The organism is Microvirga arsenatis, assembly GCF_009910705.1.
GTDB lineage: Bacteria > Pseudomonadota > Alphaproteobacteria > Rhizobiales > Beijerinckiaceae > Microvirga > Microvirga arsenatis.
Genome location: NZ_JAAAXJ010000002.1, coordinates 509,710 through 565,254 on the forward strand (window position 1 = coordinate 509,710; position 55,545 = coordinate 565,254).

The following is a 55,545-nucleotide window of genomic DNA, read 5'->3' on the forward strand; positions in this document are numbered from 1 at the left end:
GTGCGCGACCGCGAGCGGGTGCGCGAGGTGATGGGCGAGTTCAGGCCCGACGTGGTCTTCCACGCCGCCGCCCTCAAGCACGTGCCCTATCTCGAGAAGAACTGGACGGAGGGCATCAAGACCAACGTGTTCGGCTCGGTGAACGTGGCCGATGCGGCGGTGGAGGCGGGCGCCGCCACCATCGTCATGATCTCCACCGACAAGGCCATCGATCCGGTCTCGATGCTGGGCGCCACCAAGCGCTTCGCCGAGATGTACGGGCAGGCGCTGGACGCGGAGTTCATGGGGCGCAACGGCGCCACCCGCACCATCGCCGTGCGCTTCGGCAACGTGCTGGGCTCCGTGGGCTCCGTGGTGCCGAAGTTCAAGGCGCAGATCGCCCGGGGCGGGCCCGTCACCGTCACCCATCCGGACATGGTGCGCTACTTCATGACCACCCGCGAGGCGGCGGACCTGGTGCTCACCTCCGCCTCCCATGCGGAGGAGAGCCGCTCGCTGACGGAGCGGTCCAACGGCGACGAGCGCGCCTCGGTCTATGTGCTGAAGATGGGCCAGCCGGTGCGCATCTACGACCTGGCCGAGCGCATGATCCGCCTCGCCGGCTACGAGCCCGGCGAGGACATCGAGATCGCGGTGACCGGCACCCGCCCCGGCGAGCGCCTGCACGAGATCCTGTTTGCCCGCGAGGAGCCGCGCACGGAGATCGGCATCGACGGCGTCATGGCCGCCAAGCCCATCTTCGCCGACCGCACGCGGGTCGATCAGTGGCTGAAGCTCCTCGCCCGCGCGGTGGCGGAGGGCGACCGCGCCCTGGCCGAGCGGGTGTTCGAGGAGGCTATCCCCGAGTTCAAGCGCCGGAAGCCTGCGCCGCCGCCCGCCGCGCCAGTTCCGCAAGCCCGTCTCGCGTCGAAGTGACCGGCTGCCATCCCAGCTTCCGGAGTGCCTCGGAACTCGCGACCAGCGAGCCCGCCAGGCGCTCGTAGGCCTCGCCTTTTCCCGCCAGAGCCGCCGCGCCCTTCAGCGCGAAGGCGGGCACCGGCACCAGCCCCGGCCCGCGCCCCAGGCCCTTGCGCAGGGCGGTGACCATCTCAGGGATCGTGACCGGCTCCGGATCGGCCGCGATGAAGGGGCGCCTCAAGGAGCCAGGCGCCTTCAGCAGGGTGTCCATCGCCGCCGCCAGATTGTCGAGGGACAGCAGCGAGCGCTTCGCCGTCAGCCCGCCGAGCGGCAGGGGCCAGGGCTTCATGGCGAGGGAAAGGAGCGCGGCCATGTTGCCCTTCACGCCTGGGCCGTAGACGAGAACCGGACGCAGGGCCGCCCAGTCGAGGTCGAGTTCCGCCAGGCCCCGTTCCGCCTCGAGCTTGGAGCGGCCATAGGCATCGGTGGGCCGAGGCTCCATCTCCTCCGTCAGCACGCCCTCGGCCGAGGGGCCGCTCTGGGCGCGGATGGAGGAGAGAAAGACGAAGCGCTTGACGCCCGCCCGCTCGGCGGACTGGGCGAGCTTCACGGTCGCCTCCGCGTTGATGCTGCGGTAATCGTCCTCCGGCCGCCCGGACATGGCATGGGCCAAGCCCGCCGAGTGGATCACCATGTCCACGTCGCGCAAGGCGGCCGCCATGTTGTGGGGCGAGGCGATGTCGCCGATGACGGCGCTCGATGCGCCCTCCGGAACCTCGGAGGGCCGGCGCAGCAGCACGCGGACCCGGTAGCCGCGCTTGGGCAGTTCCGCGAGAAGGTGCCGTCCGATGAAGCCCGTCGCGCCGGTGAGGGCAATGAGGGGTGCATTCATCGGGAAACCTCCAGGGGAGCTGTTGCGCGCGGACGGGAGAAGCGCCTGAGAACCAGGCCGACGAGAACGCCCCCTGAAGCGAGCGCTGCGATCTGCACCGCGGCAGAGGGCCAGATCAGTGTCATAGCGGCGAGGGCGGCGAGGACAAGGTTGAGCCCGAACACATGGGCGCTGACTTGCATTGCCGAGAAGCCGTTGTCGGTGGCCTTCTGGTAGAAATGGCTGCGATGGGCCTCCCACACCTTTTCGCCGCGGGCGAGGCGGCGCAGCAGGGTGATGGTGGCGTCCATCAGGTAGTAGAGCGGCAGCAGGAGAGCGGCCGCGAGCGCGCCGGTTCCGGCGAGTTCCAGCAGCATCCAGCCGACGAGCAGCCCGATGGGCAGCGAGCCCACGTCGCCGAGGAAGAGTTTTGCGACGGGCTTGTTGAAGGGCGCGAAGCCGAGGAGCGCGCCGCAAAGGGCGGCGGCCACATAGAAAACCTCTGGAGTGACGGCCTCAGCGGGCAAAGGATCGCCGGCGATGAAATACAGAATGGGAATGGAGGCCGTGATCGGCACCATCTCGGCCACGGTGATCCAATCGAGCCCATCCATGAAGTTGACGAGGTTCACGAACCAGACCCCGCCGAGGATCAGGAGCGTCTGCTCGGCGATGACAGGAACGGTCTCCGGCAGGACCCGCACGCCGCTCGTCCCCACGACTGCCGTGACGGCTGCCATCTGCAGCAGCAGGCGTGGGACCGCAGGCAGAGGACGGATGTCATCCACCGCACCGACGAAGGCGAGGATCACGGCGGCTGCGGCCACGATGGGAAATGTGTGTACCGGAAAGCCCGTCAGCAGGATTCCGCCTGCCACAAGGAGACAGGCGCCAATTACTGCAATTCCACCGCCTTGCGGCGTCGGTATCTTGTGGCTTGAGCGCGCATTGGGACGCGCCAGCGCATAGCGGACGAGCAACGGCTTCAGAAGAAGGATCAGGAGGGCTGAGACGAGCGCCGACGCAAACAGAGTCAGGAGCAGGATCGGCAACAGCAGGATCTCGACGGGGACCATCTCACGCCCCGTGATAGCCGCGATACCAGGCCACGAACCGCCGGATGCCCTCCTCGAGCGGGGTTGCGGGCGCGAAGCCCACGTCGCGGCGAAGATCCGTCACGTCGGCGCGGGTCTCCAGCACGTCGCCGGGCGGCAGGGGCACGTCCACGCGCCTGGCCTTCCGGCCGAGCTGCTCCTCGATCAGGGCGATCAGCCGGTTCACCTCTTCGGGCGAGTCGTTGCCGATGTTGTAGACCCGGTGCGGCGCGGCGCTGGTGGCCGGGTCGGGCTTTTGTGCATTCCAGGCCGGGTCGGGGGAGGGCGCGCGGTCGACGAGCCGCACGATGCCCTCCACGATGTCGTCGACATAGGTGAAGTCGCGCCGGACCCTGCCGCCGTTGGCGACCTGGATCTCCCGGCCCTCGGCAATGGCATGGGTGAACTTGTAGACAGCCATGTCCGGCCGGCCCCACGGCCCGTAGACGGTGAAGAAGCGAAGCCCCGTGCAGGGCAGGCCGAAGAGATGGGCATAGGAATGCGCCATCATCTCGTTGGCCTTCTTGGTGGCGGCATAGAGGCTGATCGGGTGGTCCGTGGTGTCGTGCTCGGAGAAGGGCAGCGTGCGGTTGGCGCCGTAGACCGAGCTCGACGAGGCATAGACGAGGTGGCCGACGCTCTCCTGCCGGCAGGCCTCCAGCACGTTCATGAAGCCCAGGAGGTTGGAGGCGGCGTAGGGCTGGGGGTCGACGAAGCGCACCCCGGGCTGGGCGGCCAGATGGATGACCCGCTCGAAGCGGTGGTGCCGGAACAGGTCGCGGGTGGCCTGCGCATCGGCAAGGTCCAGGCGTTCGCCGAGAAAGGTGTTGTAGGGGCTGAGCCGGGCGAAGCGGGCTTCTTTCAGGGCCACGTCGTAATAGGGCGTGAAGCTGTCGACGCCGACCACCTGCCGGCCCTCGGCCAGAAGCCGCTCGACCATATGATAGCCGATGAACCCGGCCGCACCGGTGACGAGAATGGGAGAGGACATGGGAGGCCCGCGCTTGGTTAGACGGCGGGCACCTTAGCGGCCTGGGCCCGATCCGCAACCGTCTCGTCGGCGGGGGCAAAGGAGAGGAACTGGCGCTCCCGCGCCATGAAGGCGGTGGGCATGATCCGCTGCATCTCGGCCTCGGCCGCCTTCAGGGTGGCATCGTTATGGCCGGGATAGAGGTGGAAGATCGCCAGGGCCTTCACGCCCGATTGCTGCGCGAGCTCGACCCCCTTCTGCCAGGTGGAATGGCCCCATCCGCGGCAATAGGAATATTCCGCGTCGAAGAACATGCCGTCGAAGATCATCAGGTCCGTGTCGCGGACGAAGGCGGCGAGGTCCGGATCGGGCCAGGGGTCGCTGTGCTCCACGTCGCTGATGTAGCAGATGCTGCGGCCCCGATGGCTCAGGCGGAACCCCGTGGCGCCGCCGGGATGGTTGAGGGGATGGGTCTCGATCCGGGTGCCGTCGTCGAAGGTGATCGGCTCTCCCGCCCTGAAGCCGTGATGCTCGAAGCGGGCCGGCAGCTGGCCGAGGCGCACGGGAAAGAGCGGCGGCGCGAAGAGCCTGCCCAGCGGCTCCATGGCGCTCTCCCCGTCCAGGTGGCCGCAATAGGTGCGGATCACGCGCTCCTTGGCGAGCAGGGCGGGCTTGAAGAAGGGAAGGCCGCTGATGTGGTCGAGGTGGAGATGGCTGAGGAGGATGTCGATCTTGTCGGGGGCGTTCTGGGCGAGCTCGGCGCCCAGTGCGGACAACCCCGTTCCCGCATCGAGGATGAACAGGCGCTCGCCGCAGCGAACCTCGACGCAGGGGGTGTGCGATCCGAACTCGACGAATTCGGGTCCGGAGGCGCAGGTGGATCCCCGAGTGCCCCAGAACCGGACCTGCAACGCGTCGGAAGATGCAACACACCTCAGCATTTCAAGATCATGATCAATCGAAAACCCCACCGATGTGCGCTGGCGCACACGTCATAAGCTGCTCATGGGCCGGAGGCCGGGTCAAGGCGAAAGATGTCACGCACGCAGGGCCGCCAGGGGCCTGGTGCGCCGATCCACCACCGGCTCGCCGCGCTCGAAACGGATAACCGCGTCGAAGGGCGGTTGATCCATGGCAGGGGAAATCTCAGGCGTCACGAGGATCAGCCCGCGGCCGACGAGGGCGCGGCGCAGGTTCATCACCAGCCTGTCGGCGGCCGGTCCCGGCAGGCCGTCGAGCGCCCGCTGCACCACCAGGATGCTCGGCCGGCGCACGAGGCAGCGCACCAGATCGACGGCCGCCGCCTCGGTGAGGGTGAGGTCGTCCCCTTGCGGATCGATGGGCGTGTCGAGGCCGATGCGCGACACCTCGCTGTCGAGGCCCCTTTGCGTGAGCACCCGGCGGGTCACCTCCTGCACGGCCTCCAGCGCGCCCGCCTGGTCGGCCGCGATGCGCCCGAAGAGCAGGTTGTCCTGGATGCTCGCCGCCGCGCAGAAGCGTGCCTCGTCGTAGAACTCGATGGAGGACTTCAGGCTCAGCGGCAGCATGCGGGCGAAATCCGCGCGGGCCACGAGGATGCGCTCCTCCAGCCCCTCCTCGAGCAGGCCGAGGCGGTGCCGGCTCTCGTTGTAGCGAAGCGCGAGGCCGATCAGACGCTCCTGGTCGCGCGCGGTCTGGTCGCTGCGGCGCTGCTCGTTCTTCCGGTCGACGAGGTCCTGGAAATAGGGCCGGTCCGCCGCGGAGAAGAAGGAGAAGCGGTCGAAGAGCGGGGATCCGTCCGGGATGTCGGAGAAAATCTCGATCATGCTGGTGGCGATGGAGAGCCCCATGCGGGCGAGCGGCTTGGTGAGCTCGTTGGCCTCCAGGATCGCCCGCACGAAGGGATGGCCCGACAGGCGCTCCTCCTGGAAGGCATCGCCGATGGGTTTGCCGAACAGCAGGTTCTCGCCGATGGTGGCATAGCGGTTGTAGCGCGTGGCGCTGAAGGGATCGACGAAGCGGTCGAGCCCCTCCGCCGCGAGCGCGGCCTGGACCATCCGGCGCGCCTCGACGAGGGCTTCGGCGAGCTTCGGCTCGCGCCCCGGGTCGATGGTGCCGGACAGGCCGCGCGCATGGGTGAGCCGGTCGAGCCCGGCCACCGCGATCGCCTCGGACAGCCGGTGGTCGCGCTCAGAGGCGGGCGCCGTGCAGCCATAGAGCAGGTTGTCTCTCAGGCTGCCCTCGATCAGCACCGCGCTGCCCGCAAAGGCGATGCGCTGGCTGCGCTCCACCGGATCGGCGGCTGAGAGATCGACGCCGCCATAGGAGAGGCGGCCGATGGAGGGCGGAAGCTGGCCGCTCATGAGGGCGGCGAGGAGCCGGGGCCCGGCATCGCCGTCGCCCACCAGCGCCACGTGGGAGGGAAAGGCCAGGGTCAGGTTGACGGCGGCCACCCGCGCGCCGCTCGCCGGATCGTAGGCCGAGACCCCCTCGGCCACGAGCGCGCCGCTCTCGGGAAGGCTCGCCTTGCCCTTGACAGCCGCGCGCAGCTTGAGGGGCGCCAGGCTCTTGCCCAGGTCGATGAGCAGGGCCCGCGCGCGCAGGACGAGCCGGTGCCACTGCACCACTTCCCGGGTGCCATAGGCGGCAAGCGCCGCGGCAAGCACGCAGGCGGCCACGGTGCCGGCGCTCAGCGGGCGCTCCTGCGCGAACCAGGCGCCGAGCGCCAGCACGGCCAAAGGCGCGATCATGAGCACGGCGGCGGACCCCGCCTCGGCCAGGGCCAGGCGGTATTCGTAGCCCATCACGGGCCGGTGGCTCTGCAGAAGCGCCGCGCGCACCCGGTCCCGCTCGAAGGGAGCGGTGCCATGGGCGCGCAGGGCCGGGATGCGCTGCTCCAGCTCCTGAAACACGTCGCCGGCCTCCTCGCCTTCCCGGTTGCGGGCCGTGGCGGCGTCGAAGCGCAGGATCGAGCGGCGGGCGCTCACGACCGCGCCGGCGGCAATCACCAGCGCCAGCGCCGCCCCGAGATGCCAGTCCATGACGAACACATAGGTGCAGGCGAGCCCGATCATGCCGCCGAGCTTCACCGGGACCAGAAGGCTCGAGCCCAGCACCCCGTTCTCGCGCGCAAGCCCGCGGGAGGCGAGCGCCGCCACCATGTCGAACTCCTCGCGGGAGGCGGAGGGCACCTTGATGATCGCGTCGACGGCCGCCGCCTGCGCCCTGGTCAGCATCCGCAGGCCGATTCCCACCGCGAGGGCCTCGATCCCGATCAGGATCAGGCCGATCAGCACGGGGACGAGCAGGATGCCCGCCACGGAGGCGAGGGCGAAGGCCTGCGGGCTCAAGCTGAAGCCGGGAAACAGCACCAGGGGCTCGGGCCAGAGGCTTGCCGGCGGGGTGAGGGCCAGCCGCAGGAAGGCGGCCGGCGCGTTCCAGGCCTCGGGCCCGCCGGTCGCCCGGTCCACGACAGCGCGGACGAGATCGAAGCCCATGACGATGAGAAGGCCCGCCAGGGCCAGAAGCCCGAAGCCGGCGAGATGACGGGCAGGAGAGGTCTTCCAGGCCAGGCGCAGCGGGTCGCGCTCGATGACGGCTCCCAAGGATGGCTCCAACGTGGATCGCGGTTGATGACGTTAGCGGACCCTAGAGCATTTTTTCGTGAAAGGGATAGGAGGCGAATGCAAAAAGTGCGCTCCCGCACCCCTCTCGTCTCCCCCGGACGGGACTCTATCTCACCTCCCTGCTGCCTGCGAGGAGGATCGGTGATCCCGCCCATGACATCCGCTCTGCCGCTCGATCCGGTGTTCCAGCTGGTTCTCGAGGTTCCGGGCCTCGCGCCGAGCCCGTGCCTGCCGCACCGCCTGACGGATCTCTTCCGGGAACTGGCGCTGGAGGAGCCCTCCCGCCCGGTGGAGGAGATCGAGGATCAGATCTGGGCCCTGTGGGGGTCGCACGAGGACCGGATCGCCGAGGAGACCATGGCGGCCGCGATGGAAGCCCTCGAGGCCGGATCGCTCGGGACGGCGAGGCCCCTTCTCGATCACCTCGTCGCCCAGCACCCCACCTGGGCGGAGGCCTGGAACAAGCGCGCGACGCTGGCCTCCATCGAGAAGCGCGATGCGGACAGCCTCCTGGACATCGCGCAGACCCTGCGCCTCGAGCCGCGCCATTTCGGCGCCATCGCGGGCTTCGGCAATCTCTGCCTGAGGCACGGCCATCTCAACGAGGCCCGCGCCGCCTTCCAGATCGCGCTCGGCATCAACCCGCACATGGAGGACCTGCGCGACATGCTGGAGAACCTTTCCCCGCACCACCTGATGCTGCACTAAGCGGCAACGGGACGGGCTTTGCAGCGGCGAGGGCGGGGAGGGGCCAATAACGGCTCTCCGCGCCCCGTGCCCAAAGGCCGCCTTGACCCGAAGCGCGCTCTCTTTCCAGGATGGAGGATATCCCTAAATCAAAAGATGGCGTGCGCCCTCCGGCGACACGTTGCGGGGCAGAATGGTTATCACCGGAACTCACGACTCCTTTCTCGTCGCCCTGTCGATCCTGATCGCGACCGTCGCCTCCTATACAGCCCTGGACCTGGCAGGCCGCATCCGGACGGCGCAGGGCTGGACCGGCCATGCGTGGCTGGCCGCAGCAGCCTTCGCCATGGGCGGCGGCATCTGGTCGATGCACTTCGTGGCCATGCTTGCCTTCAGCATGCCCGACATGGCCATGAACTACGACATGGGACTCACGGCCCTGTCCTTCGTCCTGCCCATCGTGGTCACCGGAATCGGCTTTCATGTCGCCAACCGCCCGGACATCGGCCTCACCACCCTCGCCCTGAGCGGCCTCTTCATGGGGCTGGGCATTGCCGGAATGCACTACACGGGCATGGCCGCGATGCGCATGCCGGCCGATCTCAGCTATGATGGCCTGTGGGTCGCCGCCTCCGTCCTGATCGCCATCGGCGCCTCCGCAGTGGCCCTGTGGCTGGCCTTCCGCCGGACCGGGCCGGGGCAGAGGCTCGTCGCCGCCGTGGCCATGGGGATGGCCGTTTCGGGCATGCACTATGCAGCGATGCGGGCCGCCATCTTCACCACCCATGCGGCCGTGGACCACGCCCATGGCCAGGCCAGCCTGGAGCAGACCAGCCTTGCCCTGGCGGTTGCGGCCACGACCTTCGCGATCCTGTTCCTCGCCCTGATCGCCGCCATGTTCGACCGCCGCTTCGCCCTTCTGGCCGAGCGGGAGGCCGCCGCCCTGCGCGCCAGCGAGGAGCGCTACCGCACCCTCTACAGCAAGACCCCCCTGCCCCTGCATTCCCTGAGCGAGGCCGGCATCATCGAGCATGTGAGCGACGCGTGGCTTGAGCTTCTGGGCTACCGCCGCGAGGAGGTGGTGGGGCGCCCCCTCACCGATTTCATGACGGAGGATTCGATTCAGCGCCGGGCGGAGCTGGTCTGGCCGAGGCTCCTGCGGGAGGGGGCTGCGAAGGATGTCGAGTATCGCCTCGTGACCAAGACCGGCGCGGTCCTCGACGTGCTGATGTCCGGCCGCGTCGTGCGCGACGCCGAGGGCCGGTTTCTCTACGTTCTCGGCGGCGTGGTCGACGTCACGGCCCGCAAGAAGGCCGAGGAGGCCCTGCGGCAGGCGCAGAAGATCGAGGCGGTCGGGCACCTGACGGGCGGCGTGGCCCACGACTTCAACAATCTGCTGGCGGTGGTGCTCGGCAACCTCGAGCTTCTGCGCAGGCGCCTCCCCGACGACCCGAAGGCGACCCGCCTGCTCGACAACGCCATGCAGGGAGCCCGGCGCGGCGCCGCCCTGACCCAGCGCATGCTCGCCTTCGCCCGACGGCAGGACCTCAAGCCCGAGCCGGTCGACGTTCCCGACCTCGTCAAGGGCATGGCCGATCTGCTCCAGCGCTCCATCGGTCCGATGATCCTGATCGAGACGCGCTTCCCCCTGAGCCTTCCCTGCGCCCAGGCCGATGCGAACCAGCTCGAACTGGCGCTGCTGAACCTCGTGGTGAACGCGCGCGACGCCATGCCCGAAGGAGGAACGATCACGATCGCGGGGCGGGAGGAGGTGGTCGCTCCGGGGCATGCCAGCGGTCTTGCGCCGGGAGGCTATGTCTGCCTCTCGGTGTCCGACACCGGCCACGGCATGGACGAGGCGACCCTGGCACGGGCCATGGAGCCGTTCTTCACCACCAAGGGCATCGGAAAGGGCACGGGCCTGGGGCTGTCGATGGTGCATGGGCTGGCGGAGCAATCGGGTGGGCGGCTGATGCTGAAGAGCCGCAAGGGGCAGGGCACCACCGCCGAGATCTGGCTGCCCGTGATCGCCGCGAAGGCTGCGGCTGCGGCCGCACCGGCTCAGGAAGCGGAGACGGCCGGCGCAAGGCCGGGCGCCGGTCCCTTCACGATCCTGGTGGTCGATGACGACACCTTGGTCCTCCAGAACACGGCGGTGATGCTGGAGGATCTCGGCCACCGGGTGCTGGAGGCGAGTTCAGGCCAGGAGGCCCTGGAGTGGCTGATCCGCACGCCGTCGGTGGATCTGGTGATCACCGACCATGCCATGCCCGGCATGACGGGGCTCCAGCTCTCCGATGCCATCAGGAAGCGATGGCCGCATCTGCCGGTGATCCTGGCTTCAGGCTATGCGGAGCTGACGTCCGAGGTGAGTTCCGCCGTCGCGAGGCTCAACAAGCCGTTCCGGCAGGAGGAGCTCGCGCGGGTCGTCAGGCAGAGCATGGAACAGGCCGCGGCAGGAAAGGTGGTCCCGTTCCGCTCCAAGCCGGCCGAGGGCCCCGTGGGACGGGAAAGCTAGTCGCCGAGGCTCCGCGACGGGCCGTGGAGCCGCCGGGTCCCGGCGCCGGTGAGCATGCCAGACCCCCGTTGCGTGCATTTGTAACTCTCTCCCCTGCCGAGCTATCCACCTTCATGGCCCCGCGCGACCTCCTCCTGATGATTCTCGTCTGCTTCCTGTGGGCGGCGCATACCATCGTCAGCAAGCTCGTGGTCTCGGGCATGGAGATCCCGCCCCTGTTCTACGCCGCGATCCGCTTCGGCATCGTGGCCCTCGTCGCCCTTCCCTGGCTGCTCCCGGCGCCCCGGCCGCGCTGGCGCATCCTGCTGGTGGGGTTCCTGATGGGGAGCGGAGGCTTTGCCCTGTTCTTCCTCGGGATCAGGAGCGCGAGCCCGTCGAGCGCCGCGGTGGTGAGCCAGCTCGGGATTCCGATCACGGCGCTTCTCTCCCTCCTGATGCTGGGCGAGCGGATCGACCGCAGGCGCGGCTTCGGCATCGTGCTGACCTTCACCGGGGGCGTGCTCGTGATGTGGGACCCGGACAGCGGCTTTCCGCTCTCCGCGGGCCTCCTGCTCATCCTGGCCTCCACCTGCACCGGCTCGCTTGCCGCCGTGATGATGAAGCAGATCAAGGGTGTGCGGCCCCTGCAGTTCCAGGCCTGGGTCGGGCTCGCCTCGGTGGCCCCCATGGTGCTCCTGACCGCGGCGTTCGAGACCGGTCAGGCGGCAAAAGCTGCGGAGGCAGGCTGGGCCTTCGTGGGAGCCCTCCTGTTCTCTGCCCTCGTGGTGTCGCTCCTGGCGCACACGATCTATTACGGCCTGATCGGCAAATACCCCGCCAACCTGATCGCGCCGCTCACCATCATGAACCCCCTGTTCACGGTGCTTCTGGGCATCGCCGTGACGGGAGACCGGTTCGACGGGCGCATGGCGCTGGGAACGGGGCTCGCCCTGTGCGGGGTCCTGATGATCGTGCTCCGGCGCGACGGTGCCTCGAAGCCGGCCTGGACCCGGTGGAAGCGCCTTCGCTGAGCGCGACAACGGGGCCGTTGCGGGGCCTTGGCAGCGGGATAGGCTTAAGGAGCCATGTCCGATTCGCCCGCCTCCCTCCCCCGCCCCATCATTCTGCCCGCCGACGGGCGCCAGTCGCCGGTGGCGGCCGGGATCCAGCGCGGCGTGCGCCGCCTGTTCTCGCAGATGGGCCACGTCACCCTGCCGGAATTCACCCTCGCCAACGGAAGGCGGGCCGACCTCATCGCGCTCGCACCCGACGGGGCGCTCACCATCGTGGAGATCAAGTCGAGCGTGGCGGATTTTCGCGCCGACCGGAAATGGCTGGACTACGAGGATTTCTGCGACCGCTTCTATTTCGCGGTGCCGGAGACGGTGCCCTTCGACATCCTGCCCGAGGATCGCGGCCTCATTATCGCCGACAGCTTCGGCGCGGCGATCCTGCGGGAAGCCTCCCACCACCCGCTGGCGGGCGCGCGCCGCAAGGCCGTGACCCTGCGCTTCGCCCATGCGGCCGCATCCCTGCTGCACGCGCTCGCCGATCCCGACAGGATCGCCGACGGGCGGCTCTGACGCTCTGGGCGCCCGCGCAGCCGGAAACAAAAAAGGAGCGGACTGGTCCGCTCCTCATCCTGCATCGCTCTTGGCTTTTTACCGTGGCGCGCGCTTGGCCAGGATCCGCTGCAGGGTCCGGCGGTGCATGTTGAGGCGTCGCGCCGTCTCGGAGACGTTGCGGCCGCACAGCTCGTAGACCCGCTGGATGTGCTCCCAGCGCACCCGGTCCGCGGACATGGGGTTTTCCGGCGGAAGCGCCCGTTCGCCCGGCTGGGCCATGAGGGCCGCGTGGATCTCGTCCGCGTCCGCCGGCTTGGCGAGGTAGTCGAAGGCGCCCATCTTCACCGCCGTCACGGCCGTGGCGATATTGCCGTAGCCGGTGAGGACGACGCCGCGCGCGTCGGGCCGGCGGTGCTTCAGGCGCTCGATCACGTCGAGACCGTTGCCGTCTCCAAGGCGCATGTCGATCACGGCGAAGGCCGGCGGTTCGCTTTCGATGGCCGCAATGCCGTCCGCCACGCTCTCGGCCACGCGCACCTGATAGCCGCGGCCTTCCATGGCGCGGGCCAGCCGGGTCGAGAACGGCCGGTCGTCGTCGACGATCAAGAGACTCTTGTCGGCGCGATCTTCGAATGCGGCAGGCGCATCGGCCATCAGAACATCTCCTTGCATTGTCAGGACTATTCCCCTCTGAGGCGAGCCTGTCCGGCCCTGCTCTCATATGGGAATTGATCCCCTAACCTTTGAGAGGCACCAGCGAACCTCCCTGCGGCGAAATTGCCGCACCTCGTTCAAACGCATGACGCGGCCAAACGATCCGCGCGATGGCGCCCGAGGCCGGCGGAGCGGCGTTCGACAGGGTCAGCTCGGCGCCCGATCGCTCGATCAGCGTCTTGGCGATGAAGAGGCCGAGCCCCAGGCCTCCGCCCTCCTCGCTGTCCTCCGTGCGCTCGGCGGCGCTGCGGGTGGTCACATAGGGCTCGCCGACCCTGAGCAGGATATCGGGCGCGTAACCGGGGCCGTCATCCCGGATCTCGATGAAAACCTCGTGAGGAGACCAGCAGGCCTCCACCGTCACCTGGCTCTCGGCGAAGTCGGTGGCGTTGTCGAGGATGTTGGACAGGCCGTAGACCACCCCCGGATTGCGCCGGCACAGGGGCTCGGGACCGTTGCCCTTGGCGATCACCTTCACGTCGTAGCCCACCGCCCGCTGGGGCTCGACGATGTCCGCCACCAGGTGGCTCAGCGAAACTGTTTCGAGGAACTCGCCCTCGTCGCTCATGGAGGTGAGCTTCGTCAGGATCGTGCGGCAGCGCTCCACCTGCTCCTGCAGGAGCCTCAGGTCCTCGCCCACGGGCCCGTCCTTGGGCATGGAATGGCTCAGCTCCTTGGTGACCAGCGCGATGGTGGCGAGCGGCGTTCCGAGTTCATGGGCTGCCGCCGCCGCCAGGCCGTCGAGCTGCGACAGGTGCTGCTCGCGGGCGAGCACCAGCTCCGTGGCGGCGAGCGCCTGGGCGAGCTGGCGGGCCTCCTCCGCCACGCGCCAGGCATAGATGCCGGTGAACGCGGTGCCGAGCAGGATCGCGGTCCAGATCCCGCTCACGTACAGGAACGGCAGGGTGAAGCTCTGCCCCGGAAACCAGGGCAGCGGCCGATGGGCGAGCACCAGAAAGGTCGCGCATCCCACGGCCAGAAGGCCGAGGCCCAGGGTCCGCTCCGGCGTCAGGGCCGTGGCCGAGATCAGGACGGGCGCCAGGAACAGCATGGCGAAGGGGTTTTCGAGCCCGCCGGTCAGGTAGAGGAGTGCGGCGAGCTGCAGGATGTCGAAGGCAAGGAGCGCCGTGGCGACGTTGTCGCTGAGCCGGTGGCTCGCCGGATACTGGATGCGCAGCAGCAGGTTGACCCAGACCGAGGCGAAGATCACCAGAAGGCACAGGGCGAAGGGGAGGGGAAATCCGAGCCCGAAGCGGACCCCGATCACCGCTGCGGACTGCCCCGCGACGGCCAGCCACCGGAGGCGGACCAGGGTGTCCAGGCGCAGGTGCCGGGCGTGATGGGTCAGGCTCTTCGGTTCGATCCGGGACATGCTGGACAGAATAGGGCCGGTGCCCCTTTCGCCAAGCAGCGCCCGCCGGCCTCTTTTCCTATCCGGAGCCCGATGAAGGCCGTGCAACCTTCAAGCAATGCTCCGAAACCAAAGTATGTCATCCGTTTTCGCGATGGACCGACAAGCTTGTTGCAATAAGCTCAAGGAACTTTAATCTTAAAATTACGGTTGAGGATAAAGCCTACCGCATCGTGCGAGAACCAGGCGCCCGGCCTTTGGGGACACAGATGAACCTTTCTTATGTTTGGTACGATACCGCACACTGGCTCTTGAGCCCCGCCCGTGCAGCCTCGGATTTCACAAAGCACTTCTTCGACAATCCCGGAAACCCGCTCACCAACACCCCCTACGCCCGGACCGTCTCCGCGGCCTGCGAATTGTTCGAGCGCACCACCCGCCGCTACGGCAAGCCCGCCTTCAACCTGCCCACCACCCGGATCGGCAACGAGACCGTGAGCGTGATGGAGCGCATCGTCTGGGAGCGCCCCTTCTGCCGGGTGGTCTCCTTCGAACGCACCCACCGCGCCGCCAAGAACCAGCCCAAGCTCCTCATCGTGGCTCCCATGTCCGGGCACTACGCCACGCTCCTGCGGGGCACGGTGGAGACCTTCCTGCCCACCCATCAGGTGATGATCACGGACTGGGCCGATGCCCGCATGGTTCCCCTGGCGGAAGGCCGCTTCGACCTCGACGACTACATCGACTACATCAAGGCCATGTGCCGGGACCTCGGCCCGGACCTCCACCTGATGGCCGTGTGCCAGCCGGCGGTGCCGGTGATCGCGGCGGTGGCCCGCCTGGAGGCGGAGAACGATCCCTTCATCCCGCTCTCCATGACCCTCATGGGCGGCCCCATCGACACCCGCCGCTCGCCCACCGCCGTGAACCGGCTGGCCGAGGAGCGCGGCATCGAATGGTTCCGCCGCCACTGCATCACCAAGGTGCCCCCGTCCCATCCGGGCTTCTGGCGCGACGTGTATCCGGGCTTCCAGCAGCTCTCCGGCTTCATGGCCATGAACATCGACCGGCATCTCACCGCCCATTGGGAGATGTTCAACCACCTGGTGGAGGGCGACGGCGATTCGGCCGAGAAGCACCGGGAATTCTACGACGAGTACCTCGCCGTGATGGACCTGACCGCGGAGTTCTACCTCCAGACGGTCGAAAAGGTCTTCGTCAACCACGAGCTGCCCAAGGGCGAGATGATGCACCGGGACCAGCCGGTGGATCTCATGGCCATCCGGCGCTGCGCCATCATGGCGGTCGAGGGCGAGCGGGACGACATCTCGGGCGTGGGCCAGACCCTGGCCGCCCTCGAATTGACCCCCAACCTGTCCTCCGACAAGAAGCTCTATCACCTGCAGGCCGGGGTCGGTCACTATGGCGTCTTCAACGGCTCCCGGTTCCGGGCTGAAATCGCTCCTCGAATCGTTGAATTCATTGAGAATCACGCTCGAGAACCAGTCCGGAAGGCCGCGTCAAGAGCCTGATCCCGTTCTTGATACGTTCCTAGGAGCGGCAAACGGCTGCGCTGACAGAATCAGCGTGGCGGGGCAGATTGCGGACATGAAATCCGCCCTGTTCCGCCGCGTTCCTGCGGATCCGCCGCATCTCAAGGTCGTCCACGACGGCCAAACCTTCAAGGTGGCCCTCAAGCGCCGGCCGACGGCCAAGCGCATCACCCTGCGCGTCTCCAACGCAACCGGCGAGGTCGTGCTCAGCATCCCCGAGCGCACCGATGTGGGCCTGGCCCAGAAATTCGCCGACAGCCACAGCCAGTGGATCGCCACCCGGCTCGCCCGGGTGCCCGAGCGCGTGCCCTTCGAGCCGGGCGCCCTCGTGCCCTTTCGCGGCGTGCCTCACCGGATCGTCCACTGGTCCACGATCCGCGGCGTGACCCGGGCCACCCGCGGCAGCGCGGGCGAGCCGATCATTGCGGTGGCGGGCGAGGCCGCCCATGTGGCCCGCCGGGTGCGGGACTTCCTCGAGGCCGAGGCGCGGCGGGACTTCGCCGCCGCCGTCAGGAAACATACGGCCCAGCTCGGCGTCGCCGCCAAGCGCATCACCGTGCGCGACACCAAGAGCCGCTGGGGCTCCTGCTCGGCCAACGGGGCGCTCAACTTCTCCTGGCGGCTCATCATGGCCCCGCCCTTCGTTCTGGACTACCTCGCCGCCCACGAGGTCGCCCATCTGCGCGAGCTCAACCACTCCGCCCGGTTCTGGAAGCTCACCCACCAGCTCTGCCCCCGCACCGACGAGGCGGAGGCCTGGCTCAAGGCCTATGGCAGCGCCCTGCACCGGATCGGCTGACGGATCCCGACCGCATGCAGCCCGGGAGCGACGCCGGGCTGCGGAACAACGTTTGGGCCAAACGGCCGCTATTCTCTTGCGCGAGCAAAAGGCTTAAAAGGGCGCTCGACCATCACCGCCCGATTTCCAGCAGACAGGCCGATCTCGTGAAAAAAGTCTTCGTCAAATCCTATGGCTGCCAGATGAACGTCTATGACGCCGAGCGCATGACGGACATGCTGGCGGCGGAGGGCTACAGCGAAACCAAGGCCATGGAGGAGGCGGACCTCGTCATCCTCAACACCTGCCACATCCGCGAGAAGGCCGCCGAGAAGGTCTATTCCGAGCTCGGCCGCGTGCGCGAGCTGAAGAAAGAGCGCGAGGCTTCGGGCCAGGAGACGAAGATCGTGGTCGCCGGCTGCGTGGCGCAGGCCGAGGGCAAGGAGATCCTGCGCCGGGCGCCTGCCGTCGACGTGGTGGTGGGGCCGCAGAACTATCACAACCTGCCGAGCCTCCTGAAGAAGCCGCGCTCCGAGCGCGTGGTCGATACGGAATTCCCCATCGAGGACAAGTTCGACCATCTGCCCCAACCCTCGAAGGCTGCGATCCGGACCCGCGGCGTGTCGGCCTTCCTCACCATCCAGGAGGGCTGCGACAAGTTCTGCACCTTCTGCGTGGTGCCCTATACCCGCGGCGCGGAGGTCTCGCGCCCCGTCGCCAAGATCCTGGACGAAGCGATGCGCCTCGCCGATGCGGGCGTGCGCGAGCTGACGCTGATCGGGCAGAACGTGAACGCCTATCACGGCGAGGGGCCGGACGGCTCCGTCTGGTCCCTGGGGCGCCTGCTGCACCGGCTGGCCGAGGTGCCCGGCATCGCGCGCCTTCGCTACACCACCAGCCATCCCCGCGACATGGACGACGAGCTGATCGCGGCCCACCGCGACCTGCCCGCGCTGATGCCCTATCTGCACCTGCCGGTGCAGTCGGGCTCCGACCGCATCCTCGACGCCATGAACCGCAAGCACACGGGCGACGAGTACCGCCGCCTGATCGAGCGCATCCGGAAGGCGCAGCCCGATCTGGCCCTCTCCTCCGACTTCATCGTCGGCTTTCCCGGCGAGACGGATGCGGAGTTCGAGGACACCATGCGCCTCGTGGCGGATGTCGGCTTTGCCAGCTCGTTTTCGTTCAAGTACAGCCCCCGTCCCGGCACCCCGGCGGCGGAGATCGAGGCCCAGGTCCCCGAGGCGGTGAAGGCCGAGCGCTTAGGCCGGCTGCAAAACCTGTTGGAATCGCAGCGGCAGGCCTTCAACCGCGGAACCGTCGGCCAGACTCTCGACGTTCTCCTGGAGAAGCCGGGTCGTCACCCGGGCCAGATGGCGGGCAAGTCCCCCTACCTGCAGGCCGTGCAGTTCGAGACCGACCGCCATGCGGCAGGCGAGATCGTGACGGTGCGGATCACGCAGGCCGGCTCCAACAGCCTGTTCGGGGAATGGGTCGGCCCCGGCAGCCAGGCGGCGGCCTAGATCCTGGCCCGACGAGGCCCCATATCCGTCCGTCGCAGCCCCTGCGGCGGATCATCAGAGGAGAGGCATTTGAGCCCAGCGGACAACGCAGCCGCACGAGCCCAGAAGGGACGCAACCCCGGCGGCCCGCATCCCGGCGTCGTCGAGGAGGCGGAAATCATCCTCACCTTCGAGGACAACCGCCTCGCCAGCCTCGTCTTCGGGCAATACGACCAGAACCTCGCCCATCTGGAGCGGCGCCTCGACGTGACCGCCATCGCCAACGGCAACCGGGTCACCGTGAAGGGCACGCCGGAGGCCTCCGAGCTGGCGCGCCGGGTGCTGGAAGGGCTCTACGACCGCGCCCGCGGGGGCGGGGCCCTGGGGCCGGGCGACGTGGACGGCGCCATCCAGGAGAGCACGCTCCAGGGCAGCCTCTTTCCCGCCGAGGAGCAGCCGGCGGCGCCCGGGCTCACCGCCTTCGACCAGATCTCCACGCGCCGGCGCGGGCCGGTGCGGGCCCGCAACGCCTCGCAGAACGCCTATATCAAGGCCCTGAAGACGAACGAGCTCGTCTTCGCCGAAGGCCCCGCCGGCACCGGCAAGACCTGGCTGGCCGTGGGCTATGCGGTCTCGCTCCTCGAGGCGGGGCAGGTGGACCGCCTGATCATCTCGCGGCCTGCAGTGGAAGCGGGCGAGCGCCTCGGCTTCCTGCCCGGCGACATGCGCGAGAAGGTCGATCCTTACCTCCGCCCGATCTACGACGCGCTCTACGACTTCATGGAGGCCCGGCACGTGGACCGGGGCCTGCAGACCGGCATGATCGAGATCGCGCCGCTGGCCTTCATGCGCGGGCGCACGCTCACCAACGCCCTGGTGCTCCTCGACGAGGCCCAGAACACCACCACCATGCAGATGAAGATGTTTCTGACCCGCCTCGGCGAGGGCTCGCGGATGATCATCACCGGCGACCCGACGCAGATCGACCTGCCGCCGGGCCAGAAATCCGGGCTCGTCGAGGCGGTGCGCGTGCTGCAGGGGGTCGAGGGCATCGCCCGCGTGACCTTCAAGGAGGCGGACGTGGTGCGCCACGACCTGGTGCGCCGCATCGTGACCGCCTACGAGAAGGCGGCGCGGGAGGCCCCGCCGGAGCAGCCCCGTCAGGACCGCCGGCCGTGATCGAGCTCGACATCATAATCGAGGCGGACGGCTGGAGCCGCCTCGCGGACGCGGAGGCCCTGGCGCAGAGGGCGGCGGCGGCGGCGCTCGCCGTCTCCGACGCGGCGGGGGGTGCTTTCGAGGCGAGCGTCATGCTCACGGACGACGCCCGGATCCGGGAGCTGAACCGCACCTGGCGGGGCAAGGACAAGCCCACCAACGTGCTCTCCTTCCCGGCTCCCGAGCAGCCCGGCGCGGCGGGCCCTCGCCATCTGGGCGATATTGCCTTAGCCTATGAAACGCTGGTGCGCGAATCCGAGGAGGAATCCAAGGAGCTTGCGCATCATTTTGCCCATTTGATCGTCCATGGAATCCTGCATCTCCTCGGCTACGACCACGAGGTCGAGGAGGAGGCGGAAGAAATGGAAGGTCTCGAAGTCAAGGCGCTTGCCGCTCTCGGCATCGCCGATCCCTATCGCGATTTGGCAGCATGAAGGGCTGACACCCCACGCTATGAACGAAGATCGAAGTCGCAGCGACCGCCCCGTCCGAACCCTCACGGAAACCGACGAGACACGCGACCACTGGTACGACCGGGTCCTGGTCCGGCTCGGCCTGAAGCCCCGCGAATCCATCCGCCACGATCTCGAGGACGCCCTCGAGGAGGCGGTGGAGGACACGGATTTCTCGCCCCAGGAGCGGGCGATGCTCAAGAACGTGCTCTCCTTCCACCGCATCCGGGTGGAGGACGTGATGGTGCCCCGCGCCGACATCGTGGCGGTCGCGTCCGAGACCAATCTCGGCGAGCTCCTGAGCCTGTTCCGCACCGCCGGCCACTCGCGCCTGCCGGTCTACGGCGAGACCCTGGACGATCCCAAGGGCATGGTCCACATCCGGGACTTCCTCGACTTCATCGCCATGCGCGCCGACAGCGGCGCCACCGAGGCGGGCGCCGGCGACGAGACCCGTCCGCCGAGCCTCGGCCAGATCGACCTTTCGATGACGCTGGCAGAAGCCAACATCCTGCGACCGGTGCTCTTCGTGCCGCGCTCCATGCCGGCCATCGACCTCCTGGTGCGGATGCAGGCGACGCGCACCCACATGGCCCTCGTGATCGACGAGTACGGCGGCACCGACGGCCTCGTCTCCATCGAGGACCTCGTGGAGATGGTGGTGGGCGACATCGAGGACGAGCACGACGAGGACGAGGGCGTCACCATCGCGGCCGCCGCCGACGGCACCTACATCGCCGATGCCCGCGCCAGCCTCGACGAGGTCAAGGAGACGCTCGGCGTCGATCTCACCGAGGAGGAGGGCGCCGAGGACATCGACACGATCGGCGGCTTCATCGCGACGCTGGCCGGCCGCGTGCCCTCCCGCAGCGAGGTGATCGTGGGTCCTGCGGGCCTCGAGTTCGAGGTGCTCGATGCGGATCCGCGGCGGGTGAAGAAGCTGCGCATCCACCGCCGCACCCCGGCGACGTCGGAGGTGGAAATCAGCGAGGGCCGGCCGCTCGCCCCGCGCTCCCAAAGCGCCGCGGCGGAATGAGCCCTCTGGCGAAACGGGCCATCCTCCTGCGGGGATGGCGCCGGTGGCTTGCGGCCTTCGCGGCCGGGGCGGTGGGCGCCCTGGCCATGCCGCCCTTCGGTTTCCTGCCCGCGCTCGTCCTCTCGCTCGTTCCCGCGATCTGGCTCCTCGATGGAACCGCCATCGAGGGCGCCTCCCGCTGGGGGGCGCTCAGGGCCGCCGCGCTCGTCGGCTGGTTCTGGGGCTTCGGCTATTTCGTTGCCGGGCTGTGGTGGCTCGGCGCCGCCTTCCTCGTGGAGGCGGACCTTTTCGCCTGGGCCATGCCCTTCGGGGTGCTGGGCCTGCCGGCGCTCCTCGCCTTCTTTCCCGCCTTCGGCTTTGCGCTCGCCCGCCTGCTCTGGCTGCGGGACGACCGGCGCATCCTGGCCTTCGCGTTCGGGATGACGATTGCCGAATGGCTGCGGGGCCATCTCTTCACCGGCTTTCCCTGGAACAGCCCGGGCATGGCCCTTGGCCAGAGCCTCTGGCTGATGCAGTCGGCCTCGCTCGTGGGCCTCTATGGCCTGACCTTCGCGAGCCTGTGCATCGGGGCGGCGCCGGCCGTGCTGCTCACGGGGCGGACCGCCCGCGGCCGCTGGCTCGCCCCGGGCCTGGCGGCGCTGGTTCTGCTCGCCATGGCGCTCTTCGGCCTGTGGCGCGTGCCCGCCGAGGCCTCGGCCACGGTTCCGGACGTGCGCCTGCGCATCATGCAGCCCAACCTGCCCCAGGACGCCAAGTTCAACCCGCGCAACCGCGAGCCGATCATGCGGCACTACCTCACCCTGAGCGCGAGCCGGGGAGGGAGCGGCGGCGCGGCGCCAACCCACATCCTCTGGCCGGAATCGGCCTTTCCCTTCCTGCTTCACCGCGACCCGGCCTCGCTCGCGCAGATCGCCGCCCTGCTTGAGCCCGGCTCCGTGCTGATCACCGGCGCCGCGCGCATGGACGAGCCCCTGCCGGGCGAGGCGGCGGGCAAGTTCTACAACGCGATCCAGGTGATCGACGACCGGGGCACCATCCTGAGCTCCTACGACAAGGTGCACCTGGTGCCCTTCGGCGAGTACGTGCCCCGGTTCCTCGATGCGCTGATCCGGGCCGTGGGCCTGCGCCAGTTCGTGCACATCCCGGGCGGCTTCGAGCCGGGCGAGCGGCGGGCCGCCCTGGCCGTGCCGGGCCTCCCGCCGGCAGCCGCCACGATCTGCTACGAGGCGATCTTCCCCGGCGGGATCCTGGGCGACGGGCCGCGTCCGAGCCTCATCCTGAACGTGACCAACGATGCCTGGTTCGGGCGGACCCCGGGCCCCCATCAGCACTTCGCGCAGGCGCGTCTGCGTGCCGTAGAGGAAGGCCTGCCTCTGGTGCGCGCCGCCAATACCGGAATCTCGGCCGTGGTCGATCCGTTCGGCCGGATCACAGGTCAAATTCCATTAGGGGTTGAGGGCGCTATGGATGCTTCTCTTCCGGTTGCGCAGCCTGCAACTCTTTATAGTCATTCCGGCAGGTTTTCTTTGACGGCCACGCTTGTGATCTGCTTAATGATCCTGGTCGTACGTCGTGGGCGCCAATCGCGTTTTTAGCAAATATACCATGCCCTTACGTTGCGTCGGAATTTGTCAGGAAGCGGGGCTCCATGAAGAAGTCGACCGGCTCGATCGATAGGGAAATCGGAAGCAGGGTGCGCATGCGCCGCGTTTCGATTGGCATGAGCCAAGAAAAGCTTGGCGATATGCTTGGCCTTACCTTCCAGCAGGTCCAGAAATACGAAAAGGGGATGAACCGGATCAGCGTGGCGCGTCTCGTGGAGATCGCCAAGATCCTCGGCGTCGACATCCACTTCTTCTTCAACGGCATCAAGTCCGGCGCAGGCTTCGCCGAGGAAGGCGCCCCTCCCTACGTGGCCGACGTCATGTCGACCCCGGAGGGCCTGCAGCTCGTGCGCAACTTCACCAGCATCAAGAGTTCCAAGGTCCGCAAGAGCATCGTTCAGCTCGTCGCCTCGCTCGCCGCCCAGGAGGAGGCGGAGCGTTCGTCATAACAAACACGTTCGCTTGACCTTTCCGCCTCCCTGCGGCATGAGCATGGACCCAGAGCCCGGGTTACGTGCCGGGGATTGGCTGAATCTCTCTTCATAGGACTATCTGCTGTGCGGCGGTCGAGCTATCTTTTCACGAGCGAGTCGGTGTCCGAGGGGCATCCGGACAAGGTCTGCGACCGGATCTCCGATGCCGTCGTCGACGCCTACCTGGCCGCCGAGCCGGAGGCCCGCGTGGCCTGCGAGACGCTCGCCACCACCAACCGCGTCGTCATCGCCGGCGAGGTGCGCGGCCCCGATTCCATCACCAAGGACAAGGTGATCGAGCTCGCCCGCGATGCCATCAAGGATATCGGCTACGAGCAGGACGGCTTCCACTGGAAGAACGCCGACATCGCGGTCTATCTCCACGCCCAGTCGGCGCATATCGCTCAGGGCGTCGACGCCTCCGGCAACAAGGACGAGGGCGCGGGCGACCAGGGCATCATGTTCGGCTATGCCTGCAACGAGACGCCCGAGCTGATGCCGGCGCCGATCTACTACGCCCACAAGATCCTCGAGAACCTCACCGCCGCCCGTAAAGGGAAGGTGGGCGACGCCGCCAAGCTCGGCCCGGATGCCAAGAGCCAGGTCACGGTGCGCTACGAGAACGGCCGGCCGGTGGCCGCCACCCAGATCGTGCTCTCGACCCAGCACCTGGACGAGAACCTCTCCTCGGACGACGTGCGCGCCATCGTCGAGCCCACCATCCGTCAGACCCTGCCCGAGGGCTGGATCTCGCCCGACACCATCTGGCACGTGAATCCCACCGGCAAGTTCGTGATCGGCGGACCGGACGGCGATTGCGGGCTGACCGGCCGCAAGATCATCGTCGACACCTATGGCGGCGCGGCTCCCCATGGCGGCGGCGCCTTCTCCGGCAAGGACCCCACCAAGGTGGACCGCTCGGCGGCCTATGCCGCGCGCTACCTCGCCAAGAACGTGGTGGCAGCGGGCCTCGCCGACAACTGCACCCTGCAGCTCTCCTACGCCATCGGCGTGGCCAAGCCCCTGTCGATCTACGTGGACCTCCACGGCACCGGCAAGGTGGACGAGGGCAAGCTCGAGGCGGTGCTCATGGACGTCATGGACCTCTCGCCCCGCGGCATCCGCACGCATCTGGGCCTCAACAAGCCGATCTACGCCCGCACCGCGGCCTATGGCCATTTCGGCCGCAAGCCCGATGCGGATGGCGGCTTCTCCTGGGAGCGCACGGACCTCGCCGACCGCCTCAAGGCGGCGTTCCGCTAAGAGCCGCTTCGGCGGGCCGAATGCAATTCGGCGCTCCTGTAATCCGACGCAAAGAGCCGGTTCCCCGTAAGGAGAATCGGCTCTCAATGCATCAGCCGACGTGATGAGCACCGGCCATTCGAGCAGATCGTGCTGACTTGAGGAGCATTTGTCCCATGAGCGAAGCCTCGGAACGCGCCGGCGCATTCTTCGGGCGCCGGAAGGGCAAGAAGCTTCGCGCCGGACAGGACGAACTCGTCCACACCCTGCTCCCTGCGATCCGCGTGGCCCCGGGGAGCGACCTGCCCGGTCAGTTCGCCAATCCGGCTGCGCGGGAAACCTGGCTCGAGATCGGCTTCGGCGGCGGCGAGCATCTCGCCGCCCAGGCCCGCACGCGCCGGGACGTGAACTTCGTCGGCTGCGAGCCCTTCGTGAACGGGATGGCGAAGCTCCTCGCCACGGTCCAGCAGGAAAGCCTCGACAACATCCGCGTCTGGGACGACGACGTCACCAAGCTCCTGCCCGCCCTTCCCGACGCCTCCTTCGACCGGGTCTACATCCTCTATCCCGACCCCTGGCCGAAGCGCCGGCAGCGCAAGCGCCGCCTCGTCTCGGACGAGATGCTCGCCATGCTCGCCCGCGTGATGAAGCCGGGCGGCGAGCTGCGGTTCGCCAGCGACATCGACGATTACATCGGCTGGGTGCTCGCCCGGGCCCTGCGCTCCTCGCATTTCCGCTGGACCGCGACCCGCGCCGACGACTGGCGCAAGCCCTATGACGGTTGGCCGGGCACCCGCTACGAGGCCAAGGCGATCCGCGAAGGCCGCGTGCCGAGCTACCTGACCTTCGTGCGCGTCTGAATTCTAAACCGCTGCCGGAGCGGCACGCTCGTCGCTCACCACCCCGCCGTCGACGAGGTGAATGCGCCGGTCCGCGCGGGCCGCGATGTCCATGTCGTGGGTGACCGCGATCACCGTCTTGCCGCGCTTCCTCACGAGGTCGCGGAGGATCTGGAACACCTGCTCCGAGCTCTTGCTGTCGAGGCTGCCGGTCGGCTCGTCGGCGAGCACCACATGGGGATCGTTGGCGAGCGCGCGGGCCACCGCCACCCGCTGGCGCTGGCCGCCGGAGAGCTGATCAGGCCGCTTGTCGAGATGGCCGGCCAGGCCCAGCTCCTCCAGGAGGCCCGCGGCGCGCTCCCGCATCTCCCGCGCGGAGAGGCGGCCCGCCTTGCGCATGGGCAGCTGCACGTTCTCCGAAACCGTGAACTCGGGCAGCAGGAAGTGGAACTGGAACACGAAGCCCAGCATCTCGAGCCGCAGGCGCGCAAGGGCATCGTCGTCCATGGCGGAGGTGTCCTGCCCGGCGATGCGCAAAGTCCCGCCCGTCGGGCGGTCGAGGAGCCCGAGGAGGTAGAGGAGCGACGACTTGCCGGAGCCGGATGGCCCGGTGATCGCGATGAATTCCCGCTCGCCCACGGTGAGCGACACGTCCCGCACCAGGGTCACCGGCACGGTGGCGGGCAGGATGCGGGTGAGATGCTCCGCCTCGATCAGTGCGCTCATGTGGCCCCCCGGATGATGTCGACCGGGTTGAGCCGCGCCGCCTGCCGCGCCGGCAGGTAGCCGGCCACGCCCGAGGAGATCAGCGCGAAGGCCGAGGCGATGGCGTAGTGCCAGGGGCTCCAGAACAGGGGCAGGCGGGTCAGCTCGCGTCCCACCCCCGCGCCCGAGAGCCTGAACTCCACCTGGGAGAGGGCGAAGCACAGGAGAAAGCCCACGAGCCAGCCGACCAGGGAGCCGGCCAGGCCGAGCGCCAGCCCCTCGACCAGGAACAGCCGGCGCATGTTTCCTTGCGTGAAGCCCAGCGATTTCAGGATCGCGATGTCTCGCGCCTTCTCGTGGGTGATGGTGGAGATGATGTTGAAGATGCCGAAGCCGGCCACCAGCAGGATCGCGCCCACGACCGTGTACATGACCACGTTGCGCACCACGAGGGCCTCCAGGAGCGATTCGTTCGCCTCCTGCCAGGGCACGGCCTTGTAGCCGAGCTCGGCCTCCGCCTGCCGGGCCACGCGGAGCGCAGCGTTCGGATCGTCCAGGCGCAGGCGGATGTCGTTGATCGCGTTGGGCCGCTCTGAGAGGATCTGGGCGCTTTTCAGGAGCACGTAGGTCTCGCCCTCGTCGCGGGCGGTGTTGCCCGTGTGGAAGAGCCCGACGATCCGGAAGCTGCGCGACTGCCCCGTGGGGGCCACCACCTGGATCGTGGTGCCGACCGTGGCGCCGAGCCTCCGGGCCAGCCCGTCGCCGACGATGATGTTGTTGCCCCCGGCGCGCAGGGCATCGAAGCTGCCCTGGACGAAATCCGCGGCCACCGACGACACCTGGGCCTCGATCTCGGGCTCGATGCCGACGATGGACACCCCCAGGTCCCGTCCCGCATAGCGCACCACGCCCTGCGTGCGCAGGCTCTGGGCCATGCGCCCCGGCACCCAGGAACGGAGGGAGGCGAAGGCGGCGGCGGGGTTGAGGATGCCGCGCCGGTCCTCCTTGGGCCGCAGGCCCTCGAACTGGGCCGCGGCGAAGAGATCCTCCGCCGGCTGGCGCCGGGCGGTGCGGCGCTCGTCGGTGATCTGCACGTGCGGCATGGTGTCGACGAGCTGGGCGATGAAGTCCTTTTCCGTGCCCTGCATCAGGGCCGCCATGGCGATGGAGAAGCCGACTCCCAGCGCCACCCCCAGGATCGCCACCACGGTCTGCCGGCCGCGCCCGGCGATGTGGGTGAGGGCGAGTTCGAGGATGAGGCGCATGCTAGCCCCGCCTCTCCGCGACCCTCGCCCCGTCGGCGAGATCGTCCGGGAAGGGGGCGATCACCCGCTCGGCCTCGCTCAGCCCCTCCAGGATCTGGGTGCTGCCGGCGCCGCGGATGCCCAGCTTCACCTCGCGCCTGCGGGCGATCCCGTCCTGCGCCACGAAGAGGGCGCTGCCGCGCAGCGCGCCCGTGGGCACGAGGAGCGCATCGGCAACGATGCGGGCGATCACGTTCACCTCCACCGTCATGCCGATCCGCAGCGGCGTGTCCGCCGGCAGGGACAGGTGGACCCGGTAGGTCTTGGCCACCGGATCGCCCTTCGGCGTGATCGAATCGACCTTCGCCTCGAGCGTCCGGTCGGGAAAGGCGTCGGCCTTGAGCACGGCGCGCTGGCCCACGGCGACGCGGGGGATGTCCTCCTCGTTCACCTCCGCCTCCACCTGCAGGGGCTTGGGCTCGCCGACCCAGAACAGCACCGTGCCGGGCTCGGCCACCTCCCCCACCTCGCCGTCCTGGCGCAGGACGATGCCGCTCACCGGAGCCCGCAGCACGTAGGATTCGAGCCGCGTCTCCTGGCCGGCGAGCAGGGCCTGGATCTGGCCGAGCTCGCTGCGGGCCCGGTCGAGGGCCTGCTCGCTGGCGACCCGGCGCTCCACGAGGGCGGCGATCCGTTCGTATTCCGCGGCGGTGAATTTCTGGCGGGCGCGCAGCTCGGCGAGGGCGGCCTCCGCCTGGCGGCTGTCGAGGCGGGCGAGCACGGCGCCGCGCTCCACCGCCTCGCCCTCGCAGTTGCACAGCTCCACGATGCGCTCGCGCAGGAGCGGCGTGACCTTGGCCCAGATGCGCGGCTCGACCGTGCCCGTGGCATAGACGATCTCGGCCGCCTCGCCGCGCCTGGGCGCCGCGAGGGCAACCTCCTGCGGCCGGCTGAAGCGCCAGGCGGCCGCTCCGGCTGCCAGCAGCACGGCCGCGAGAAGGAGCAGGCGGGACAGCTTCACGACACGACTCCCAAAGACCGCGCCTGTCTAGCACAGACCAAGCTGGGCCGCGATTGCGGAGCTTTCCGGAGGCGGCCCCCGAGCCTGTCGGACCGGAACGGATCCGCCGCCGGTCCGGTCCGGTTTCAGAACTCTTGCAATTTTCGGCTTGAATCGGTATATCTGCGTCGTCAGCTCTGGTTGCAGCGTCAAGCTGCTGGTCGAGAGTGGGCCCCACCGGGTCCGCTCTTTTTTATTGCCTTGAACGCCGGAGCGTGCGGAGAGCCATGACAAACGAACGCGACAAACGGCTGATCACGGAGAGCGGCGTCGCCGCCCGGGTGGCGGCCATCGTCGAGCCGGTGATCGAGGATCTGGGCTTCAACCTCGTGCGGGTGCGGGTCACCGGCGCCAACGGCTGCACCGTGCAGATCATGGCCGAGCGGCCGGACGGCACCATGTCGGTGAGCGACTGCGAGACCGTGAGCCGGGCGATCTCGCCGGTGCTCGACCTCGAGGATCCCATCGACCGGGCGTATCATCTCGAGATCTCCTCGCCGGGAATCGACCGCCCGCTGGTGCGCAGCAGCGACTTCGAGCGCTGGAGCGGCTACGAGGCGAAGGTGGAGATGGCCGTTCCGGTCGAGGGCCGCAAGCGCTTCCGGGGGCTGCTCCGGGGCGTGGAGAACGGGATGCTCACGATCGAGCTGCCCGACGTGAAGGAGGGCCTGGAGCCCATCGCCCGCGTTCCCCTGGCGGATGTGGGCGAGGCTCACCTCGTGCTGACCGACGAGTTGATCCGTGAATCGCTGCGCCGGGGAACGGCGCCGACCACGGACGAGCTTGATGAAGACACGGACGTGGTGGACGCGCCGGACGAGGCGCAGGACCCGTCCGACCAGACGAAACCGAATTAAGGAGCGACCTCGATGGCTATCAGCGCCAACAGGCTTGAACTCTTGCAGATCGCCGATGCGGTCGCCCGCGAGAAGGTGATCGACAAGCAGATCGTTCTCGACGCCATGGCGGACGCCATCGCCAAGGCGGCCCGGTCCCGCTACGGCGCGGAAACCGACATCCATGCGGAGATCCACCCGAAGACCGGCGAGCTGCGCCTGGCGCGCCACCTCCTGGTGGTCGAGGACGGCGCCGTGGAGAACGATTCCCGCGAGATCAGCCTCTCCGAGGCCCGCACCCGCCACAACCCGGCCGCCCAGGTGGGCGACGTGATCGCCGACACCCTGCCGCCCTTCGACTTCGGCCGCATCGCGGCGCAGTCCGCCAAGCAGGTGATCGTGCAGAAGGTGCGCGACGCCGAGCGCGACCGCCAGTACCAGGAGTACAAGGACCGCATCGGCGAGATCGTGAACGGCGCGGTCAAGCGCGTCGAGTACGGCAACGTGATCGTGGATCTCGGCCGCGGCGAGGCGATCATCCGCCGCGACGAGCTCATCCCCCGCGAGACCTTCCGCCCCGGCGACCGCATCCGCGCCTATCTCTTCGACGTGCGCCGCGAGGCGCGCGGGCCGCAGATCTTCCTGTCGCGCACCCATCCGCAGTTCATGGCGAAGCTCTTTGCCTCCGAGGTGCCGGAGATCTACGACGGCATCGTCACCGTGCAGGCCGTGGCCCGCGATCCGGGCTCCCGCGCCAAGATCGCCGTGACCTCGCGCGATTCCTCCATCGATCCCGTGGGTGCCTGCGTCGGCATGCGCGGCTCCCGCGTCCAGGCGGTGGTGGGCGAGCTCCAGGGCGAGAAGATCGACATCATTCCCTGGTCCCCCGACCAGGCGACCTTCATCGTCAACGCGCTCCAGCCCGCCGAGGTGGTCAAGGTGGTGCTCGACGAGGAGGCCGACCGCATCGAGGTGGTGGTGCCCAACGACCAGCTCTCGCTGGCCATCGGCCGCCGCGGCCAGAACGTGCGCCTCGCCTCGCAGCTCACCGGCTGGGACATCGACATCCTCACCGAGGCCGAGGAATCCGAGCGCCGTCAGAAGGAGTTCGCCGAGCGCACCGACCTGTTCATGAGCGCGCTCGACGTGGACGAGGTGGTGGGCCAGCTCCTCGCCTCCGAGGGCTTCCGCTCGGTCGAGGAGATCGCCTATGTGGATGCCTCCGAGCTCGCCTCCATCGAGGGCTTCGACGAGGACACCGCCGCCGAGATCCAGAGCCGCGCCCAGGATTATCTCGCCCGCATCGAGGCCGAGAACGAGGCCCGGCGCAAGGAGCTCGGCGTTGCCGACGAGCTGAAGGAGATCGACGGCGTCACCACCGCCATGCTGGTGGCCTTCGGCGAGAACGACATCAAGTCCGTCGAGGACCTGGCCGGCTGCGCCACCGACGATCTCGTCGGCTGGACGGAGGGCCGCGGCCCCGAGGCCACCCGCTACAAGGGGGCTCTCGACGGCTTCGACCTGTCCCGCGCCGAGGCGGAGGCCATGGTCATGGCAGCCCGCGTGAAGGCCGGCTGGATCGAGCAGCCCGAGGAAACCGTGGAGACCGAGGGATCGGCCGAAGAGGCCGAGACCGAGGCTCAGCCGTCCTAAAACGGCCATGAGGAAGCGAGGTCAGGACCTGTGCCGCGGCATGAACCGGAGCGCACCTGCATCGTCACCCGCGAGGCTCGAAGCCCCGCGGGCCTGATCCGCTTCGTCCTCGGGCCGGACGGCCAGGTGGTGCCCGACCTCCGGCACAAGCTGCCGGGCCGGGGCGTCTGGGTCACGGCCCGCCGCGGCATGGTGGAAGAGGCGGCCAAACGTCGCCTCTTCTCCCGCGCCTTCAAGGCCGAGGCCAGGGCTCCGGAGACCCTGGGCGAGGATATCGAGCGCCTTCTCCGGGACGACATGCGCCAGGGCCTGGCGCTCGCCAACAAGGCGGGCGCCGTGATCACGGGCTTCCACAAGGTGGAGGCCGCCTTGGCGGGCAAACCCGTCGTCGCCCTTATTCATGCCGCAGAGGCGGCGGAAGATGGGCGAAGAAAATTGGCGAACCAGTTGCGAAAACGCCTCGGCGAGGCAATATCAGGCTTTCCGGTCATTCAAGAGCTGTCCAACGACGAATTGGATTTGGCATTGGGCCGGTCACATGTGATACATGCTGCCCTCGTCGCGGGCGCTGGGAGCGACGGCTTTCTGAACCGCTGGCATCGTTACCGCTCCTATCGCGGCATCGAGGCCGATCAAACTGGCCTCGGAAACGAGACCGGCGAACCCAAGACTATGAAACCCGCAGGAACTGAGGCGGAATGACCGATACGAAAAACCAGGGCGACAAGACTCTTCATGTGTCGTCCAAGACGCTGTCTCTGAAGCGCCCCGTCGAACAGGGCGTGGTGCGCCAAAGCTTCTCCCACGGCCGGTCCAAGTCGGTCGTGGTGGAGACGGTGAAGCGTCGCCCTGCCGTTGGCCCCGGCGCGCCCAAGGAAGACAGGTCCGCGCCGCAGCAGGCGGCAGGCTCCGCGGCTGCGCCTAAGCCAGCCCCGGCCGCCGCGCCGAAGCCGGCGGCGCCCGCTCAGGGCGCCCGCCCGCAGCGGCCTGCCCCCAACACCCCCCGCTCCGGCGGCATGGTGCTGCAGACCCTGTCCGAGCAGGAGCGCGATGCGCGCCTGAACGCCCTTGCGGATGCCCGCCGCCGCGACGAGGAAGAGCGCCGCCGCCAGGCCGAGGAAGCCGCCCGCCGCGCCGAGCGCGAGGCCGCCGAGGCCAAGGAGCGCGAAGCCGCCGAAGCGCGCAAGCGCGAGGAGGAGGAGCGTCGCCGCCAGGACGAGGAGCGCAAGCGCCGCGCCGAGGACGAGGCCCGCCGCCGCCTGGGCGAGGAGGCCGCCCCGCGCCCCGCGCCGGGTGCCGCCCCCGCAGCCCGCACCGGCGCTCCGCGTCCGGAGGGCGGCCGCTTCGAGGGTCCGCGCCCGCCCCGCTCCGACGGTCCGCGTCCCGCCGGCCCGCGCTCGGACGGTCCCCGCACGGGTGGATTCCGCCCCGGCGTCGGCACCTCCGGCGGCCGTCCGCCGAGCCTGAACCACATGGCGCGCCCGGCCGCGCCGGTCGTCCCCGATCCGGAGACGGCCAAGCCCAAGACCCGCACCGCCGCCCCTGTCGCGGCCCGCGCCGTCGAGGTCGATGACGAGGAGGGCGTGCGCGCCCGGCGTTCCGGCGTCGCGGCCAAGCCCGCGGCCGTGCCGAAGGCGCCCAAGGCCGCTCCCGGCGAGGAAAAGCGCCGCGGCCGCCTGACCCTGACCAACGCGCTGGCCGGCGACGAGGAGCGGACCCGCTCGCTCGCCGCCTTCCGCCGCCGCAACCAGCGCCTCATGGGCCACCGCCAGGTGGAGCAGAAGGAAAAGATCGCCCGCGAGGTGACGATTCCGGAGACGATCACCATCCAGGAGCTCGCCAACCGCATGTCGGAGCGTGCCGTCGACGTGATCAAGTTCCTGATGAAGCAGGGACAGATGCACAAGATCACCGACGTGATCGATGCCGATACCGCGCAGCTCGTCGCGGAGGAGCTCGGCCACACGGTGAAGCGCGTCGCGGAATCGGACGTCGAGGAGGGCCTCTTCGACACCCCGGACACGGACGAGAATCTCGAGGCGCGGCCTCCGGTCGTGACCATCATGGGCCACGTCGACCACGGCAAGACCTCGCTGCTCGACGCGATCCGCAAGACCAACGTGGTCTCCGGCGAGGCCGGCGGCATCACGCAGCATATCGGCGCCTACCAGGTGACCTCGCCGCTCGGCGGCAAGATCACCTTCATCGACACCCCCGGCCACGCCGCCTTCACCGCCATGCGCGCCCGCGGCGCCAAGGTGACGGACATCGTCGTGCTCGTGGTGGCGGCGGATGACGGCGTCATGCCGCAGACCATCGAGGCGATCAACCACGCGCAGGCGGCCGGCGTGCCGCTGATCGTGGCGATCAACAAGGTGGACAAGCCCGACGCGAACCCGCAGCGGGTGCGCACCGAGCTGCTGCAGCACTCCATCGTCGTGGAATCCATGGGCGGCGAGACCCTCGAGTTCGAGGTCTCGGCCAAGACCGGCCAGGGCCTCGACAGCCTGCTCGAGGGCCTGCAGCTCCAGGCCGAGATCCTGGATCTCAAGGCCAACCCGGAGCGCTCGGCCGAAGGCACCGTCATCGAGGCGAAGCTCGATCGCGGCCGCGGCCCCGTGGCCACCGTGCTCGTCCAGCGCGGCACCCTCAGGACCGGCGACATCGTGGTGGCCGGCGCCGAATGGGGTCGCGTGCGCGCCCTGATCAACGATCTCGGCGCCGCCGTGAAGGAGGCCGGTCCCTCGGTCCCCGTCGAGGTGCTCGGCTTCAACGGCACGCCCGAGGCCGGCGACCGTGTCGCGGTGGTCGAGTCCGAGGCCCGCGCCCGCGAGATCACCGAGTACCGCGCCCGCCAGAAGCGCGAGCGTCAGGCGGCCCGCATGGGCTCGGCCGGACGCACGCTCGCCGACATGATGCGCGACCTCAAGGCCGGAGCGGGCCGCAAGGAGTTCCCGCTCGTGGTCCGGGCCGACGTGCAGGGCTCGGCGGAAGCGATCGTCGGCGCCCTCGAGAAGGTGGGCAACGAGGAAGTCGCAGCCCGCATCGTCCAGGCCGGCGTCGGCGGCATCTCGGAATCGGACGTGACCCTCGCGGAAGCGTCCGGCGCCATCATCCTCGCCTTCAACGTGCGCGCCCACAAGGAAGCGCGCGAGGCGGCCGAGCGTGCCGGCATCGAGATCCGCTACTACAACATCATCTACGACCTCGTGGATGACGTGAAGGCGGCCATGTCCGGCCTGCTCGCGCCGACGCTGCGCGAGGAGCGTCTCGGCGAGGCGCAGGTGCTCGAGGTGTTCAACGTGTCCAAGGTGGGCAAGATCGCCGGCTGCCGCGTCCTCGACGGCGTGGTCCAGCGCGGCGCCCATGTGCGCCTCATCCGCGACAACGTGGTGATCCACGAAGGCAGGCTGTCCCAGCTCAAGCGCTTCAAGGACGACGCCCGCGAGGTCACCTCGGGTCAGGAATGCGGCATGTCCTTCGAGAACTACCAGGACATGCGCGTCGGCGACCTCATCGAGTGCTACCGCGTGGAAGAGGTGAAGCGGTCGCTGTAAGCCGCTTCCATCCAACCGTCTGGAACATCCATCATGGCCGGGTCATTCCCGGCCATGATCCCTTTTGAACGATCCGGTCCAACCCCGGAGACAAGACAATGGCCAAACGTTTCGAACAGACCACCGGACCCTCCCAGCGCCAGCAGCGCGTGGCCGAGCTCGTGCGCCACGCACTGGCCGAGGTTCTCTCCCGCGGCGACCTGCAGGACGACGTGCTGACGAAGAACGTCATCACCATCCCCGAGGTGCGCATGTCGCCGGATCTCAAGCTCGCCACGGCTTACGTCATGCCCCTCGGTGGCCGGGACGAGGCGGCGGTGCTCAAGGCGCTCGAGAAGAACAAGAAGGTGCTGCGCCAGGAGGTCGCCCGCCGGGTGAACCTGAAGTTTGCCCCCGACCTGCGCTTCCGCCGCGACGAGAGCTTCGACGAGGCGGCCCGCATCGACGCGCTGCTGCGCTCCGAGCGCGTGGCGCGCGATACGCTCAAGCCCGCCTCCGACATCTCCGACGACGACAACGAGTAAGAGCCATGAGCGAAGAACGCCCGCAGCGGAGGCCGCACGGCGACCGCCCGAAGAAGCGCGACGTCAACGGCTGGATCATCCTCGACAAGGGGGTCGGCCTGACCTCGACCCATGCGGTGGCGGTGGTCAAGCGCAGCCTCTCCGCCAAGAAAGCGGGGCATGCCGGCACCCTCGACCCGCTCGCTTCCGGCATCCTGCCCATCGCGCTCGGCGAGGCCACCAAGACCGTTCCCTTCGTCATGGATGGGCGCAAGTCCTACGTGTTCACCGTGGCCTGGGGCGCGGAGACCACCACGGACGACACCGAGGGCGAGGTGGTCGAGCGCACGGATCGGCTGCCCGACCCGGCCGAGATCGAGGCCCTCCTGCCCCGATTCACCGGCCAGGTGCAGCAGGTGCCGCCGCGCTTTTCCGCCATCAAGATCGCCGGCGAGCGCGCCTATGACCTCGCCCGCGACGGCGAGGCGGTGGAGCTGCAGCCGCGCACGGTGCAGATCGACCGGCTCACCCTCGTCCATCACGACGGCAACCGCTCGGTGATCGAGGCCGATTGCGGCAAGGGCACCTATGTGCGGGCCATCGCCCGCGACCTCGGCCGAACCTTGGGCTGCCTCGGCCACATCGCGGCGCTGCGGCGCACCCGTGTCGGCCCCTTCACGGAGCAGGAGGCGGTGACGGTGGAGGATCTCGCCACCGATCCGGCGGCCCTGCGCCCCGTGGAGGCGGCCTTGAGCGAGATCCCGTCCATCCCGGTCAGCCGCGACATGGCCGGGCGCCTCATGCGCGGGCAGTCCATCATCCTGCGCGGACGCGAGGCGCCGCTGTCGGGCAAGGTCTATGCCACCTGCAACGGCGTTCTCATCGCCGTGGGCGACGTGGAGCGCGGCGAATTGGTGCCGCACCGGGTGTTCAACCTGGGCGGATAAACGCGTCATCCCGGGGTCGCGACGGCGGAACCCGGGACCGTTTCACGAATCCAGCGCCTTTCCCGTCCGGCGATCCCGGATCGGCTTGCGCCGTCCGGGATGACTGCATCGGATCTTACCGGTCGGCCTTCAGGCCCTGCGCCGAGCGCGTCAGGAACTTCTGGGTGATCGGCACGATCAGGTCGTAAACCGCCTGGGCAGTCTTCTCCTCCTCGCGCAGCGACTCCTGGAGAGCCGGGACGAACTTCTGGTTCCCGGAGGCTTCGGCCATGGCGATGAGGGACTTGTAGGACGCGATCTCGAAATTCTCGAAGGCGTGGTTGGCGAAGGTGTTTTTCAGAACCTCGTCGGCCATCGGCATGTGGCCGACGGCGGCCAGATTGGCCATGAACTGGGTGGCCATGTCCTTCAGGATCGAGCGATCCGCACCGAAGCTGTGCAGAGCCTCGTCGAGGCGGCGGATCTGCCCTTCCGTCTCGGTGATGTGCCGGCGCAGCAGGTCGGACATCTCCGGATAGTTTTCGAACCGCTCGACCTGCCGCTCCATGAGCTGGATGGCCTGCTTCTCGAGGGCGTGAGCGTTTTCCAGGCCGGTGATGAAGATGTTGCGGATGTCCTCGGAGGACGTCAGGTCGGCCATGCCGGTGGTGGCAGTCATGATGGGGCTTCCTATCTTGGGGGTCTCCGGTTCACCAACCGCAACCCGGAAGACTTGTTCCGCCCGCGTTTGTCGCAAGCGGCGCATCCTATTGCTCCGCTTGGGAAAAACGATTTCTCTGGCACTTCACCGCATTTCGTGTATGGTGCGCCATCTCTTCGAAGGCCTGATCCCTCGAAGAAGACGCGTCCGGGTTCGGACCGCGCTGGACGACATCCCGGCCCGGCCCTTCCGGACGAGCGGACCCGAGGCTCCTTGAAGCCCACGGTCTTACACAACACACCAACCTGAAAGGACTGACGATGTCGATCACGGCTGAGCGCAAGACCGCGCTTGTCAAGGAATTCGCCCAGAAGGCTGGCGATACCGGCTCCCCCGAGGTGCAGGTCGCCATTCTCACCGAGCGGATCAACAACCTGACCGGCCACTTCAAGACCCACACGAAGGACAACCATTCCCGTCGTGGCCTCCTGAAGCTGGTGTCGCAGCGCCGCTCGCTCCTCGACTACCTGAAGAAGAAGGACGAGGGTCGCTACCGCACGCTGATCGAGAAGCTCGGCATCCGCCGCTAAGCTTTTCGTGAAAGAACTTCCGTCCGGAGCCCGGCTCCGGACGGCCTCCACACCGGTACGGGCCACAAGGCCACGGTGTTTTTACGAAGGAGGCGGCAGACGCGATGACCATGGCAGGATCGCAAGAGGCTTCACCAGGCGGGCATGCCCTGCCGCGGAGCCTCTTGCCGTCTTGCTCATGGCATCGGGCCCCGCCTCGGCTGTCATGAAAGACTGAACCTATGTTCGATATCCAACGCGAAGAACTGATCTGGGCCGGGCGCAAGCTCGTGCTCGAAACGGGCAAGATGGCCCGCCAGGCCGACGGCGCCGTCGTCGCCTCCTACGGCGAGACCACCGTCCTCGCCACCGTCGTCTCGGCCAAGGAGCCGAAGCCCGGCGTCGACTTCTTCCCGCTCACGGTGAACTACCAGGAGCGCGCCTACGCCGCCGGCCGCATCCCGGGCGGCTACTTCAAGCGCGAGGGCCGTCCGACCGAGAAGGAGACCCTGGTCTCCCGCCTCATCGACCGCCCGATCCGCCCCCTCTTCGTCGAGGGCTACCGCAACGACACGCAGGTCGTCGTGACCGTGCTCTCGCACGATCTCGAGAACGACCCGGACGTCGTCGCCATGGTGGCGGCGTCTGCCGCCCTCACCCTCTCCGGCGTGCCCTTCATGGGCCCGGTGGGCGCCGCCCGCGTCGGCTACATCAACGGCCAGTACAAGCTGAACCCGCCGCTGCAGGAGATGGAGCAATCCTCCCTCGACCTCGTGGTCGCCGGCACGACCGATGCCGTGCTGATGGTCGAGTCCGAGGCGAAGGAACTGCCCGAGGACGTGATGCTCGGCGCCGTGATGTTCGGCCACAAGCACTTCCAGCCGGTGATCGAGGCCATCATCCGCCTCGCCGAGAAGGCCGCCAAGGAGCCGCGCGACTACCAGCCGGCCGACATGTCCGAGGTGGAGAAGGCCGTTCTCGCCATCGCCGAGAAGGACCTGCGCGAGGCCTACAAGATCACCCGGAAGCAGGACCGCTACGCCGCCGTCGACGCCGTGAAGGCGAAGGTGATGGCCGAGCTTCTTCCCCCCGACGGCGAGCCGAAGTTCGATCCGGAGCAGGTGAAGGCCGTGTTCAAGGAGGCCCAGGCCAAGGTGGTGCGCTGGAACATCCTCGACGAGGGCAAGCGCATCGACGGCCGCGACCTCAAGACCGTCCGCCCGATCCTGGCGGAAGTCGGCGTCCTGCCGCGCACCCACGGCTCGGCCGTGTTCACCCGCGGCGAGACGCAGGCTCTCGTGGTGACCACGCTCGGCACCGGCGAGGACGAGCAGTTCATCGACGAGCTTGAGGGCACCCGCAAGGAGACCTTCCTGCTGCACTACAACTTCCCGCCCTATTCCGTGGGCGAGACGGGCCGCATGGGCTCGCCCGGCCGCCGCGAGATCGGCCACGGCAAGCTCGCCTGGCGCGCCATCCACCCGATGCTGCCGGCCGCGCACGAGTTCCCCTACACGATCCGCGTCGTGTCGGAGATCACCGAGTCGAACGGCTCCTCCTCCATGGCCACGGTCTGCGGCGCCTCGCTGGCGCTGATGGATGCGGGCGTGCCCCTGCGCCGTCCGGTGGCGGGCATCGCCATGGGCCTCATCCTCGAGGGTGAGCGCTTCGCGGTCCTGTCCGACATCCTCGGCGACGAGGACCACCTCGGCGACATGGACTTCAAGGTGGCCGGAACGGAGCAGGGCATCACCTCGCTCCAGATGGACATCAAGATCGCCGGCATCACGGAAGAGATCATGCGCGTCGCGCTCGAGCAGGCTCAGGCCGGCCGCACGCACATCCTCGCCGAGATGAACAAGGCCCTCACCGCCCCGCGCGCCGAGCTCGGCGAGCATGCCCCGCGCATCGAGACGATGCAGATCCCGGTCGACAAGATCCGCGAGGTCATCGGCTCGGGCGGCAAGGTCATCCGCGAGATCGTGGAGAAGACCGGCGCCAAGATCGACATCAACGACGACGGCCTCATCAAGATCGCCTCCGCCGACGGCAAGTCGATCAAGGCCGCCTACAACTGGATCCGCTCCATCGTGGCGGAGCCGGAAGTGGGCGTGATCTACGACGGCACCGTGGTGAAGGTGATGGAGTTCGGCGCCTTCGTGAACTTCTTCGGTTCCCGCGACGGCCTCGTGCACATCTCGGAGCTCGCCAGGAACCGCGTCGCCAAGGTCACGGACGTGGTCAAGGAAGGCGACAAGGTGAAGGTGAAGTTTTTGGGCATGGACGAGCGCGGCAAGGTCCGCCTCTCCATGAAGGTGGTCAACCAGGAAACTGGCGAGGACATCACCGAGCAGCTCAAGGCCGAACGCGACGCCGAGCGTGCCCAGCGCGACCAGCAGAAGCAGGCGGCGGGCGAGTAACTGGCTTTTAGCCTGACTACGAACAGAAAAGGCGCGGCTCCGGCCGCGCCTTTTTCTTTGCTCCAATGAGATGTCGCTGGTGATCACCGCACGAGGCTCCCCACCTCCGGAATGATCCAGCTCCCCAAGGGTGCGGCCCGGCCGCGGATGGGGACGATCTGGCGGCTGTGGCCGGAGAGGTCGAGGCCGGCGCGGGTGGCGAGGTCCTCGGAGATCACGAGCTCGGCGTCGAGCTCCTTGGCCAGGCCCTCCAGGCGGCTGGCCGCATTGATGGTGTCGCCCACCGCCGTGAGGCTGGTGGCCTGGCCGTAGCCCATCTGGCCGATGATGGCGGGGCCCGCGTGCAGCGCCATGGCGATGCGCAGGGGCTGCTCGAACTCGCTGGCGTAATCCTCGTTGAGGCGGGCGAGCCCCGCCCTGATCCGGAGCGCCGCATCCAGCGCCTGGCGGGCCGCCTCCTGCGGGGTGGTGCGCAGGCCGAAGAGGGCGAGCACCCCGTCGCCGATGAACTTGTCGATATGCCCGCCCGCATCCTCCACCGCCTCGCCCACCGTCTCGAAGTAGCGGTTGAGGATGAACACCGTGTCGAAGGGCAGACGCTTCTCGGTGAGGCCGGTGAAGCCGCGCAGGTCGCAGAACAGCACCGCGACCTCCCTCTCCTGCCCCTGGGCGCGGCCGCCGCGCAGGAGCGATCCGACCCCGTTGCGCCCCGTGGAGAGAATCGGCACCACCGCGAGGTCGTGGGTGGGCCTGAGCTGGCAGGCGAGCCTCACGTTGGGTCCTGCCTTGATGCGCGCCAGCGTTCCGCGCTCCTGGGCCGTCGGCGGCGGCTGATCCTCGAGCCCCTCGATCACGCGCACCCGGCAGGTGGAGCAGCGGCCGCGACCGCCGCAGACCGACAGGTGGGGGATGCCGATCGTGCGGCTCGCCTCCAGGACGCTGAAGCCCAGGGGCACCGTGGCGGCCTGATTGTTGGGATAGGAGATCCGGATCCGCCGGGACCAGAACGGCAGGCGGCGCACCAGGCGGGCGAGCAGCGTTCCCGCGAGAAGCCCGCCGAAGAACGCATAAAGCCCCTGGGCGATCGCGGGCAGCCGGTCGGAGACGGGCACGGCCGGAACGGCGAAGCGCTCCGGCGCGGCGGCGATCTCCTGCCCGGCCTCGGCGAAGCCGATGAGCGCCAGGACCGGCACCAGCAGAGCCCCCGTGTAGAGGGTGAGCGCGTAGATGGGAAACCAGGGTTTCGGGCGCAGCCAGAAGTAAAGGCCCAGGCATCCGTGCAGCCAGGCGACGACCAGAACCGCCGCCTGCCGGGCTCCGGCTCCCGGGCTCAGAAGCCAGAGATTGCGCACCACCTCCGGATAGCCCGAATCGTGGCCGGTAAGCGCCCATTCGATCCGGGTCCCCGTCACATGGGCGACGAGGAGGAAGGGCAGGCTCAGGCCCAGGGTGAGCTGCGCCGCCTCCCGCAGCGGCATGCGCAGGGTGCGGCGGCGGTAGAGCGCCTGCAGGGCCAGCCCGAAATGCAGCAGGACGGAGCCGTAGAGCAGGATCGTGCCGACCGGGTTGCGCCACAGCCGGTTGAACCAGGCGCGCCCCGCCTCCATCGCCTCGACGGAGACGAGGCCCAGGGCATGGTTGCTGAAATGGGTGAGCAGGAAGGTGGCGAGCACGAGCCCCGTGCCGAGGCGGATCTCGCGCCAGGGAATCGCGGCCTCGAACGGGGCCGCCTCGGATCCGGGTCGTTTCGGGGGCTGCTTCATCTGGGATGACGGTCGCGATCCTGCCTCGGCTATGCAGGTGCAGCCGCGCCCGCGAATGTCAAATCACACCTCCTGGACTGGGCGCCGGAAGGGCTTATGCCTAGCGGTGCAAACAGGCCTCGAATCATGTCCCATATCATCACCAGCGTCTCCGAACTCGAAAGCCTCTACGGGGAGGTCAACACGGCCTCCCTGCGCAAGGAGACGGACCGGATCATGCCCACCTACCGGGCCCTCATCGAGGCCGCTCCCTTCGTGGCGCTCGCCACCGGCGGGCCGGAGGGTCTCGACTGCTCGCCCCGCGGCGACGGGCCGGGCTTCGTACGGGTGCAGGATGAGAAAACCCTGCTCCTGCCCGACCGGCGCGGCAACAACCGGATCGATTCGCTGAAGAACATCGTGCGCGATCCGCGCGTCGCCCTGCTCTTCCTCATCCCTGGCCTCGGCGAGACCCTGCGCGTGAACGGACGCGCCGCGATTTCCGTCGAGCCGGCGCTACTGGAGAGCTTTTCGGTCGAGGGCAAGCCGCCGCGAACCGTGATCGCGATCGCGGTCGATGCGGTCTATTTCCAGTGCGCCCGCGCGATTCTGCGCTCGGAATTGTGGAACCCGGCCCGGCACGTGCCGCGCGGGAGCCTGCCGAGCGCCGGGCAGATGCTCGCGGCGCTCACGGACAACGAGGCGGGCGGCGAGGCCTACGACAAGGCACTGCCGGAGCGCCAGCGCAGCACGCTCTATTGATGCGCTTTTTGAAGCGCATCGTCGGGAGCGCAAAACCAGGACCACTTTTGCGCACGATGCACTTGACCTGAAACCTCCTGCCCCCGAAAAGGCAGGTCTCGTTTTCGTAAAGTGAGGCTCAAGAACAACCCATGACGATCCAGCGCATCAAGCCCGGCCCGCGCATGAGCGGCGCCGTCGTTCACGGCAACACGGTCTATCTCGCCGGCCAGGTCGCTCAGGAGAGCGCAGGCAAGAGCGTCACCGAGCAGACGAAGGAGATTCTCTCCATCATCGACAGCCTGCTGGCGGAAGCCGGCACGGACAAGTCGAAGATCCTGATGGCCAATATCTGGCTCACGGACATGGGCACGTTCCAGGAGATGAACGCGGTGTGGGATGCCTGGGTGTCGCCGGGCAACACGCCGGCCCGCGCCACCGTTGAGGCGAGGCTCGCGGCGCCCGCCTTCAAGGTCGAGATCGCCGTCATCGCGGCGAAGTAAGATTTACGAGCAGAAAGAAGCGGGCCCCAAGGCCCGCTTCGTTCATTCAAGCCTGCCACAGGTTACGGGCAGGGATGGCGCATGCCGTCGTAGCCGAGATAAGTGCCCGAGGCCGGATCGTACGAGCGGTAGCGCTGGGCGCAGTAGGCATGGGTGTTGCCGCCATAGACCGGGGCGGCCTGAGCCTGCGACTGGGCGATCGCGCCGCCGATGATGGCGCCGGTGGCGAGACCGAGAGCGCCGGCCGCCAGGGCGTTGCCGCGGTCGCGGCGGTAATAGCGGCGGTCACCATAATAGCGACGATCCCCGTAGTAGCGGCCGTCGCCATAGTAGCGCCGCTCCACGTAGCGCGGGCCGCTCCGGTAGACGCGGCGCTCGATATACTGCGAGTAGTCGGCGTTCACGGTGCCGTTTTGGATGGCGGAGACAAGCTCGTTGACCGGCGCCGTCTGCACTTCTGCTGCGGAAGCCGGAGCCAGACCGAAGGTACCGAGAGCAGCGGTCGCGGCCACAGCCATGAAGAATTTACGCATGGGATTTCCTCCAATGTTGCAAGGCGAACGCTCAAGCCGCAAGGTCGTTCCCAATGTTGGGAATTCCGGGCTAGCCCTCGCGGGAACGTGAGGCCGGAAGGTCCGGCGCCTCCCGTTCTGGCCTCGCGGGCATGGCCCGCCGGCCCTCCAGGCGCCCCTGCCCCGTCGGACACAGATCCAGCACCGCGCAGCGCCCGCAGGCGGGGTTCTTGAAGAAGCAGCAGCGCTGTCCGTGCAGCATCATGACCTCGTGATGGTCGTAGACCTGTTGCGCGTCCCATTCCTGCGGCAGGAGCGCGGCGAGCGCCCCATGGGACGGCCCCACCGCCACCGATTGCGGGATGAGGCCCGTGCGCTGGGCGACCCGGTGGTGGTGGCTGTCCACGGGAAGCGCCGCCTTGCGCAGCACCGAGAAGGAGAGCACCGCAGCGCTCGTCTTCGGTCCGATGCCCGGAATGCTCTCGAGCCAGGCCCGCGCCTCCGTGACCGGCATGTCCTTGAGGAAATCGAGGGAGAGGCTGCCGTGCCGCTCCTCGACGGCGCGCAGCACCGCCTGAAGGCGCGGCGCCTTCTGCTCCGGCCAGGTCACTCCTTCGATCGTCGCCTCCACCTCCTCCGTCGGCGCGTTCATGAGCGCGCGCCAATCGCTGAAGCGTGCCCGCAGGGCCTTGAAGGCGCGCCCGGAATCCGCGTTGCGGGTGCGGTGGGACAGGAGCGAGGAGATCAGCTCGCTTAAGGGGTCGAGGGAATGGAAATACGGAATGGGGCAGCCATAGACCGCGCAGAGGCGCTCGTGGATGGCGAGCGCCTTCTCCTTCAGGTCCTGCAGCTCCGGATTCATCCCGGGGCAAGTCGCGAATCGGCGGGGCGGTTCCACAACGCTGTCATCACCGGCCCTGTGCCGGTGATCCCGAGCGGAGAGACGCCGCGCTTTATGTGGTCGGGATGGCCGGGACAAGCCCGGCCATGACGGCTAGGAGGGTGTCATTCCCGGCCGGAGCGTCAGCGGAGAGGAAGGGAATCCACAACCATGCGCTACGCTATGGATCCCCTTCCCTCGCTATGCTCGCCGGGGATGACAACGTCGCTTTACAAAATAAACCGGCTCAGGTCCGTGTTCTTGGCAAGCGACTCCACCTCGCCGCGCACATAGGCAGCGTCGATGGTCACCGTCTCGCCGGAACGGTCGGGGGCGGTGAAGGACACGTCGTCGAGCACGCGCTCGAGCACCGTCTGCAACCGGCGCGCGCCGATGTTCTCGACGGTATTGTTCACCTCGACCGCCACCTGCGCCAGCGCATCGATGGCATCCTCCGTGAACACGAGGTCGACGCCTTCCGTCTTCATCAGGGCGACGGATTGCTTGATCAGGCTCGCCTCCGTCTCCGTGAGGATGCGGCGGAAATCCTCGACGGTCAGCGGTGAGAGCTCGACGCGGATCGGCAGGCGGCCCTGCAGCTCGGGCAGAAGGTCCGAGGGCTTCGACACGTGGAAGGCGCCCGACGCGATGAAGAGGATGTGGTCCGTCTTCACGGGCCCGTATTTCGTCGAGACGGTGGTGCCCTCGATCAGGGGCAGGAGATCGCGCTGCACGCCTTCGCGGGACACGTCCGCGCCGGTGCGGCCCTCGCGGCCGGCGATCTTGTCGATCTCGTCGAGGAACACGATGCCGTTGTTCTCCACCTGGCGCAGGGCCTCCTGCACGATGGCGTCCTGGTCGAGCATCTTGTCGGCCTCTTCCGTCACCAGCGGCTCGTAGGCCTCGCGCACCGTGGTGCGGCGGGTCTTGCGCTGGCCCCCGAAAGCCTTGCCGAACACGTCGGAGAGGTTGATCGCGCCCACCGACGCGCCCGGCATGCCCGGGATCTCGAACATCGGCATCCCACCGCCCGACTGCTGCAGCTCGATCTCGATCTCCTTGTCGTCGAGCTCGTTGGCGCGCAGCTTACGGCGGAACGCGTCACGGGTGACCGCGCTCGCCGTGGCGCCGACGAGCGCGTCGAGCACGCGCTCCTCCGCCGCGATGTGCGCTTTCGCCTGCACCTGGCGGCGGCGCTCCTCCTTCACGAGGCCGATGCCGATCTCCACGAGGTCGCGCACGATCTGCTCCACGTCGCGGCCCACATAGCCCACCTCCGTGAACTTGGTCGCCTCGACCTTGAGGAAGGGCGCGCCCGCGAGCTTGGCGAGACGGCGCGAGATCTCGGTCTTGCCGCAGCCGGTGGGGCCGATCATGAGGATGTTCTTGGGCGCCACCTCCTCGCGCAGTGAACCTTCGAGCTGCTGCCGGCGCCAGCGATTGCGCAGGGCGATGGCGACGGCGCGCTTGGCATCGTTCTGGCCGACGATGTAGCGGTCGAGTTCGGAAACGATTTCGCGGGGAGAAAAGGTGGTCATGATGACGAAAGAATGGGGTGTGGCAGCCGTCGCGCAAGATGTAAGGGAAGAAGTCGCAGGAGAGCGGTGCGAACCGGACGCCAGCCCGCGCTGAGCAGGAGAACGAAGGCACCGAGGGCGAGGAGGGTCACCGGCCAAGTGCGATCAGTAAGGCCTATCTGCGAAATCAGAGATGAAAAGGCGAATCCGGCATAGCTCAAACCCGAGACGAGCATCGCGCGTCTGTCGATTACAACAGCTACGGCAGCGAGCAGAATAAAGATAAGGAGCACTGCCACCGGCATGACCGCCTTAGGCAGGAGATCGTTGTGCACAGCGATGTGCGAGATCAGTGGATGAACGATGAGAGGCGCTGCCAGCATATGCAGTCAGAAGGCAATGTCGTTACGCCGGGTGACTCGCTCTGGATCGGAGAGATCGAAGCGCATCGCCAGAACAAACACAGCGCAGCCTGTAACGAAGATAACCAGCGCCACACCCCATTGTGGAAGGTCAGGGAAGATCGAGAATATCGTTCCAAGAACCGCCGTGACTAGGGCCGTGATGGCCGCTGCAATGGTGATCGGCACCCGAAAGCGCCAATAGTGAACGGCCAGCATCACCATAGTCAGCAGGGCAGAGATGACAACGGAGCCCATCGATTTCGAAGCAATCCCGAGAAGGTCCAGGAATCCAGGCTTCAAGTTCACCGGTTCTATCGCGGCGAAAAGAGTATCCGCTACCTTGAAGAGAGAGACACTGAAGAGACACAGCAGAACAATGCTGGGAAGCGCCATACGCCGGCGCCGAGTGAAGAACTCCGCCAAGAGCCATGATACAACGACAAGCAAGCCCCATGTAGCCAGAGGACCGGTGACTTGCTTCGACAAAAACCAAAGCGCACCCGTAAAGAGCCCAATGCCGAGCGTCACGAAAATATCGCTGAACCCTGTCACGAAGCGCAGCTTCTCGTCGTCCTCCGGCTCAGGTGCCGCCGCAGCGGCCATATCATGGGCCAGTTTGCGCAGGTCACTGACCTGCTGGTTCGTCACAATCCCTCGGACAACTCCCTGTTCGAGGACGGCATCGGTGATCATTAATCGAGGCTTTCTATAACAATATTACTATTGGTATAGACGCATATTTCGGCCGCGATGGAAAGAGATCGGCGCACGATGGTCTCCGGGTCCGTCTCGTATTCGGCGAGCGCCCGCGCGGCCGCGAGCGCGTAGTTGCCGCCCGAGCCGATGGCCATGATGCCGTTTTCCGGCTCCAGCACGTCGCCGGCGCCGGAGAGCAGCAGGCCCACCTCCTTGTCGGCCACCAGCATCATCGCCTCCAGGCGGCGCAGGTAGCGGTCGGTGCGCCAATCCTTGGTGAGCTCGACGCAGGCGCGGGTGAGCTGGCCGGGATATTGCTCGAGCTTGGCCTCGAGGCGCTCGAACAGGGTGAAGGCATCCGCCGTGGAGCCGGCGAAGCCGCCGATCACGCCGCCCTTGGCGAGGCGCCGGACCTTCTTCGCATTGCCCTTCACCACGGTCTGGCCGAGGCTCACCTGCCCGTCGCCGCCGATGACGACGCGGCCTCCTCTCCGGACCATGAGGATGGTGGTGGCATGCATGCGGGGGGCGGCTTCTTCGGACAAGGCAGGGCTCCGGCGGGCGGGAAGTCAGCGTTTGGAACCTCACTTAAGCATTCGCGGCCTGAAAACAACGCGGGGCTTCCCTCCCCCTTGCGGGGAGGGATTGAGGGTGGGGGTCGCAAAGTCGGAACGCTGCGCTCGGTAGATATCGGCGAGGCCCTTCCCTCCACGCCATCACCGGCCTTGTGCCGGTGATCCCGATGCGAAAGGCGCCGCGCCTTATAGCATCGGGATGGCCGGGACAGGCCCGGCCATGACGCAAATATCTCACCCAGTCGCACCACCCCCACCCCTGCCCCTCCCGCAAGGGGGAGGGAAACACGTCGGTGGTGGCAATTCTCCACGCTCCTTGCTAGAACGCCTCGTCTCTTGTTCCCAAAGGATTTGGATGATGCGCTCCGCGAGCGTCAGCCGTCGCACCGCCGAGACCGATATCGCCCTGTCGATCGCCCTCGACGGCACCGGCAAGGCCGAGATCTCCACGGGGGTCGGCTTCCTCGACCACATGCTCGAACTCTTTGCCCGACACGGCCAGTTCGACCTGACCGTGAAGGTCGCCGGCGACCTGCATGTGGACCAGCATCATACCACCGAGGATACCGGGATCGCCTTAGGACAAGCCATCCTGAAGGCGCTTGGCGACAAGAAGGGCATCACGCGCTATGCCGACATCCATCTGCCGATGGACGAGACCCTGACGCGCGTCGCCCTCGACATCTCGGGCCGTCCCTTCCTCGTGTTCCGGACCCGCTTCCCTACGGAGAAGATCGGCGCCTTCGACACCGAGCTGGTGCGCGAGTTCTTCCAGGCCTTGGCCATCCAGGCGGGGCTCACCCTCCATGTGGAGACGCTCTACGGCGAGAACAGCCACCATATCGCCGAGAGCTGCTTCAAGGGGCTGGGCCGGGTTCTGCGTCAGGCCGTCGCCCTGGACCCAAGGGAGGAGGGCCGCGTTCCCTCCACCAAGGGAACGCTCTAGATCCGTTGAAGAGACCTCCTGCCGGGCACCCCGCCGGACAGGACCTTGAGGATACGCTGCCATGACCACCTATACCCTGCACCTCCCGCGCGATGCGCGGCCGGGTGATCCGAGCGCTTTGGACGAATCCGAGCTCGTGAAGGATGCGTTCTCCTGGGGCGCCTTCCTCTTCACCTTCCTGTGGTTCTTCGTCCACCGGCTGTGGCTTGCGGGCCTGGCCGTGCTGCTCCTCGTTCTGGCCTTCGGCGGCCTCATGGCCGCCCTGGACGTGCATCCGCTGGCCGCCTCTGTCGCCCAGCTCCTGCTGCAGGCCCTGATCGGGCTCGAGGCCAACAGCCTCAGGCGGTGGACGCTCGCCCGCCGCGGCCGGCCGGCCGTCGATGCCGTCACGGCCGCCGACCAGGACGAGGCGGAGACAAAGGCCTTCGCCCGCTGGCTCGATGCCAAGTCGGCCCCCCTGCCCCGCAGCCCGGCGCCGTCGCCGATCCTGTCCACCCCGAGGCGGTCCGAGCCGGTGATCGGCCTCTTCCCCGATGCGGAGCGTCCCCGGTGAGCGTCGTCATCATCGATTACGGGTCCGGCAACCTGCATTCCGCCGCCAAGGCCTTCGAGCGGGCGGCCAGGGAGGCGGAGCTCGACTTACCCATTGCCGTCTCGTCCGATCCGAACGCCGTCGCCAGGGCCGACCGGATCGTGCTGCCCGGCGTCGGCGCCTTCGCCGATTGCCGCCGCGGCCTCGATTCCGTGCCCGGCATGGTGGAGGTGCTGCAGCGGCGCGTCCACGAGGACAAGCGCCCCTTCTTCGGCATCTGCGTCGGCATGCAGCTCATGGCCACACGAGGCCTCGAGCACACCACAAGCTACGGTCTCGACTGGATCCATGGCGACGTGAAACCCATCGCGCCGAATAATCCCTCCTTGAAGATCCCGCATATGGGCTGGAACACGCTGACCCAGACGAAGCCGCACCCCCTGCTCGACGGCATCCCCCTGGGTCCCGACGGGCTGCATGCCTATTTCGTCCATTCCTATGCGCTGACGCCGGCAGACCCGGCCGACGTGGTCGCCACCACCGATTACGGCGGGCCGGTGACCGCCATCGTCGGGCGGGACAACCTCGTCGGCGCGCAGTTCCATCCCGAAAAGAGCCAGGCGCTCGGCCTCAAGCTCATCGCCAATTTTTTGAGGTGGCGTCCGTGATCCTCTATCCTGCCATCGACCTCAAAGAGGGCCGCTGCGTCCGCCTGATCCAGGGCGACATGGACCAGGCCACGGTCTTCAACGACGATCCCGCCGACCAGGCCGCCACCTTCGAGGCGCAAGGGTTCGAGTGGCTGCACGTGGTCGATCTCGACGGGGCCTTCGCCGGCAAGCCGATGAATGCGGAAGCCGTCGAAAACATCCTGAAGCGCGTGAAAATTCCCGTGCAGCTCGGCGGCGGCATCCGCGACATGAAGACCGTGGAGGGCTGGCTCGGCAAGGGCGTGTCCCGCGTCATCATCGGCACGGCCGCCGTGCGCGATCCCGACTTCGTGCGCGAGGCCGCGCGGCTCCATCCGGGCAGGATCGCGGTCGGCATCGACGCCAAGGACGGAAAGGTCGCCGTGGAGGGCTGGGCCCAGACCTCGACCCTCTCGGCCGAAGAACTCGGCCGCCGGTTCGAGGATGCGGGCGTCGCCGCCATCATCTACACGGACATCGCCCGCGACGGCATCCTGAAAGGTCTCAACTTCCCGATGACCTTGAGTTTAGCCCGCGCGGTCTCGATTCCGGTCATCGCCTCGGGGGGCCTCGCCTCCATGGCCGACATCGAGCGCCTCGCCCAGCCCGACTGCGCCGTGCTCGACGGCGCCATCTCCGGCCGCGCGCTCTATGACGGGCGCATCGACCCGGTCGAGGCGCTGGCGCTGTTGAGACAAGTGCCCGCTCCATCCTCCCCTTGAGGGGGAGGGTCGACGCTGCGCGAGCAGCGGCGGGGTGGGGTGGAAATACCCCGTTCTGCACGCCTCGCGCATCCACCCCATCCCGGACCCTGCGGTCCGACCTTCCCCCTCAAGGGGAAGGTGATTAAGAGTGAACCATGCTGAAAGTTCGCCTCATTCCCTGCCTCGACGTGAAGGACGGGCGCGTCGTGAAGGGCGTGCAGTTCGTCGACCTCGTCGATGCGGGCGATCCGGTGGAGGCCGCCAAGGCCTATGACGCGGCCGGTGCCGACGAGCTCTGCTTCCTCGACATCACGGCGAGCCACGAGGCGAGGGGGATCCTGCTCGACGTGGTGCGGCGCACGGCGGAGGCCTGCTTCATGCCGCTCACCGTGGGCGGCGGTGTCCGGACCGTGGAGGACATCCGCAACCTGCTGCTCGCCGGCGCCGACAAGGTGTCGATCAACACCGCCGCGGTGAAGAACCCGGATTTCGTGCGCGAGGCCGCGGAAAAATTCGGCAGCCAGTGCATCGTCGTCGCCATCGACGCCAAGCGGGTGTCGGGCGAGGGCGAGCCTCCGCGTTGGGAGATCTTCACCCATGGCGGGCGCAACGCCACCGGCATCGACGCCATCGCCTTCGCCAGGCAGGTGGCGGCGCTCGGGGCAGGGGAGTTGCTCGTCACCTCCATGGACCGGGACGGCACCAAGGGCGGCTACGATCTCGCGCTGGTGCGCGCCATCGCGGACGCGGTCTCCGTTCCCGTCATCGCGTCGGGCGGCGTCGGCAATCTCGACCACCTGGTCGACGGCGTCGAGAAGGGCCATGCCAGCGCGGTGCTCGCGGCCTCCATCTTCCACTTCGGCACGCACACGATCTCCGAGGCCAAGGGGTATATGGCGGAAAAGGGTCTGAAGATGCGGCTGGACCCGGTTCTGTAGGTCCATGGCCGTCGATCCGAGCGCCCTGGATGGCGTCAGCCGCGATGTCGTCGCCTATCTCGCAGAGCACAGGCCCGCATGGCTCGACCATGCGAAATCCTTGCCCGACGAGGTATCCGACGCGCAGTTCGTGGAGATCGCGTTTCCCAATCCGCCCGGCACCGAGGGGCAGGAGCCGCTCTGGATCTCCACCTATGGCGCCGAGGTCACGGTGGGCATGGATACCCACCACACCCATTTTCCCTGGCCGACGGGCTACAATGGCGAGGACGGCCGACCGGCCGCGATCGGCCATGCCGATGCGCTGATGCGGGAGGAGAAGGTCATCGTCTCGATCTGGGAAGAGGGACGAGCCCGGGCGAGTTCATGGGACGTGCCGCAGCGGCTTTCGGCCTACGAGGAATACCCGGACGGGCCGATGGAGCTGCGCATCCGGTCCTGGCGCGGCAGTTACAACAGGACTTTGCGGTTCGATTGGGATAGTTACCTCAGGATCATCAGAGGCACCGCCCCATGACCGCCTTCACCCTTGAAGATCTCGCCCGCATCGTCGCCGAGCGCGCCGCAGCGCCGGCCTCCGAGTCCTACACGGCCAAGCTCATCGGCGGTGGACCCGCCAAGGCCGCCAAGAAGCTGGGCGAGGAGGCGGTGGAAGCCGCCATCGCGGCCGTGCAGGGCGACCGCGAAAACCTCACGGCGGAAGCGGCGGACGTGCTGTATCATCTTTTGGTCGTGTTGCAGGGCGCCGATATTCCGCTAAGTGACGTCATGGCCGAACTGGAGCGCCGCACGGCGCAGTCGGGTCTCGCGGAGAAAGCCGCCCGCAAGGCCTAAACCGGAAAGAGGTGGTTCGCATGGACCAGCCCAACGTGGTTTCCACCCCCGAGACCGATAACGGCCTCTCGCCCTACCGGGTCTTTTCCCGCGACGAATGGGCGAAGCTGCGCGCCGACGCGCCGATGACGCTGACCGCCGAGGAGGTGGTGCAGCTGCAATCCCTCAACGATCCGATCTCGCTGGACGAGGTGGCGGCGATCTACCTGCCGCTCTCGCGCCTGCTCTCCCTCTACGTCGCGGCGACGCAAGGCCTGTTCAAGGCGACCCAGCGCTTCCTGCTGGCCGAGAAGGAGCAGAAGGTACCCTACATCATCGGCGTGGCGGGCTCGGTGGCGGTGGGCAAGTCCACCACCGCCCGCGTGCTGAAGGCGCTGCTCGCCCGCTGGCCCAACACCCCGAAGGTGGACCTCGTCACCACGGACGGCTTCCTCCTGCCCAACGCGGAGCTGACGCGGCTGGGACTCATGGAGCGGAAAGGCTTTCCGGAGAGCTACGACACCGGAAAACTCCTGCACTTTTTGGCCGACATCAAGGCGGGCAAGCGCAACGTGAAGGCGCCGCTCTATTCCCATCTCGTCTACGACGTGGTGCCCGGCGAGGAGACCGTGGTCGACCGGCCGGACATCCTCATCGTCGAGGGGCTCAACGTGCTCCAGCCGGCGCGCATGCCCAAGGACGGCACGGCCATTCCCTTCGTGTCCGACTTCTTCGACTTCTCGGTCTATATCGACGCCGACGAGGCGGACCTGCACCGCTGGTACGTGAACCGCTTCCTGCGCCTGCGCCACACCGCCTTCCGCGACCCGCTCTCCTATTTCCGCCGCTATGCGGAGCTGCCCGAGGCGGAGGCGATCGCCATCGCCGACGGGTTGTGGAACCGCATCAACCTGGTGAACCTGCAGGAGAACATCGTGCCAACCCGCCAGCGGGCGAGCCTGATCCTGAAGAAAGGCCCGAGCCACCGGATCGAGACGGTGGCGCTGCGGCGGCTGTGACCACGCCAACCATTTCGCAATCTTAGGCGTTGTGCCTCCGGATGAACGGAGGATGCATGGCGAACCACCCCGTCGACGAAAAGCTCGAGCGCAGCGCCGAGCACGCGAAGGAAGCGGCCGCCCAGACCCAGGAGGCGGCGGAGCACACCCAGGCCGCGGCCAAGACGACCGCCCAAGCCACCGTTCAGTTGAAGGACAGCGCCGACCGGCGCACGGAGCTTGCCGCGAACCGCACCGTCTTCGCCGCCGAGCGCACCTACGCCGCCTGGGTGCGCACGGGCCTGGCCTCGCTCGCCTCCGGCATCGGCGCGAAGAAGCTCCTGGAGGGCGTCGTGCCGGACTGGATGATCATCTCCACCGGCTCGATCCTGGTGCTCTTCAGCGCCTTCTGCTTCGCGGCCGCCGTCTGGCGCCAGCTTTTCCAGGGCGCACAGCCGCCTCAGCCCGACGTGCCGCGCATTCCGCCGTTCCTGTTCGTGCTCTTCAACGGCTTCCTGGCGCTGGTCGCGCTGGCGGCCCTGATCAGCATCTGGTTCGGGCGGACGGGCGGGGATTGAGCACGATTTCTCCTCCCCCTTGCGGGGAGGAGCTAGAGGTGGGGGTGGTCTGACTGGGTTGAGCTACGGCTGAGTCAGGCGCGGGAACACCTCTCCCTGAGGGAGAGGTGAGGTGCTGTAGCAGCCTTCATGCCTTCTGGATCAAGTGCGCATTCCAACTTTGCGACCCCCACCCTCAATCCCTCCCTGCAAGGGGGAGGGAAGAGCGCCTCGCTGCCGTTACCCCAACAAACCCTGCTGCTGCGCCAGCTCCTTGAGGCTCGTCTGCGGGCGGGCGCCGAGATGGCTGATGATCTCGGCGGCGGCGAGCCCCCCGAGGCGGGCGCAGTCGGTGAGATCCATATTCTTCACGAGGCCGGCGAGGAAGCCCGAGGCGAAGAGGTCGCCGGCGCCGGTGGTGTCGACCACGCGCTCCACGGGGAAGGCCGGCACGGCCCTGGTCTCGCCGCGGCTCACGATCAGCGCCCCTTCGGCCGAGCGGGTGATGGCGCCGAGCACGTTCTCCTCGCGCAAAGCCGCGAGCGCCGTGTCGGCGTCCGACGTGCCGTAGAGGCTCTGCAGCTCGTGGATGTTGGCGAAGAGGATGTCGAGGCTCCCATCCCGCATCAACCCTAGGAACTCGTCGCGGTAGCGGTCGACGCAGAAGGCGTCGGAGAGGGTGAGCGCCACCTTGTTGCCGGCCTCGTGCGCGATCTTGACCGCCTTGCGGAAAGCCTCCTTCGCGGCCGGCGGGTCCCAGAGATAGCCTTCGAGATAGACGATGCTGGAAGCGCGCACCGTGTCCGGGTTCACGTCGTCGGGGGTGAGGTTCTGGCAGGCGCCGAGATAGGTGTTCATGGTGCGCTCGCCGTCCGGCGTCACCAGGATGAAGCTGCGCGCCGTGGCGGGGCCGTCCTCGGCGAGGGCCACGTCGTAGTGAACGTCGATGGCCTTGAGGTCGTGGGCGAAGAGTTTTCCCGTCTCGTCGTTCTTCACCTTGCCGATGAAGCCCGCCTTCACGCCGAAGGAGGCCGCGCCCGCCGCCGTGTTGGCGCCCGACCCGCCCGACACGATGATCGCCGGGCCCATGTCGTTGTAGAGCTCCTCCGCCCGCGCCTCGTCGATGAGCTGCATGGCGCCCTTGTGCACCTTCTTGCTGAGCAGGAAGGCCTCGTCCGTATGGGCGAGCACGTCAACGATGGCGTTGCCGAGGGTGAGAACGTCGATGCGGGTCTGGGACATGAGCCACCGGGGTTATGGAAAGACGGGGCGCTTTCGCATCCGGGGCAGGGGAGGTCAAGGGCTGAGGCGGCGCAGCGTTTTCCCTCCCCCTTGCGGGGAGGGGTTAGGGGTGGGGGTGGTTAGACCGGGTGAGCGGTCAGGCAAGAATGGCGTTGTATTGATCGCATGCTTTCATAATGAGGTGCACCACTCCGACTTTACGACCCCCACCCTCAATCCCTCCCCGCAAGGGGGAGGGAAGAGAGACCGTCATACACAGCCTTCCGCTCCCGCTCCTGCGCCTGGTCGAGGACGGACAGCATCTGCTCGAGCTCGTCCGGCGTGAGGCCGCGGATCTCCCGCGCCAGGCGGTTGGCCAGAAGCGTCGCGCGCGGGTCCGTGTTGGCCGTGTCGATCTTCACGCGCGGATCGGAGAGGTCGGCAAGGCGGGTGAGCTCGTCGGCCTCGTCCCAGATGATGTGGAAATACTGCAGCACGCCCTGGATCAGGGTCCAGGTGGGCTTGCCGCGCTCGCCGCGCTCCAGGGCCGAGAGATAGGCGCTCGACACGCCCAGATGCGCCGCCATGTCCTTGAGCATCAGGCCGCGCTCGCGGCGCAGCTGCCGCACCCGTTCGCCGAAGGGAGTCATTGATTTACCCCACACCCCGCCGCCGGCGGAGCCTGACATAGAGTGCACCGGATCCGCCATGCTGGGGAGAGGCCTCCTCGAAGCCGATCACCAGGGGGCGCAGGTCGGGCAGGCGCAGCCAGTGCGGCACCATGCGCCTCAAGACCCCGCGCTCCTCGAACGATCCGTTGCTCACCGCAGCGCCCCCCTTGCCGGTGATCACGAGAACGAGGGCATGGCCGGAGCTCTGCGCCCGGTGCAGGAAGCTCAGGAGGGCGAAATGCGCCTCCTCCTGGCGCATCCCGTGCAGGTCGATCACGCTGTCCACGTCCCTCCGGCCCCGGCGCAGGGCCTGGAGCGTCTTGCGCTCCACGGGAGCCAGCGGCGGCAGGGCGGGTTTCTGGGGCGGGAGAGGGGGCAGGACGGCAACGGGCGCGGTCCTCTGCGGAGCAGGGGCCGTGGCGGGCTTCTCCTCGGGCTCGGGCTCCGGCGGCAGCGCTTTGCCCTGCATGGGCCTCACGTGCCGGGCCACGTGGGACCAGAGCCGCTTCTCCTCGGGGCTGAGCTGGCGGGTGCGGCTTTTGCGGGTCATGAACGGGGCTTGGGCTGAAGAACCACGAAGCGCACGGGATGGCGCAGGAGTCCGGCGCGGCGCCCCGCCTCCGCGCCGCTGCCGAAGAAGAAGTCGCCCCGGGCGGGACCGACGATGGCCGAGCCCGTATCCTGCGCGATCATGAGCCGCTGCAGGGGCTCCGCCTCGTCGAGGGTAAGGGGCAGCCGGCCGTCGAGCCAGACCGGCAGGCCATAGGGCCAGAGGGAGCGGTCCACCGCCAGGCTCCGGCCCGGCACGAGGGGATGGCCCG

Annotated in this window: 55 protein-coding genes (2 of these 55 cut by a window edge); 34 read left to right on the forward strand and 21 right to left on the reverse strand. The window is 68.1% G+C overall.

All coding sequences use genetic code 11. The features are described 5' to 3' along the window. On the forward strand, window positions 1-915 hold the 3' portion of the coding sequence (locus GR303_RS05740; RefSeq protein WP_161726322.1) for a nucleoside-diphosphate sugar epimerase/dehydratase. Its footprint begins 1,050 nt before the window's first position; only the last 915 of its 1,965 coding nucleotides appear in the window; the start codon falls outside the window, past its left edge; it ends in the stop codon at window positions 913-915. Here the strand turns inward: GR303_RS05740 and GR303_RS05745 are convergent. The 5 genes from GR303_RS05745 to GR303_RS05765 form a co-directional block, all read right to left on the reverse strand. Next, the gene (locus GR303_RS05745; RefSeq protein ID WP_161726323.1) at window positions 848-1,789 is read right to left on the reverse strand and encodes an NAD-dependent epimerase/dehydratase family protein; all 942 of its coding nucleotides are present in this window, start codon (window positions 1,787-1,789) and stop codon (window positions 848-850) included. The two genes, GR303_RS05740 and GR303_RS05745, sit on opposite strands and share 68 nt — an antisense overlap. Further along, complete coding sequence (locus GR303_RS05750) at window positions 1,786-2,844, reverse strand: MraY family glycosyltransferase (protein ID WP_161726327.1); 1,059 nt, start codon at window positions 2,842-2,844, stop codon at window positions 1,786-1,788. The genes GR303_RS05745 and GR303_RS05750 overlap by 4 nt, the downstream gene beginning before the upstream one ends. Window position 2,845: 1 nt before the next feature. Then, window positions 2,846-3,853: an NAD-dependent epimerase/dehydratase family protein gene (locus tag GR303_RS05755; RefSeq protein ID WP_161726329.1), complete on the reverse strand. Its 1,008-nt coding sequence runs from the start codon at window positions 3,851-3,853 to the stop codon at window positions 2,846-2,848. A gap of 17 nt (window positions 3,854-3,870) precedes the next feature. Continuing rightward, window positions 3,871-4,773, reverse strand: a complete 903-nt coding sequence (locus GR303_RS05760; protein WP_161726331.1) for an MBL fold metallo-hydrolase — start codon at window positions 4,771-4,773, stop codon at window positions 3,871-3,873. 96 nt (window positions 4,774-4,869) lie between these two features. Next, window positions 4,870-7,416, reverse strand: coding sequence for an ABC transporter ATP-binding protein (locus tag GR303_RS05765; RefSeq protein ID WP_161726333.1), 2,547 nt, complete (start codon window positions 7,414-7,416; stop codon window positions 4,870-4,872). Window positions 7,417-7,590: 174 nt separating this feature from the next. Here GR303_RS05765 and GR303_RS05770 point away from each other — a divergent pair, with 174 nt between their 5' ends. From GR303_RS05770 to GR303_RS05785, 4 genes are all read left to right on the forward strand, one after another. Further along, a complete protein-coding gene (locus GR303_RS05770) occupies window positions 7,591-8,145 on the forward strand; it encodes a hypothetical protein (protein ID WP_161726335.1) in 555 nt (184 codons plus the stop codon). A gap of 172 nt (window positions 8,146-8,317) precedes the next feature. Then, window positions 8,318-10,642, forward strand: a complete 2,325-nt coding sequence (locus tag GR303_RS05775; RefSeq protein ID WP_161726337.1) for an MHYT domain-containing protein — start codon at window positions 8,318-8,320, stop codon at window positions 10,640-10,642. Window positions 10,643-10,755: 113 nt separating this feature from the next. Continuing rightward, entirely contained in the window at window positions 10,756-11,652 is an 897-nt protein-coding gene (locus GR303_RS05780) for a DMT family transporter (protein WP_161726339.1), read from the forward strand. Window positions 11,653-11,706: 54 nt separating this feature from the next. Then, window positions 11,707-12,204 carry an MmcB family DNA repair protein gene (locus GR303_RS05785; RefSeq protein ID WP_161726341.1) on the forward strand — a complete coding sequence of 166 codons (498 nt, stop codon included), beginning with the start codon at window positions 11,707-11,709 and terminating at the stop codon, window positions 12,202-12,204. A gap of 78 nt (window positions 12,205-12,282) precedes the next feature. Here the strand turns inward: GR303_RS05785 and GR303_RS05790 are convergent, their stop codons facing one another. Beyond that, window positions 12,283-12,840, reverse strand: a complete 558-nt coding sequence (locus GR303_RS05790; protein ID WP_161726342.1) for an ActR/PrrA/RegA family redox response regulator transcription factor — start codon at window positions 12,838-12,840, stop codon at window positions 12,283-12,285. Between the two features lie 82 nt (window positions 12,841-12,922). Then, on the reverse strand, window positions 12,923-14,272 hold the full coding sequence (locus GR303_RS05795) for an ActS/PrrB/RegB family redox-sensitive histidine kinase (RefSeq protein WP_161726344.1): 1,350 nt from the start codon (window positions 14,270-14,272) through the stop codon (window positions 12,923-12,925). Window positions 14,273-14,520: 248 nt separating this feature from the next. Here GR303_RS05795 and GR303_RS05800 point away from each other — a divergent pair, with 248 nt between their 5' ends. From GR303_RS05800 to trmB, 10 genes are all read left to right on the forward strand, one after another. After that, the gene (locus GR303_RS05800) at window positions 14,521-15,783 is read left to right on the forward strand and encodes a polyhydroxyalkanoate depolymerase (RefSeq protein ID WP_161726346.1); all 1,263 of its coding nucleotides are present in this window, start codon (window positions 14,521-14,523) and stop codon (window positions 15,781-15,783) included. A gap of 76 nt (window positions 15,784-15,859) precedes the next feature. Next, window positions 15,860-16,603, forward strand: coding sequence for a M48 family metallopeptidase (locus GR303_RS05805; protein WP_161726348.1), 744 nt, complete (start codon window positions 15,860-15,862; stop codon window positions 16,601-16,603). 146 nt (window positions 16,604-16,749) lie between these two features. Beyond that, window positions 16,750-18,108: a tRNA (N6-isopentenyl adenosine(37)-C2)-methylthiotransferase MiaB gene (miaB, locus tag GR303_RS05810; protein WP_161726349.1), complete on the forward strand. Its 1,359-nt coding sequence runs from the start codon at window positions 16,750-16,752 to the stop codon at window positions 18,106-18,108. A 69-nt stretch (window positions 18,109-18,177) separates the two neighbouring features. After that, on the forward strand, window positions 18,178-19,266 hold the full coding sequence (locus tag GR303_RS05815) for a PhoH family protein (protein WP_161726351.1): 1,089 nt from the start codon (window positions 18,178-18,180) through the stop codon (window positions 19,264-19,266). Next, a complete protein-coding gene (gene ybeY, locus GR303_RS05820) occupies window positions 19,263-19,739 on the forward strand; it encodes an rRNA maturation RNase YbeY (RefSeq protein ID WP_161726353.1) in 477 nt (158 codons plus the stop codon). Before GR303_RS05815 ends, ybeY begins: the two co-directional genes overlap by 4 nt. 19 nt (window positions 19,740-19,758) lie before the next feature. Next, on the forward strand, window positions 19,759-20,793 hold the full coding sequence (locus GR303_RS05825) for a hemolysin family protein (RefSeq protein WP_161726355.1): 1,035 nt from the start codon (window positions 19,759-19,761) through the stop codon (window positions 20,791-20,793). Continuing rightward, window positions 20,790-22,388 carry an apolipoprotein N-acyltransferase gene (lnt, locus tag GR303_RS05830; RefSeq protein WP_161726357.1) on the forward strand — a complete coding sequence of 533 codons (1,599 nt, stop codon included), beginning with the start codon at window positions 20,790-20,792 and terminating at the stop codon, window positions 22,386-22,388. The genes GR303_RS05825 and lnt overlap by 4 nt, the downstream gene beginning before the upstream one ends. A gap of 53 nt (window positions 22,389-22,441) precedes the next feature. Beyond that, window positions 22,442-22,846, forward strand: a complete 405-nt coding sequence (locus GR303_RS05835; protein ID WP_161726358.1) for a helix-turn-helix domain-containing protein — start codon at window positions 22,442-22,444, stop codon at window positions 22,844-22,846. A gap of 108 nt (window positions 22,847-22,954) precedes the next feature. Then, complete coding sequence (gene metK, locus GR303_RS05840) at window positions 22,955-24,133, forward strand: methionine adenosyltransferase (RefSeq protein WP_161726360.1); 1,179 nt, start codon at window positions 22,955-22,957, stop codon at window positions 24,131-24,133. Between the two features lie 155 nt (window positions 24,134-24,288). Further along, window positions 24,289-24,972, forward strand: a complete 684-nt coding sequence (gene trmB, locus GR303_RS05845; RefSeq protein WP_161726362.1) for a tRNA (guanine(46)-N(7))-methyltransferase TrmB — start codon at window positions 24,289-24,291, stop codon at window positions 24,970-24,972. 3 nt (window positions 24,973-24,975) lie between these two features. Here trmB and GR303_RS05850 read toward each other — a convergent pair whose 3' ends face one another. From GR303_RS05850 to GR303_RS05860, 3 genes are read right to left on the reverse strand one after another with little or no spacing between them, the layout of a single operon-like run. Further along, a complete protein-coding gene (locus GR303_RS05850) occupies window positions 24,976-25,677 on the reverse strand; it encodes an ABC transporter ATP-binding protein (protein ID WP_161726364.1) in 702 nt (233 codons plus the stop codon). After that, window positions 25,674-26,921 carry an ABC transporter permease gene (locus GR303_RS05855; protein WP_161726365.1) on the reverse strand — a complete coding sequence of 416 codons (1,248 nt, stop codon included), beginning with the start codon at window positions 26,919-26,921 and terminating at the stop codon, window positions 25,674-25,676. Before GR303_RS05855 ends, GR303_RS05850 begins: the two co-directional genes overlap by 4 nt. A 1-nt stretch (window position 26,922) precedes the next feature. Further along, window positions 26,923-27,921, reverse strand: a complete 999-nt coding sequence (locus tag GR303_RS05860; protein ID WP_161726367.1) for an efflux RND transporter periplasmic adaptor subunit — start codon at window positions 27,919-27,921, stop codon at window positions 26,923-26,925. 266 nt (window positions 27,922-28,187) lie between these two features. Here GR303_RS05860 and rimP point away from each other — a divergent pair, with 266 nt between their 5' ends. The 6 genes from rimP to truB all read left to right on the forward strand — a co-directional run bounded on the left by rimP (window position 28,188) and on the right by truB (window position 35,456). Then, on the forward strand, window positions 28,188-28,817 hold the full coding sequence (gene rimP / locus GR303_RS05865) for a ribosome maturation factor RimP (protein ID WP_161726369.1): 630 nt from the start codon (window positions 28,188-28,190) through the stop codon (window positions 28,815-28,817). Between the two features lie 12 nt (window positions 28,818-28,829). Then, window positions 28,830-30,449, forward strand: coding sequence for a transcription termination factor NusA (nusA, locus tag GR303_RS05870; protein WP_161726371.1), 1,620 nt, complete (start codon window positions 28,830-28,832; stop codon window positions 30,447-30,449). Window positions 30,450-30,479: 30 nt separating this feature from the next. After that, complete coding sequence (locus GR303_RS05875) at window positions 30,480-31,151, forward strand: RNA-binding protein (protein WP_161726372.1); 672 nt, start codon at window positions 30,480-30,482, stop codon at window positions 31,149-31,151. Beyond that, the gene (gene infB / locus GR303_RS05880; RefSeq protein ID WP_161747574.1) at window positions 31,148-34,006 is read left to right on the forward strand and encodes a translation initiation factor IF-2; all 2,859 of its coding nucleotides are present in this window, start codon (window positions 31,148-31,150) and stop codon (window positions 34,004-34,006) included. Before GR303_RS05875 ends, infB begins: the two co-directional genes overlap by 4 nt. A 98-nt stretch (window positions 34,007-34,104) precedes the next feature. Beyond that, window positions 34,105-34,530: a 30S ribosome-binding factor RbfA gene (gene rbfA / locus GR303_RS05885; RefSeq protein ID WP_161725513.1), complete on the forward strand. Its 426-nt coding sequence runs from the start codon at window positions 34,105-34,107 to the stop codon at window positions 34,528-34,530. Window positions 34,531-34,535: 5 nt separating this feature from the next. Then, the gene (gene truB / locus GR303_RS05890; RefSeq protein ID WP_161725512.1) at window positions 34,536-35,456 is read left to right on the forward strand and encodes a tRNA pseudouridine(55) synthase TruB; all 921 of its coding nucleotides are present in this window, start codon (window positions 34,536-34,538) and stop codon (window positions 35,454-35,456) included. 115 nt (window positions 35,457-35,571) lie between these two features. Here the strand turns inward: truB and GR303_RS05895 are convergent, their stop codons facing one another. Further along, window positions 35,572-36,114, reverse strand: coding sequence for a ferritin-like domain-containing protein (locus GR303_RS05895; RefSeq protein ID WP_161725511.1), 543 nt, complete (start codon window positions 36,112-36,114; stop codon window positions 35,572-35,574). Between the two features lie 302 nt (window positions 36,115-36,416). Here GR303_RS05895 and rpsO point away from each other — a divergent pair, with 302 nt between their 5' ends. Both rpsO and pnp read left to right on the forward strand, forming a co-directional pair. Beyond that, window positions 36,417-36,686, forward strand: a complete 270-nt coding sequence (gene rpsO / locus GR303_RS05900; RefSeq protein ID WP_161725510.1) for a 30S ribosomal protein S15 — start codon at window positions 36,417-36,419, stop codon at window positions 36,684-36,686. A gap of 221 nt (window positions 36,687-36,907) precedes the next feature. Next, a complete protein-coding gene (pnp, locus tag GR303_RS05905; protein WP_161725509.1) occupies window positions 36,908-39,085 on the forward strand; it encodes a polyribonucleotide nucleotidyltransferase in 2,178 nt (725 codons plus the stop codon). Window positions 39,086-39,168: 83 nt separating this feature from the next. Here the strand turns inward: pnp and GR303_RS05910 are convergent, their stop codons facing one another. After that, on the reverse strand, window positions 39,169-40,848 hold the full coding sequence (locus GR303_RS05910; RefSeq protein ID WP_161725508.1) for an adenylate/guanylate cyclase domain-containing protein: 1,680 nt from the start codon (window positions 40,846-40,848) through the stop codon (window positions 39,169-39,171). Between the two features lie 126 nt (window positions 40,849-40,974). Here GR303_RS05910 and GR303_RS05915 point away from each other — a divergent pair, with 126 nt between their 5' ends. Beyond that, a complete protein-coding gene (locus GR303_RS05915) occupies window positions 40,975-41,589 on the forward strand; it encodes a pyridoxamine 5'-phosphate oxidase family protein (protein ID WP_161725507.1) in 615 nt (204 codons plus the stop codon). Between the two features lie 131 nt (window positions 41,590-41,720). Beyond that, window positions 41,721-42,071 carry a RidA family protein gene (locus tag GR303_RS05920; RefSeq protein ID WP_161725506.1) on the forward strand — a complete coding sequence of 117 codons (351 nt, stop codon included), beginning with the start codon at window positions 41,721-41,723 and terminating at the stop codon, window positions 42,069-42,071. A 62-nt stretch (window positions 42,072-42,133) separates the two neighbouring features. Here the strand turns inward: GR303_RS05920 and GR303_RS05925 are convergent, their stop codons facing one another. The 5 genes from GR303_RS05925 to hslV form a co-directional block, all read right to left on the reverse strand. Then, window positions 42,134-42,604 (reverse strand): BA14K family protein, encoded by a 471-nt coding sequence (locus GR303_RS05925; RefSeq protein ID WP_246205732.1) that lies wholly within the window; start codon window positions 42,602-42,604, stop codon window positions 42,134-42,136. A gap of 70 nt (window positions 42,605-42,674) precedes the next feature. Next, window positions 42,675-43,445: an endonuclease III domain-containing protein gene (locus tag GR303_RS05930; protein WP_161725505.1), complete on the reverse strand. Its 771-nt coding sequence runs from the start codon at window positions 43,443-43,445 to the stop codon at window positions 42,675-42,677. Between the two features lie 248 nt (window positions 43,446-43,693). Further along, window positions 43,694-45,001 carry an ATP-dependent protease ATPase subunit HslU gene (hslU, locus tag GR303_RS05935; RefSeq protein WP_161725504.1) on the reverse strand — a complete coding sequence of 436 codons (1,308 nt, stop codon included), beginning with the start codon at window positions 44,999-45,001 and terminating at the stop codon, window positions 43,694-43,696. 368 nt (window positions 45,002-45,369) lie between these two features. Continuing rightward, window positions 45,370-46,077, reverse strand: a complete 708-nt coding sequence (locus tag GR303_RS05940; protein ID WP_246205731.1) for a hypothetical protein — start codon at window positions 46,075-46,077, stop codon at window positions 45,370-45,372. Continuing rightward, window positions 46,077-46,601, reverse strand: coding sequence for an ATP-dependent protease subunit HslV (hslV, locus tag GR303_RS05945; protein WP_161725519.1), 525 nt, complete (start codon window positions 46,599-46,601; stop codon window positions 46,077-46,079). The genes GR303_RS05940 and hslV overlap by 1 nt, the downstream gene beginning before the upstream one ends. A 412-nt stretch (window positions 46,602-47,013) precedes the next feature. Between hslV and hisB the strand changes: the two genes are divergently transcribed. From hisB to GR303_RS05990, 9 genes are all read left to right on the forward strand, one after another. Further along, window positions 47,014-47,601 (forward strand): imidazoleglycerol-phosphate dehydratase HisB, encoded by a 588-nt coding sequence (hisB, locus tag GR303_RS05950; protein WP_161725518.1) that lies wholly within the window; start codon window positions 47,014-47,016, stop codon window positions 47,599-47,601. A gap of 61 nt (window positions 47,602-47,662) precedes the next feature. After that, window positions 47,663-48,154 carry a DUF2628 domain-containing protein gene (locus GR303_RS05955; protein ID WP_161725503.1) on the forward strand — a complete coding sequence of 164 codons (492 nt, stop codon included), beginning with the start codon at window positions 47,663-47,665 and terminating at the stop codon, window positions 48,152-48,154. Next, window positions 48,151-48,801, forward strand: a complete 651-nt coding sequence (gene hisH / locus GR303_RS05960) for an imidazole glycerol phosphate synthase subunit HisH (protein ID WP_161725502.1) — start codon at window positions 48,151-48,153, stop codon at window positions 48,799-48,801. The genes GR303_RS05955 and hisH overlap by 4 nt, the downstream gene beginning before the upstream one ends. Next, on the forward strand, window positions 48,789-49,544 hold the full coding sequence (gene hisA / locus GR303_RS05965; protein ID WP_343038486.1) for a 1-(5-phosphoribosyl)-5-[(5-phosphoribosylamino)methylideneamino]imidazole-4-carboxamide isomerase: 756 nt from the start codon (window positions 48,789-48,791) through the stop codon (window positions 49,542-49,544). Before hisH ends, hisA begins: the two co-directional genes overlap by 13 nt. Before the next feature lie 137 nt (window positions 49,545-49,681). Next, complete coding sequence (hisF, locus tag GR303_RS05970) at window positions 49,682-50,464, forward strand: imidazole glycerol phosphate synthase subunit HisF (RefSeq protein ID WP_161725500.1); 783 nt, start codon at window positions 49,682-49,684, stop codon at window positions 50,462-50,464. Window positions 50,465-50,468: 4 nt separating this feature from the next. Then, on the forward strand, window positions 50,469-50,981 hold the full coding sequence (locus GR303_RS05975; RefSeq protein ID WP_161725499.1) for a hypothetical protein: 513 nt from the start codon (window positions 50,469-50,471) through the stop codon (window positions 50,979-50,981). Next, complete coding sequence (locus GR303_RS05980) at window positions 50,978-51,298, forward strand: phosphoribosyl-ATP diphosphatase (protein WP_161725498.1); 321 nt, start codon at window positions 50,978-50,980, stop codon at window positions 51,296-51,298. The genes GR303_RS05975 and GR303_RS05980 overlap by 4 nt, the downstream gene beginning before the upstream one ends. 20 nt (window positions 51,299-51,318) lie before the next feature. After that, window positions 51,319-52,296, forward strand: a complete 978-nt coding sequence (gene coaA, locus GR303_RS05985) for a type I pantothenate kinase (protein ID WP_161725497.1) — start codon at window positions 51,319-51,321, stop codon at window positions 52,294-52,296. Between the two features lie 56 nt (window positions 52,297-52,352). Beyond that, entirely contained in the window at window positions 52,353-52,853 is a 501-nt protein-coding gene (locus GR303_RS05990) for a YidH family protein (RefSeq protein ID WP_161725496.1), read from the forward strand. A 219-nt stretch (window positions 52,854-53,072) separates the two neighbouring features. Here GR303_RS05990 and GR303_RS05995 read toward each other — a convergent pair whose 3' ends face one another. From GR303_RS05995 to mltA, 4 genes are all read right to left on the reverse strand, one after another. Further along, a complete protein-coding gene (locus GR303_RS05995) occupies window positions 53,073-54,074 on the reverse strand; it encodes an adenosine kinase (RefSeq protein WP_161725495.1) in 1,002 nt (333 codons plus the stop codon). Window positions 54,075-54,286: 212 nt separating this feature from the next. Beyond that, window positions 54,287-54,703: a helix-turn-helix domain-containing protein gene (locus GR303_RS06000; protein WP_161725494.1), complete on the reverse strand. Its 417-nt coding sequence runs from the start codon at window positions 54,701-54,703 to the stop codon at window positions 54,287-54,289. Window positions 54,704-54,707: 4 nt separating this feature from the next. After that, a complete protein-coding gene (locus tag GR303_RS06005) occupies window positions 54,708-55,274 on the reverse strand; it encodes a Smr/MutS family protein (RefSeq protein WP_161725493.1) in 567 nt (188 codons plus the stop codon). Beyond that, window positions 55,271-55,545, reverse strand: partial view of a murein transglycosylase A gene (gene mltA / locus GR303_RS06010; RefSeq protein WP_161725492.1) — the 3' portion only. 898 nt of this gene lie beyond the right edge of the window; the window shows 275 of its 1,173 coding nt (coding positions 899-1,173); its start codon lies off the right edge, out of view — the gene reads right to left on this strand; its stop codon occupies window positions 55,271-55,273. Before mltA ends, GR303_RS06005 begins: the two co-directional genes overlap by 4 nt.

What these genes read in the sequence shown, in the direction of transcription:
- GR303_RS05895 (WP_161725511.1), bottom strand. Translation starts at nt 36,114, where the DNA reads ATGACTGCCACCACCGGCATGGCCGACCTGACGTCCTCCGAGGACATC.
- hisB (WP_161725518.1), top strand. Translation starts at nt 47,014, where the DNA reads ATGCGCTCCGCGAGCGTCAGCCGTCGCACCGCCGAGACCGATATCGCC.
- GR303_RS05955 (WP_161725503.1), top strand. Translation starts at nt 47,663, where the DNA reads ATGACCACCTATACCCTGCACCTCCCGCGCGATGCGCGGCCGGGTGAT.
- truB (WP_161725512.1), top strand. Translation starts at nt 34,536, where the DNA reads ATGAGCGAAGAACGCCCGCAGCGGAGGCCGCACGGCGACCGCCCGAAG.
- GR303_RS05990 (WP_161725496.1), top strand. Translation starts at nt 52,353, where the DNA reads ATGGCGAACCACCCCGTCGACGAAAAGCTCGAGCGCAGCGCCGAGCAC.
- GR303_RS05975 (WP_161725499.1), top strand. Translation starts at nt 50,469, where the DNA reads ATGGCCGTCGATCCGAGCGCCCTGGATGGCGTCAGCCGCGATGTCGTC.
- GR303_RS05800 (WP_161726346.1), top strand. Translation starts at nt 14,521, where the DNA reads ATGAACCTTTCTTATGTTTGGTACGATACCGCACACTGGCTCTTGAGC.
- GR303_RS06000 (WP_161725494.1), bottom strand. Translation starts at nt 54,703, where the DNA reads ATGACTCCCTTCGGCGAACGGGTGCGGCAGCTGCGCCGCGAGCGCGGC.
- GR303_RS05795 (WP_161726344.1), bottom strand. Translation starts at nt 14,272, where the DNA reads ATGTCCCGGATCGAACCGAAGAGCCTGACCCATCACGCCCGGCACCTG.
- trmB (WP_161726362.1), top strand. Translation starts at nt 24,289, where the DNA reads ATGAGCGAAGCCTCGGAACGCGCCGGCGCATTCTTCGGGCGCCGGAAG.
- nusA (WP_161726371.1), top strand. Translation starts at nt 28,830, where the DNA reads ATGGCTATCAGCGCCAACAGGCTTGAACTCTTGCAGATCGCCGATGCG.
- GR303_RS06005 (WP_161725493.1), bottom strand. Translation starts at nt 55,274, where the DNA reads ATGACCCGCAAAAGCCGCACCCGCCAGCTCAGCCCCGAGGAGAAGCGG.
- hisF (WP_161725500.1), top strand. Translation starts at nt 49,682, where the DNA reads ATGCTGAAAGTTCGCCTCATTCCCTGCCTCGACGTGAAGGACGGGCGC.
- lnt (WP_161726357.1), top strand. Translation starts at nt 20,790, where the DNA reads ATGAGCCCTCTGGCGAAACGGGCCATCCTCCTGCGGGGATGGCGCCGG.
- GR303_RS05785 (WP_161726341.1), top strand. Translation starts at nt 11,707, where the DNA reads ATGTCCGATTCGCCCGCCTCCCTCCCCCGCCCCATCATTCTGCCCGCC.
- GR303_RS05920 (WP_161725506.1), top strand. Translation starts at nt 41,721, where the DNA reads ATGACGATCCAGCGCATCAAGCCCGGCCCGCGCATGAGCGGCGCCGTC.
- hslU (WP_161725504.1), bottom strand. Translation starts at nt 45,001, where the DNA reads ATGACCACCTTTTCTCCCCGCGAAATCGTTTCCGAACTCGACCGCTAC.
- hslV (WP_161725519.1), bottom strand. Translation starts at nt 46,601, where the DNA reads ATGCATGCCACCACCATCCTCATGGTCCGGAGAGGAGGCCGCGTCGTC.
- coaA (WP_161725497.1), top strand. Translation starts at nt 51,319, where the DNA reads ATGGACCAGCCCAACGTGGTTTCCACCCCCGAGACCGATAACGGCCTC.
- GR303_RS05790 (WP_161726342.1), bottom strand. Translation starts at nt 12,840, where the DNA reads ATGGCCGATGCGCCTGCCGCATTCGAAGATCGCGCCGACAAGAGTCTC.
- GR303_RS05770 (WP_161726335.1), top strand. Translation starts at nt 7,591, where the DNA reads ATGACATCCGCTCTGCCGCTCGATCCGGTGTTCCAGCTGGTTCTCGAG.
- infB (WP_161747574.1), top strand. Translation starts at nt 31,148, where the DNA reads ATGACCGATACGAAAAACCAGGGCGACAAGACTCTTCATGTGTCGTCC.
- GR303_RS05825 (WP_161726355.1), top strand. Translation starts at nt 19,759, where the DNA reads ATGAACGAAGATCGAAGTCGCAGCGACCGCCCCGTCCGAACCCTCACG.
- GR303_RS05750 (WP_161726327.1), bottom strand. Translation starts at nt 2,844, where the DNA reads ATGGTCCCCGTCGAGATCCTGCTGTTGCCGATCCTGCTCCTGACTCTG.
- GR303_RS05915 (WP_161725507.1), top strand. Translation starts at nt 40,975, where the DNA reads ATGTCCCATATCATCACCAGCGTCTCCGAACTCGAAAGCCTCTACGGG.
- GR303_RS05925 (WP_246205732.1), bottom strand. Translation starts at nt 42,604, where the DNA reads ATGCGTAAATTCTTCATGGCTGTGGCCGCGACCGCTGCTCTCGGTACC.
- GR303_RS05805 (WP_161726348.1), top strand. Translation starts at nt 15,860, where the DNA reads ATGAAATCCGCCCTGTTCCGCCGCGTTCCTGCGGATCCGCCGCATCTC.
- pnp (WP_161725509.1), top strand. Translation starts at nt 36,908, where the DNA reads ATGTTCGATATCCAACGCGAAGAACTGATCTGGGCCGGGCGCAAGCTC.
- GR303_RS05930 (WP_161725505.1), bottom strand. Translation starts at nt 43,445, where the DNA reads ATGAATCCGGAGCTGCAGGACCTGAAGGAGAAGGCGCTCGCCATCCAC.
- rpsO (WP_161725510.1), top strand. Translation starts at nt 36,417, where the DNA reads ATGTCGATCACGGCTGAGCGCAAGACCGCGCTTGTCAAGGAATTCGCC.
- GR303_RS05980 (WP_161725498.1), top strand. Translation starts at nt 50,978, where the DNA reads ATGACCGCCTTCACCCTTGAAGATCTCGCCCGCATCGTCGCCGAGCGC.
- GR303_RS05760 (WP_161726331.1), bottom strand. Translation starts at nt 4,773, where the DNA reads ATGCTGAGGTGTGTTGCATCTTCCGACGCGTTGCAGGTCCGGTTCTGG.
- GR303_RS05910 (WP_161725508.1), bottom strand. Translation starts at nt 40,848, where the DNA reads ATGAAGCAGCCCCCGAAACGACCCGGATCCGAGGCGGCCCCGTTCGAG.
- GR303_RS05835 (WP_161726358.1), top strand. Translation starts at nt 22,442, where the DNA reads ATGAAGAAGTCGACCGGCTCGATCGATAGGGAAATCGGAAGCAGGGTG.
- GR303_RS05780 (WP_161726339.1), top strand. Translation starts at nt 10,756, where the DNA reads ATGGCCCCGCGCGACCTCCTCCTGATGATTCTCGTCTGCTTCCTGTGG.
- GR303_RS05855 (WP_161726365.1), bottom strand. Translation starts at nt 26,921, where the DNA reads ATGCGCCTCATCCTCGAACTCGCCCTCACCCACATCGCCGGGCGCGGC.
- GR303_RS05755 (WP_161726329.1), bottom strand. Translation starts at nt 3,853, where the DNA reads ATGTCCTCTCCCATTCTCGTCACCGGTGCGGCCGGGTTCATCGGCTAT.
- GR303_RS05775 (WP_161726337.1), top strand. Translation starts at nt 8,318, where the DNA reads ATGGTTATCACCGGAACTCACGACTCCTTTCTCGTCGCCCTGTCGATC.
- rbfA (WP_161725513.1), top strand. Translation starts at nt 34,105, where the DNA reads ATGGCCAAACGTTTCGAACAGACCACCGGACCCTCCCAGCGCCAGCAG.
- GR303_RS05995 (WP_161725495.1), bottom strand. Translation starts at nt 54,074, where the DNA reads ATGTCCCAGACCCGCATCGACGTTCTCACCCTCGGCAACGCCATCGTT.
- GR303_RS05850 (WP_161726364.1), bottom strand. Translation starts at nt 25,677, where the DNA reads ATGAGCGCACTGATCGAGGCGGAGCATCTCACCCGCATCCTGCCCGCC.
- GR303_RS05940 (WP_246205731.1), bottom strand. Translation starts at nt 46,077, where the DNA reads ATGATCACCGATGCCGTCCTCGAACAGGGAGTTGTCCGAGGGATTGTG.
- rimP (WP_161726369.1), top strand. Translation starts at nt 28,188, where the DNA reads ATGACAAACGAACGCGACAAACGGCTGATCACGGAGAGCGGCGTCGCC.
- GR303_RS05745 (WP_161726323.1), bottom strand. Translation starts at nt 1,789, where the DNA reads ATGAATGCACCCCTCATTGCCCTCACCGGCGCGACGGGCTTCATCGGA.